Genomic DNA, 50,913 nt, shown 5'->3' with positions numbered 1-50,913 from the left:
GGTGTTCCTCCACATCTCTACGCATTTCACCGCTACACGTGGAATTCCACTCTCCTCTTCTGCACTCAAGCTACCCAGTTTCCAGTGCGACCCGAAGTTGAGCTCCGGGATTAAACACCAGACTTAAATAGCCGCCTGCGCGCGCTTTACGCCCAATAATTCCGGACAACGCTTGCCCCCTACGTATTACCGCGGCTGCTGGCACGTAGTTAGCCGGGGCTTTCTTCTCAGGTACCGTCACTCCGGTAGCAGTGACTCTACCGGACGTTCTTCCCTGGCAACAGAGCTTTACGATCCGAAAACCTTCATCACTCACGCGGCGTTGCTCCGTCAGACTTTCGTCCATTGCGGAAGATTCCCTACTGCTGCCTCCCGTAGGAGTCTGGGCCGTGTCTCAGTCCCAGTGTGGCCGTTCACCCTCTCAGGTCGGCTACGCATCGTCGCCTTGGTGAGCCGTTACCTCACCAACTAGCTAATGCGCCGCAGGCCCATCCATAAGTGACAGATTGCTCCGTCTTTCCCAAGTCCCTCATGCGAGGATCTTGCGTATCCGGTATTAGCTACCGTTTCCGGTAGTTATCCCAGTCTTACAGGCAGGTTACCTACGTGTTACTCACCCGTCCGCCGCTAACCCAACGGTTTCCCGAAGGAAACCATTAGGTCCGCTCGACTTGCATGTATTAGGCACGCCGCCAGCGTTCGTCCTGAGCCAGGATCAAACTCTCCAATAAAGAATGAAACGTTCTTCTGACCCGAAGGCAGAAGGTCTTTCATTCAGGTGTTTGACTTGCTCATTTTGAAACTGACGAGAAAGGATGGAATTTCAATTTTCGCCGAAGCTCAATTGAAATTCATCCATTTTAATTCTCATTCGATCAAAGAACCGAAGTTCTTCAATCATGTATCTCACTCGTTGTTCAGTTTTCAAAGATCAATTTCTCATTTCGTTACTTACTCAGTTGCCATTCAGCGTCTCAGCAGCAACTCTTATATAATATCATGTTACCAAGCATTTAAGCAAGTCATAATTTTTACCAGTTTATCTTTTCTTACGAAATTAAACTGTATGAACTACTCTCATGCTCCCGCCAAATTACTTACCAAGCAATCGGCCGGAATATAAATATATCATGGAACCCAAGTGAATTGCAAGTGTTATTTCAAAAAAGAATTTTTCTAAATAAATCCAACCTTTAAATCGCGGCAATTTAAGAACATGATCAACTTGTAAAATGGATGCCATTTGTATCACCCTGTCTGCTGCTCCACATAAACTATCCTAAACCCATAGAAAAGGTGATGCGACTTGGCCAGTTTTTCAGCGGCTTTAAAGTTAAAAGAACAGCTATCTAGACAGATGCTGAAGAAAAAAGGCGTACATGGAATAGGTGTCGGCCTGAATAATCCCCGGAACCCTAAATCTGGAGCAGCCGTTATTGTCTATACTGACAAGGCGTTTACGGCACATACCAATAAGAAACTTCATATGACTGTAACTACTGCGGGGAAGAAATTAACCGTACCTGTAATCTACAAAAAAACCTCCGGATTCCGCCTACATGCCAAAGCGACAAATGATCTTACAGGAAGAATACGGCCTGTCGTTGCCGGCTACAGTGTGGGCACCCCTAACGTATCCGGTACCGCAGGCCTTATTGTAAGAAGCCGCTCAGGTAATCAAAAATACATTTTAAGCAATAACCATGTACTCAATGCAACCAATTCATCCAAATACTCCGTAACCATACAACCCGGGGGAGCTGATGGGGGAACCTCACCCAAGGACCGGGTAGGACACCTTGACCGATTTGTAAAAATAAGCAGCACAAAGCCTAATTTTATGGATGCCGCCACTTCCATTCCAACCCGCAACAGCTTGCTGAGCCCCACTTATGCCCAAATTGGCGTGATCCCCGGATACGTCACCTCTTACCGGGTCGGTGACAAGTTTAAAAAAGTAGGGCGTACCACTGGCCTCGTCAATGGAACTGTGGACTCCATTCACACGGATGTGCAAATCTCTTATGAAGGTTACGCGGATCTATCCGTAGTCACTTTCAAAGACCAGACCGTGGTGAAGGGCAGCACCCCCGTATCATTACCTGGGGATTCCGGATCAGTATGGCTGACAAGACAAGGAAATTATGCGGCAGCCGTTAATTACGCCGGCTCCAGTGATGGACGGCTGTCCATTGCTTATCCAATCAGATGGTTCATGCAGCGGTTCGGCACTGAGGTAGCCCGCCCAAGTGGAACTGGCACTGTAAAGACCATAAAGATTCCTGCAAAAGATAAAAATAAGTACATCCGTTCCTTAACCGCTGAACAGCTCAAGCAAATCAAACTGGTTCGGGCAAAAAGAAAATAATCACCTAAAGAAGCCCTTGGGCAATAAGCCTGTAACTATTGAGTCTGTGGTTGTAGTCCTGCAGCGGACTTACAATGAGGAAACTGTCGTTAGAGAGTGTGAACTGCACTTCCCTCAATCTGTCTAGAATCCGCTCAGGGCTGCCAACCAGAGTCCTGGCTAATGAAGTTTTGGATGTCCGGCCCAACGCTTCCGCCAGGGCATCCGTCTCAGCGCAAATAACCGAGACCGCGATCATAGTCTCTGGAGAAGCCCTGAGCTTCCCGGGCTTGAATTGCCCCCGGTAGGCTTTCAGAATATCACTGCCATCCTGATCACTCATGAAATGCCCGAACACAAAACCTGTTCCGAACTCTGCTGCATACCCGCAGCTCTTCGTATTTGTTCCAAGCATCCAGACCTTTGGAGGCTCTTTTGGCATCGGACGAGCCGTTACCTGTTCGCCCTCATACCGATACTCCCCCGTTAATAGTTCTGTTAAAGACCTTAAAGAATCAGGCATTTCGGCAACATGCTGCAGAAAGTTACCACTTAAAGCCATAGATGCATGAGCTGGCCCTCCTGGAGCCCGTCCTATTCCGAGGTCAATTCTTCCCGGATACAAACAGGACAATAAATGGAAAGACTCTGCAACTTTCATTGGACTGTAATGAGGAAGCAGCAGCGCGCCGGATCCAAGGCGGATTGTGTTCGTTCTAGCTCCAATGTGGGCCAGAAGTATTTCTGGAGAAGGACAAGCAAGTCCCTCCAGATCATGATGCTCGGCAGCCCAATACCATTCGTAGCCCCATTCCTCGGCCTTTTGAGCAAGACGAACTGTCTCCTGAATTGCATCCTCTAATCCATACCCGTTTAGAACTGGAGCAAGATCCAGCACGCCGAGCTTTAGTTTCTCCATATTCGCTCACTCCCTTTCATAAATCTATCTTCTTTGATTCGACGGGCAAAGGTGTGCTACTATATTTTAGTAAATTGATTGAAAATTAACATTTTAATTGATGAGGTGAGAATTAATGAAAATGACTTTCCTGGGACATTCTACAGTTCATGTAGACACTGGAAATCACAAATTTATTATTGACCCATTTCTTACCGGAAACCCGCTTGCAGCTGCAAGCGCCGAGGACATCAAGGTAGACTATGTGCTACTCACTCATGGACATTCGGATCATATCGGGGACGCGGAGTTGATCGCCCGCCGAAATGGTGCAACCATTATAGGTATCGTTGAACTCGCTAATTATTTTACAAGCCTGGGCCTTAAGACAATCGGCATGAATCTGGGAGGTTCTCTGAAGCTTCCGTTCGGGACCATTAAATTTACTCCTGCACTGCACACCTCATCTATAACCAAAGACGGGGTCAACCTTTATCTCGGGGCTCCGGCAGGGATTCTGGTACAACTGAACGGACACTCTCTCTACCACGCCGGGGATACCGCGCTGTTCAGTGATCTAAAGCTGATTGGAGACCGTCATCCGATCGATGTGGCGCTGATCCCAATCGGGGATTTCTTCACCATGGGGCCAGACGATGCCCTCTTGGCAGCACAGTGGATTCATGCCAAACACACGGTTCCAATTCACTATAATACGTTCCCTCCAATCGAGCAAAACGGGGAAGAATTCGTCAATAAGCTTCAGCAGGCTGGCCTTAAGGGTCATGCGCTTAAGCCGGGTGAATCACTGGATTTAACAGAGCTGTAGATCCAGAGCGGTCCAAACGTTATAACCGTGTAACTTATCTGCATAAATAAAAGAGACAGCTCTCCCAGATATAGCTGGGGCTGTCTCTTTACTATTTACCTACCGGATTTAGCCGGTAACGGCAAGAACAATCATGCCGATCCCTTGAACCTCAAGCTTATTTTCGCTTATATGGCGCACCGTCTCCGAACCATGAAGCACCTTCCAATCGCCCAAATCAGGGAGATCCACTGAAACTAGATCCTGTCTAGCATTGTACAGTACGTACAAATGCTGTGCCGAGTCACCACCCGCATGATTACGGAGGGTATACGCGACCGTTCTGCCAGGGCTGGCTTCAAACACTAGATGCTGCCGGATCAGCTCGGCCGTCTCAAGCCTGAAAGCGGGATGCTCCTTGCGGAGCTTGATCAGGTCTTTCATGTACTGCACATCTTCCTGGTATTCAGCACAGCGTTCCCAATCTACCCGGTTGACCTCGTCAGGCAGATTATAGCTGTTCTCGAATCCATACTTCGTTCTGCAGAATTCCTGGCCTGCATGAAGGAAGGAGATGCCCTGGCTTGTCAGCACAATAGAGGAAGCAAGTCTGTGCATTTGACGCCGGAGTTCATTCTCCTCGCCATCGACTGATACCAGAATCTTGTCCCATAACGTATGATTATCATGACATTCGGCATAATTGACCGTCTGGGAAGGCTCATGCGCAAATCCCTTGATCCAGTCGTCATAGGGGATACAAGCAGTTACGCCTATTTTAACCACATGCTCGCGCCCTTCTCCCCCGCTTACAAAACCTCTATCCCTGGCCTCAAACACATGACCTCTCAGACCATCCCGGATAACATCGTTAAAGAAGCCGATCCCCTTCATTTCTCCCGCCTGCAGCTGATTGGCCCTGCGGTGGGAAGGAAGCTCCGTCTCCATGATCCACCCTTCCCCTATGGTCAGAATGGATGGATCGATCATATCCAGCCTGTGCCGGATTTCATTCATGGTGGCTGTATCAAGCAAGCCCATGAGGTCAAAACGGAAACCGTCAATATGGTACTCCGTCGCCCAATGGACAACCGACTCCACGATGAATTTGGACATCATCTTGCGTTCGGAGGCCACATCATTTCCACAGCCCGAGCCATTAGAAAACTCCCGGCGATCATTATAGCGCAGATAATAGCCGGGAACGAGCTTTGTAAAATTCACGACATATCCATCATAAACATGGTTGTACACCACATCCATAATAACGCGGAGTCCCTCATCATGAAGAGTCTGAATCAGCTGCTTGAGCTCGCGAATACGGGTCTTTGGAGTATAGGGATCGGTAGCATAGGAGCCTTCGGGAGCATTGTAATTCTTAGGATCATACCCCCAGTTATACTGAGGAACGTCAAGGCGGGTCTCATCCACACTTTGTGTAGAGTAATCATAGAACGGGAGCAGCTGAACATGGGTGACCCCCATATCCACAATATGATCAAGACCGGTCTTGATTCCCTGCGGCCCTCGCGTGCCTTTCTCGGTTAATCCCAAATACTTTCCTTTATGTGTAATGCCGCTGGCTGGATGAATGGAGAAATCCCGGATATGCGCTTCATATATAATCGCGTCCGTAGCTTTACCGAATACAGGCTTATCCGCAGTCCAGCGATCCGGATCGGTCTGGGCCAAATCGATAATGGCCGCCCGGTCCCCATTAACCGCAACCGCTGTTGCGTATGGATCGGCAGCCTCATTCCACTGATCTCCGATGCGAACAAGATACGTATATAGATAACCATTAAGGTCTTCTTCTATGGAAACAGTCCAGGTTCCTTGAACACTCTCTTCCATAGCAATAATTCTGTCAGAGCGCCCGTCCCACGTGCGATACAATACAACAAAAGCCTCAGTGGCCGTAGGAGCCCACAGGCGGAACTTTGTCCGCTCCCGACTGTATCTGAAGCCCAGATCATCACCATCATAAAAGTAGTGATCATCGAACTCCGGTGAAAAAACAGAAATTCCTGCGGTTCTTGCAGGATCTCCATATTCAATATGAACATTCCTTTCGAGCTGTACGGACAAGCAGACTCACTCCCCGAAAATAATCATTCTGTTCGCTTCGGCAATCGTTTGCACAACAAACTATTTACCATTATAAAGGAGGTTGCCAGTGAATTAAAGACTTTTATATCCACAGCCCATGAATTTTCAAATTACCCACTTTATTTCATACTACCTATCTTTCATATTGTTTACATTGCGAAGCAGAATCCATACATAAGCCATAATGACAAGACCCATCTCATGCACAAGATGGATTGTGCCGTGAAATGGGTCACCATAACCGGGTTTTGCGGCTGTGATCCTAACAGAAATGAACTTATGCTGCCATAAAACTGGCGTTTGAAGGGGCGCCAGTGTCCATCCCTTGCGCCTTCTGTAAGCCGCCTTGACGGAGGCTCTGACGGTTCTTAAACACATTCACTACAGAGGATGGGTCGCCCACCTCGTTGTGCATCAGCTGGATCAGCATAGCGGCATCTTCCCGGCTGAGGGCCTGCAGATACTGCTGCACCTCCGCTTTGAATTGCTCCCTGTCCTCATTCATCTCATGGGAAATCTCGATAGGGTGACCACGAAGGGCTGCAAGAGCTGTTCTTGCCCGGTACAGCACGGACTTGACAGCTCCTTCCGTCATATTCAGCTTCAGAGCCACCTCAGGTGAAGAATAACCCAGAACGTCACGGAGAAGAAATACACAGCGCTGCAATGGTGACAGGCAGCTCAGCACCCGGACCACGGCTTCAGCAATCTCGGATTGGTCCACTTCTTCCTGTAACACCGGGTCAGGTCTGAAGTCCTCCAGTTTACGGCTCAGTACTTTGTGGCGCCGGACATGATCGATCCATCTGTTTCGTGCAGCTTTGAACATATATGCTTGGGCAAACTCCTTATCAGGAGTATTCTGAATCATAGGAAGGACCTTCAGGCATACATCCTGTACCAAATCTTCAGCGTCCCATTTCGAACCTGTAAGCGCAAGGCAGTATCTGAGCAGTGTTGACCGAAGCTCTGACAAATTCGGCCTTACGCCATTTAATTCTACACCGCTAGAATGATATGACATTTGTCTTCCTCCTTTTTCAAACCTTCTTCATTAGTACACGAAGAAGTCTTCATAAAGGATACGGTTAAAACCTGTAAATTATCTTTCAAACAAATTCCCCAAACCGCCAAGGATACTTCCCTCATCCTTGCGGCCAAAAGTTGCCGCTGAAAGGACACGATCTGCCATCCGGCTAAACGGAAGGGACTGTACCCATACTTTACCTGGCCCGCGAAGCGTGGCGAAGAACAGACCTTCACCCCCGAAAAGCGCGCTCTTGACCCCTTTTACAAATTCGATATCGTAGTCGATCCCAGCGGTCATAGCCACAAGACAACCTGTATCCAGACGAAGCACCTCACCCGGATTCAAGGTCCGCTCTATCACCAGACCGCCCGAGTGTACGAATGCCCAGCCATCCCCTTCAATCTTCTGCATAATGAATCCTTCGCCACCGAAGAAGCCGGCTCCCAGCTTCCGCTGGAACTCAATACCGATGCTGTTTCCTTTTGCCGAGCAGAGGAAGGAATCCTTCTGGCAAATGATTTTTCCGCCAAGCAGCTGCAGATCAAGAGGGATGATTTTTCCCGGATAAGGAGATGCAAAGGTAACATTTTGACGATAACGCCCTTCGTTGGTAAACACCGTCATAAACAGACTTTCACCGGTCAACAACCGCTTGCCGGCTCCCATCAATTTCCCCATCATTCCATTGCCTCTGGAGCCATCTCCAAAGATCGTCTCCATCTGGATGTCCTGATCCATCATCATAAAGCTGCCGGCTTCGGCCACCACGCTTTCTGAGGGGTCCAGCTGAATCTCCACACATTGCATTTCTTCCCCAATAATCCGGTAATCAATCTCATGAGCACTCATGTTCATCCGCCTCCAAGTTAAGTTGCATCTCGGGCCACTTCCAGCCCAACCGCTCATATATTAAAAATCAAGCAAATCACATCTTAAACATAATACAAAGGGGCTGCCCGGTCCATAATAATGTTCCGTCAGCCCCATATCGTTTCTGCTATGATCCAAACTGCGCCTGATGCAGTCTGCTGTATATTCCCCCGGCGGCAACCAGATCCTCATGAGCCCCTTGTTCCGATATACCTGACTCCGTCACCACTACAATACGATCCGCATTCTTAATCGTAGCGAGCCTGTGCGCAATAACAAGTGTGGTCCGTCCAGCAGACAGCTCGGACAGGGATTGCTGAATAGCCGCCTCCGTCTCCGTGTCCAGAGCGGATGTTGCTTCATCCAAGATAAGTATTGGCGGGTTCTTCAAGAACATTCTGGCAATGGACAACCGCTGCTTCTGTCCTCCAGACAGCTTAACTCCCCGCTCTCCGATAACCGTATCCATGCCGTCTGGCTGAGACCGGATGAAATCATCCAGACGTGCGTGCCTTGCCGCTCTCCATATCTCCTCTTCAGAGGCACCAAGCCGCCCATATTGAATATTCTCCCGGATGGAGCCGGAGAACAGGAACACATCCTGCTGAACAATTCCAATTTGTCTGCGCAAGGATGAGAGGGTCATATCCCTGATGTCTGTGCCATCAATGGATATTGAGCCTCCTTGAACTTCGTAGAATCTGGGCAGCAGGCTGCAGAGCGTTGTTTTGCCGGCACCCGAAGGGCCTACGAAAGCTACAGTCTCCCCAGTTCGGATTGAAAGGCTAACTTTATTAAGCACTGGTTCCTTATCCTCATATCCGAAAACAACGTCCTTGTAGACGATATCCCCTCTAAGATGGCTGACCTCCCGTGCTCCCGGTGAATCCTGGACATCCGGTTCAGTATCCATAATCTCGATGAACCGTTTGAAACCGGCAATTCCCTTGGGATAGGTCTCAATCACCGCATTAATCTTCTCGATTGGCCGGAAGAACACGTTGGACAGCAGCAGGAATCCAATAAACTCACCGTAAGTCAGCTCATGGCGAATAACAAACCAGGCACCGCAAATCATCACAAACAGCGATACCAGCCGCATCAGCATATAACTGAGGGATGTGTTAAAAGCCATGATTTTGTAAGACAAAATCTTGGTTAGACGAAATCTCTGATTATTAACGGCAAAAAGCTCTTTCTCATGCTGTTCGTTCGAAAAGGCTTGAACAACGCGGATTCCGCCCACATTGTCCTCCAAACGGGCATTAAAATCAGCAATATCCGTATACATTCTGCGGAAAGCACTGGTCATCTTCCGGTTGAAGTATAGCGCCAGCCAGAGGATCACTGGAACGATGATAAACGTGAGCACAGCCAGCTTCCAATTGATCGACAGCATAAGCAGGAATGCTCCAACCAAAGTCATGATGGCGATAACCAGATCCTCTGGGCCATGGTGGGCAACCTCCCCAATCTCGAACAAATCATTCGTGAAACGTGACAGCAGATGGCCGGTCTTATGATTGTCGAAGAAGCGGAAGCTCAGCTTCTGAAGATGCTCAAACAGCTTTTTGCGCATATCGGTCTCAATGTTGATCCCCAGCTTATGTCCCCAATAGGTCACCACAAACTGGAGCCACGAATTTAGAACATATATAACCAGGAGTGCACTGCAAGCCATGATGATGAGAGACCAGTCCCCTTTGGGAAGAAGCTTGTCCACCACGTAATTGACTGCGATAGGAAAGCCCAGCTCCAGAAGAGCCGCCACAATGGCTGAACAGAAATCAATAAGAAACAGACCCTTGTAAGGCCTGTAATAGCTGAAAAATCGACGGAGCAATTCCACCACTCTTTTCCTGGAAAATTGGACTGTCTATGATCTTGATTTGGCCAGCAAATACAGAAAATAAGGTGCACCGATAACCGCAACGACGACACCTACCGGTAAAGACGCGGAGCCGGCGATCCATCGGGTCACGGCGTCGGCCACAAGCATAAGCAGGGCTCCACACAGCATGGATGCGGGAATGAGCAGCTGATGCTTGGGACCAACCAGCCGCCGGGCCAGATGCGGGCATATTAACCCTACAAACGAGATGGCGCCTCCCACCGCAACACAAGCTCCTGCAAGGGCAACCGCAAGCGCCATAATCCGAAAGCGTGCCCGGTTCACAGAGGTACCGAGTCCTATGGCAGAAGAATCGCCCAACGTCAGAATGTTGAGCACCCTGGCCTGATATAACGCATAAGGGATAAGAATTATGAGCCAAGGCAGGAACGCTGCGACATAGGTCCAATCTGTGCCCCGGATGCTCCCGGCCAGCCAGGTGTAAATCAACTGGTGGCTCTGCGGATCTAAGCGCAGTGACAGTACCAGCGTAAGGGCGTTGATTCCGGCAGCCGTGCCGATTCCGCCAAGGACAAGACGCATGGCGGACATCCCCTGCCCCTTTTTATAGGCAAGAGAATAGATGAGCACGGCCGCAGCCGCAGCACCCGCAAGTGCCAGGACCGGCATCAGATAGACAGAACCGAGCAGCTCCTCGGGATAAAAATAAACAAAAACGAGTACAGCTAATCCGGCTCCGGAGTTGATCCCAAGTATCCCTGGTTCTGCCAAGGCATTCCCTGTAACCCCTTGAAGCAGGCAGCCGGAAAGTGCAAGTCCGGCTCCCACCAGAATGGAGATAATAATTTCCGGCAGCCGGAACTCAAACAGAATCAATTCCTGCTTGGCCGTTCCCTGCCCGGCTACAGTACGAAATACTTCCGTTGGCGTAAGCCGGATCTGGCCTAAATTCATACTGATCAGAAACATCACCGCAATTAATATCGCAAAAACAGCCATCACCCATATGGCGCGGGTATGCCTGTTCTTCTCTCCCTGAGACAGCACAACCTTCTTCATCACAATCCCCTCCCTGTCCGCCGGATATAATAGAAGAAGAAAGGGACGCCGATGAGGGCGATCACAGCACCAAGCGGAGTCTCATAAGCGGGATTTATCCACTGGCCCACAATATCAGCGGTGATCACAAGAAGGCTGCCAAGTACAGCCGAGCAAGGAATGATCCATCGATAGTCCACTCCCACAAGACCTCTGGCTACATGGGGAACCACCAAACCGACGAAAGCGATCATGCCCGCTACGGCAACGCTGGCTCCGGCCAGAACCATCACGATGAGCAGGGCCGCCGCCCTCACCCACCCTGTCCGCAGGCCAAGCCCTGAGGCGACTTCATCTCCCAGATTCAGGAGTGTGATCTGGCGTGAAAGAAGCAGCGCAGCGATCAGAGCTGCAATGGACCATGGATACATCATGTCAAGCTGGGTCCATTTCACTCCCCCAAGTCCCCCCGCATACCAGAAAGAAAGCTCCAGCCCAATATTGAAATATACAGCAATGCCTGTGCTTAAGGCGACAAACAACGCGCTGACAGCTGCCCCTGCCATAGTCAGGCGGAATGGGGTTAATCCCCCTTTTGCCATCGCTCCGATCCCATACACCATTCCAGCAGCGGCAGCTGCCCCGGCAAAAGAACAGAATAAAATCCCTGCCGAATGCAGGGTTGGAACAAAGGCAAAAATTAGGGCAACCGCAAAGCCGGCGCCCGCATTAAGCCCCAAAAGTCCGGAATCGGCTAGCGGGTTACGGGTCATTCCCTGCATTAAGGCGCCTGCCACAGCTAATGAAGCCCCAACCAGGATTCCTGTCATTGCCCGCGGAATCCTCAGTTCCCGGACGACCTGATGAAGCTGCGATTCCGGGTTGAAATGGGTGACCGCCTGCCAGACGGTCTCCAGTGGAATATGTACTGATCCGGTTGCGATCGACACAAAGGTTAACACCGCAAGAGCAGCCAGTCCTCCGAGCAGAACCATGCCTGCGATCCAAGGCCGGCTGTTCTTCTGCAGCTCAGATAAAGCCGAATCTTTTGCTGAAATTGACAATTCTATCATTCCTTTTAGCGTATGCAAGAACTTGCTCTCGTGCACAACGCTGGCAGCTTATAAAGTCTACAGTTCATTTTATTGATAATGATTCTCATAGTCAACAATTTATCTGGGATAACCCTTACAAACGTCCATACAAATTGGACTTATGGATAATATGATGTGTATTATCCCAGGGAGAGGAGTTGTTTAACAATGGCATTGCAACCTTCCAACTGCCAAGGTCCAAAACCGATCGCAGGAGACCGTAAGGTGATCTATGAAGATGTGTATCAGCGCAAACCCGTACCGGTACTTCATGAGATTGAAGTGGTTGAGCGCATTCACCTTGTACCGGTTCCTATCCATCATTATGTGGTCAAGAGAAGGGTAGAATACTGCGGTTACGATTGCTGACCGAATTAAAGAGCAGCCTATTCAGGACTGAACGGCTGCTCTCGCTCTCTCTTAAAGCTTTTAAATCTTCCTGCCGACGATGACCAGATCCCTCAGAACGCCGTCCAAGTTCGCCACCTCAGGTAAATATCCCCACTGATCGAATCCGAACTTCTCCAAGAGAGCCAGGCTCGGCTTATTATGAGCAAAAACAAATCCGACAAGATTTGATAAGGACAACTTTGGAGATTCCTCAATCGCCTTCTGAATCAGGACTTTACCGATTCCCTGACCCCGGTATTCTTCAGCAATATAAATACTGATTTCTGCTGTCCCGTTATAGGCCGGCCGGCCATAAAAGGATTGAAAGCTGAGCCAGGCCGCAACCTCCCCATGAATGCGAAGCACCCAAAGCGGCCGAAAATCCGGAGAATGCTCATGGAACCACGGAATCCGGCTTTCCACGGTGACCGGGTCCAGATCCGCGGTAACCTGCCTGCCTGCAACCGTTGAATTATAGATTTCCACGATCCGTTCGAGATCGCTTAATTGAGCATCTTCTATTGAATATGAAGCTGTAGACATGGTGCGCCTCCGGTAAGGTTATTTTGAAAGAAGCCTCGTTCAATAGAATTATTATACCTTGATATTGTGGATGGTAAAGAGCGCAAACCGTGTGTGATATGGGGATTGCAGGAAATCTGTTTTTTGCCCTAGGGAAAAATTTTGTTGTACACGCATAATTATTGCTGTATGCTAATATTGTGGTTGTAACGAAATACATACGTGTTTTTTTGCTCTTAATGTTTCCTTAAGGAAAAATATATGCGGATAGGAAACATGCCTGTCTATCTAGTTACTTTAAATCCAAAGGAGATGAAGAACAAATGAACAAATCTACTCCCCCACGCCAAAAGAGATCTGCCAGGCCCAAACTCATAGCCCTGGCGCTGCTGATCAGTCTATCTGCTCTTGTCTCAGGCTGCGGCAAGGACTCAGCTTCCTCTTCGCCGGATACCGGGAAGCTGAAGATCACCGCCACCACCGGCATGATAGCGGATCTTGCGAAGGAGATTGGTGGCCCGCATGTGCAGGTTACCGGCCTAATGTCCGCTGGCGTGGACCCGCATCTCTACAAGGCTTCCCAAGGCGATATCCGCAAGCTTGATCAGGCTGACATCATTCTATACAACGGACTTCATCTGGAAGGGAAAATGGTTGAAATCTTTGAAAACATGGCAAAGAAGAAAACCACAGTGGCCGTGTCTGATCCTATTGACCGGTCACTGCTCCGATCAGGCGCGCTCATGAACACCGAGTATGATCCCCACATCTGGTTTGATGTCAGCCTATGGATGAAAGCGGCTGGTACGGTGCGGGACACGCTGGTTCAGAAGGATCAGACCCATGCAGAGGATTACAAAAAGAACGCTGACCGCTATATAAAAGAACTTGAAACGCTCCACAAGGAAGTCGCTGCGAAAATCAGCACCATTCCTGAGTCAAGCCGGGTCTTGGTAACGGCTCATGACGCATTCGGTTATTTCGGAGATGCCTATCATCTTAAAGTGATGGGGCTTCAAGGAATCAGCACCGCATCCGAAGCCGGTACCAAAGATGTAACCGACCTAAGGGACTACCTGGTGGAGAACAAAATTAAAGCTGTGTTCATCGAATCCAGCGTGCCCCGCAAGGCGATTGATGCTGTAATTCAAGGGGCCAAGGAAAAGGGCCATGAGATTAAGATCGGCGGAGAATTGTTCTCCGACGCCATGGGTAAAGAAGGTACCCCGGAAGGAACGTATATTGGCATGATCAGACATAATGTGGAGACCATGGTCAGCGCATTAAAATAGTTTTCTTTTATCGTAAGGAGGGTTCCAACAATGAATCATAGTCCGCTTGAAATTCGCGGCCTGTCGGCTGCTTATCAGAAGAAACCGGTGCTCCGGGACATCAGCTTCACCGCACCTGAAGGCAGCCTGATCGGAATTATCGGTCCGAATGGGGCAGGTAAATCCACGTTGATCAAAGCTGTGCTGGGTCTCATTCCCCGCCTGTCGGGAGACGTGACCATCTATGGGAAGCCCTATGTTCAGCAGCGCAAGATTATAGGATACGTTCCCCAACGGGAATCGATTGACTGGGACTTTCCCACAAGCGCGCTGGATGTGGTCATGATGGGCCGGTACGGGCATTTAGGCTGGTTCCGGCGTCCAGGTGGGCAGGAACGGCGGATGGCCATGGAGTGCCTGGCCAAGGTCGGCATGTCCGATTATGCCGGCCGGCAGATCAGCCAGCTGTCCGGTGGTCAGCAGCAGCGGGTATTTCTGGCACGGGCTCTGGCCCAGGATGCCAGCCTGTATTTTATGGATGAGCCTTTTGTCGGGGTGGATGCCGCCACGGAGAAAGCGATCATCACCCTGCTAAATGAACTTAAGCAACAGGGCAAGACCGTGCTTGTGGTTCACCATGACCTGAACACGGTAAAGGAATATTTCGATTGGGTTGTTCTGCTGAATGTGCAGCTTGTCGCCTCTGGATCTGTGGACAGCACATTTACCGCTGACAATCTGCAGCGGACTTATGGTGGGCGATTGGCCATTCTTGAGCGGGACCCGCATGGCGAATTAATTAACCAAACTTAAGAAGCAAGGAGGATGAACAAGGTGCCCGATTGGTTCATTATTTTTCTAGACCCAAATGCCAGGTGGATTCTCCTCGGATGTATGCTGCTCGGGTTCAGCAGCGGAATCATAGGCAGCTTCTCCTACCTGCGCAAACAATCGCTTATGGGGGATGCCCTGGCCCACGCCGCACTGCCGGGGGTCTGCATCGCCTTCATGCTGAGCGGCTCCAAGTCCATAGGGTTATTCCTGATTGGTGCGGCAGCCGCAGGCTTCATCGCTACCTTCGGTATCGGATACATTACCAGACATACGCGGATTAAGCAGGATAGCGCACTCGCCATCGTACTCTCGGTATTCTTTGGTTTAGGCACGGTCCTCCTGACCCATATTCAACACAGCGGGAACAGCAATCAGAGCGGACTAGATAAATTCCTGTTCGGTCAGGCAGCCTCCATGGTCGGGGATGATGTTATGGTTATGACAGTAACTTCCGTTCTGCTTGCCGGGATATGCTCCCTACTGTACAAGGAATTTAAGCTGCTCAGCTTCGATCCGGGGTTTGCCCGTGGACTAGGTTACCCGGTGGCCTTCCTGGACCAGCTCATGATGTTCCTTATGGTCGTTGTGGTAGTGGTCGGCATTCAGGCCGTTGGCATCGTATTAATGGCTGCTCTTCTGATAACCCCTGCCGTATCGGCAAGGTATTGGACCGAGAAGCTCGGTGTTATGGTGGTACTCGCAGGTCTATTCGGGGCACTCAGCGGTTTGGCAGGCACCTTCATCAGTGCTAATGGCAGCAACCTGCCTACAGGTCCGTTAACGGTGCTTGCTTCTACTGCGGTGTTCCTAGTCTCCTTAGGTTTTGCGCCGGGAAGAGGACTTATATCAAAGCTGCTTATCCGCAGAACCGCCAAACGAAGATACACCCAACAGCTTGCGTCCACAGCAGGGTACGAGCTGGAGCGGAAGGAGAAAGCCCTATGAGCGATTTATGGATTATTGTTACAGGCGCGCTCGTAGCCAGTGCGTGTGGGATTGTGGGCTGCTTCCTGGTTCTTCGTAAAATGGCCATGGTCGGGGATGCGATCAGTCACTCTGTGCTGCCTGGGATTGTAATTGCATTTCTGGTCAGCGGTTCGAGAGATTCGTTGTTCATGCTGCTGGGGGCCGCAGGCATAGGTCTGGTCACCGTCCTGCTGATCCAGCTTATCCACCAAAGCGGACTGCAGTCGGATGCCTCCATCGGAGTTGTGTTCACAGCACTCTTCGCCATCGGCATTATATTGGTCAGCGTCTACACAAGGGATATTGATCTGGATTTAGACTGTGTGCTTTATGGGGAAATTGCTTATGTTCCGTGGAATACGCTGCAAATTGGCAGTTTGGACATCGGTCCGAAAGCGGTCTGGGGAATTGGGCTTGCCCTGCTGTTAAGTGTAGCCATCATTGGTATCTTCTATAAACAGTTCAAGCTTACATCTTTTGATCCGGCATTTGCTGCGGCGGTTGGCATTCCCGTGGCGCTGTTCCACTACCTTCTAATGAGCCTGGTCTCCGTCACCACTGTGGCCTCCTTTGAAAGCGTGGGCGCCATACTTGTCGTCGGCATGCTTGTTGTTCCACCTGCAACGGCTTATCTTCTGACCGACAGGCTCGGACGAATGATGATCTACAGTGTGGTCATTGGGTGTATAAGCTCGGCTGCCGGCTATTATACGGCCCAGTTTCTGGATGCGTCCATTGCTGGAAGCATGATCACCACCGCTGGGCTCCTGTTTGTAATAGCCCTTCTCTTCTCCCCTCGGCATGGCGTGCTTCTTCGCAAATGGAAGCAGCGGAGAATACTGGCTGATGCAGCAGCCGAGCCGTTTGCCTAACAAGTTCGGTCAGTCCCCTGTCCTGCCCAGTCATTTGGCCCGCTTGGATCGCATAGCTGGAAGCAGGGACGGCTTGCCTTCCCCTGGCTGGGTGAACTCACGGTATTGCTCTGTCTCCATTCCATATATTGCAATCCTGCCCTGCTCATCATAGTGGATACCCCACCCGTATTTCTTCGGCAGCTGGGAGGCTCTTAGGCACGCATGCGGCTTCTTGAACAGCTCAGCACGAATTTCATCCGCATGACTGCTTACATAATCTTCAGGCAGCTCTTTATGACGGATATGAATTTCGTAGAGCAAGTCCTCTTCAGTGAACTTATAAGGATTTTTTGACAAAAGCTCGTACTCAATCTCATAAGCCGTCTTCTTCGCCCTGCCTGAGACCGGAACTACACTTGTTTCAACCGGACAGTCTTCCGCTATATAAATGAACGTATTTGTATAGCTCATGTTCCATCCAACCTTTCTTTTCCGAATTGGTACCTTACCCTATTATATACCAGTCCGCACTTTTGCAAGCGGGGGTAAAGACCGTCTCGAGGGTGTCGTACACCCGCTCAGAAACGAAAGTGGTCAAGGGCAGAAAATCCGCTCGTTGTCTGCGGGCGAACTACATGACATGACCTTTCACGAACGGCTTTGGCAATCTGCCGAGAGGAGCAATCCGCTATGTATAGACGTAAATGATGACTTAACGGTTTCTTTTTGTGTTTCTATTGGGGACGCACGAAGCAGCGGAGAGAACGAAGCATTTCTGGAAAAGCGGTAGCGGTCGCCTTTGTCCCCGATATATCTTCCTTTAAGAAGGAGTTCAGGATATTCGGGGACAACAGCGATTGGAGGAAATCTTCGTTCCGCAGCGTCCTTAGGACAGACAAAGGGGCCTCCCTAAGTAAAATGACTTTAGGGACAGCCCCTTTCTATAAATATAATGAATTAGTTCATGGACAGCTCGTGAACCGGATCGATTCTCCAGATTTCTGACGCGTACTGTTCTATCGTACAATCGCTGGAGAATTTGCCGGAGTGGGCAATATTCATAATTGATTTGCTGAGCCACTCCCTCGGGTTCCTGTAAGCAGCATCTATTCTCTGGTGAGCATCGGCATAAGGGGCGAAATCCTTAAGCACAAAGTATTCATCATTATGATTCAGAATAGAATCATACAAGGTCTCAAATTCTCTTGGTGATGTGCAGAAAGGACCTTCATCCACCAGTTGGTCCAATATCCTGTGAATACGCTCATCACTCAAATAGATGCCTCTGGCGTCATACCCACCATACTGATAATAATTGAGCACTTGATCCGAATGGAGGCCAAAGATGAACATATTCTCATCCCCAAGCATCTCATACATCTCCACATTGGCTCCGTCCAGCGTGCCAATCGTTACAGCCCCGTTCATCATAAACTTCATATTCCCTGTACCGGATGCTTCCTTGGAAGCGGTGGAGATCTGTTCACTGATATCTGCCGCCGGAATAATCTTCTCGGCCAAGGATACCGAATAATTCTCCAAGAATACCACCTTCAGCTTATCTCGAACATCAGGGTCCCGGTTAACGGTATCGGCCACCGTATTAATCAGCTTGATGATCCGCTTGGCCAGATAATAACTTGGTGCGGCTTTGGCCCCAAATATAAATGTTCGTGGAACCAGATCGCAGTTCGGGTTCTGTTTAAGCTGATTATATAAGTGCATAATATGAAAAATATTCATCAGCTGCCTCTTGTAACCATGCAGACGTTTCACTTGAACATCGAAGATCGAATTCGGGTCCACGCGAATTCCGTTTTTCTCTTCAATATATGCCGCCAGCTTAAGCTTATTCTGATGCTTGATCAGGTGGATTCTATCCTGGAAGCCGGAGTCATCCCGGTATTTCTCGATTTGGATCAGCTCACGCGGCTCCCTAATCCACCTGCTGCCAACAGACTCCGTAACCAGCTCAGCAAGTCCCGGATTCGCATGCATCAGCCAGCGGCGATGTGTAATTCCGTTCGTTTTATTATTGAACCGGTCTGGAAACAGCTCATAGAATAACCTCATTTCCCTTTTCTTCAGGATGTCGGTATGAAGAGCCGCAACCCCATTCACACTATGGCTTCCCGCGATGGCAAGATGGGCCATTCTGACCTGGTCTCCACTAATAATGGCTAGACGGTCAATCCGTTCCTGATCGTCCGGATTCTGTTCATGCAGCATCAGGCAGAAACGCCGGTTGATTTCTTCAATAATCATATAGATACGGGGCAGCAGTTCTCTGACCATGGTTGTTGGCCACTTCTCCAGAGCTTCGCTCAGCGTCGTATGGTTCGTATACGATACCGTCCGCACGGTAATATCCCATGCCTGTTCCCAGCCATAGCCTTTCTGATCCACCAAGATGCGCATCAGCTCCGGAATAATCAGCGTGGGATGTGTGTCATTAATATGCAGGGACACTTTCTCAGGCAGCCGATCGTAAGGAAGACCGAGCTTCTCAAAGGTTCTCAGTATACTCTGAAGTCCAGCCGAGCAAAGAAAATACTGCTGCTTCAATCTAAGCAGCTTGCCTTCATACTGGGAGTCATCCGGGTACAGGAATTCCGAGATTTGTTCAACTGAGCGGTTATAGTTCAGAAATTTATAATAATCATAGTGCTTGGAAGCCATTCCCCTGCTGCTGCCGAGCATGGCAGACTCCGCACTCCAGAGCCGCAGTGTATTAACATGATGGTGTCCGGCCCCGATCACAGGCACGTCGTAAGGTACTGCCAGTACAGATTCGTAATCGTGTGTCTCGAATATCCACCGGCCGTTCTCTTCACGCGCTTCCACCTTGCCCCAGAAACGGACTTCAACAGTCTTGTCCGCGCGTCTGACTTCCCATTCGTTTCCTTTCTGCAGCCAATAATCCGGAAGCTCCACCTGCTCCCCATCAATGATCTTCTGTTCGAACAATCCGTATTTGTAACGAATGCCGCATCCATGACCCGCATATTGCAGCGAAGCCAAGGAATCCATGAAGCAGGCGGCCAGACGGCCCAGCCCCCCGTTCCCCAGCCCGGCGTCGGCTTCCTGCTCCTCAATTTCTTCAAGACTCCAGCCCAGCTCCTGAAGGCCATCACGGACGATGTCCAGAATTCCAAGGTTCAGCAGATTGTTTCCCAAGAGGCGTCCAATTAGAAACTCCATGGAAAAATAGTAAACCTGCTTCTCTCCCCGCTGCTTATATTGACGGTTCGTTGCCGCCCAATCCTTGCCTGCATACTCACGGATTAATCCGCTAAGTACCTTATATACGTCGGAGCTCGTCGCTTCTTCAAGTGGTGTCCCCAATTCTCCAATTAGACTGTCACTGAATACCTGCTTAAAGCTTTCCTTATCGGTGAACAAAATAAATCCTCCTGTCGGGCACTCTGTAAGTAATTAAAGTGTGCTGCTCTTGGCTATAACAAACGGTCTCCTCACATCTCCGACCAGCATACGGTCAGGTGGAAGATTCACGTCCTTATCCAGAATCACGTTCTCGATCACGGCGTTCTCGCCAATCTCACACTTCTGCATCACAATGGAGTTAGTAATTCTCGCACCCTTGTGCACCTTAACCCCTCTAAAGAGAATGCTGTTCTCCACAGTTCCCTCAATGACGCATCCGTTAGCGACCAGCGAATTGTTAACAGCCGCGTTGTCGAGATATTTTGTAGGTGCCTCATATTTTATTTTCGTATTTACAGGCCGTTCTTTGAATAGACTTGTGTAATTTTCCGGGCACAGAAGCTCAATACTGTTCTTATAGTAGCTTTCGACCGAGTTAATTACCGCATGATAGCCCTTATACTCGTAAGCAGCGATCTTAAGCTGCTTATGGTTACGCTGAATCGCATCCCTGAAGAAATAGCTGTCTCCATGGGCGATGCAGTATCTGACCTGCTCGAGAAAAAACTGCTTCTCCATAATGAACATTTCCATATACACGTTAGGATGGTCTTTCTCGTGATGTATATTGGTTACGTAGCCTTGATCATCCACTTCAAGTCTCAGACACGGATCGTGCTCCGGCTCAAGCTGATCTACCCTTGTATAAATCAGCGTCACATCTGCCCCCATCTTGCGGTGATAATCATAGGCATCGCAGAAATCCACCTTGCTTATATGCTGACTTCCTGAGTGCAGAATGTACTTCGCCTTACCCCGCTTGAAGAAATCCATATTGTTGCGTATATGCTGCAAGTCTCCGTGGGAGGTATCGGAGGCATCATTCCAGTCTGGAGGCAGAACGAACAGGCCACCTCTCTTGCGGTCCAATCCCCAAGGTCTGCCTTCACCCAAGTGGTCCATCAGGGAACGGTATTTGCGCCGGACAAATACGGCGATATCCTGCATTTCCGCATTCACCATATTCGACAGCACGAAATCAATTAGACGGTATCTTCCGGCAAATGGAACTGCGGCGCCGCAGCGGAAATACGTCAGCTCGTTTAATAGATCCAGCTCATGATCAAGATTGATAACGCCCATTAATTCTGACATGCCTAGAACACCGCCTTTATTATAAATGATTTATCGGGATTGGAGTTTCTTGGTCGTCTGCTAAACCGGCTGTGCCTAATTCTTCGCTCGTAATCAACAGAATCTCATCGGAATCTTTGGGGTTCGGCTCAAGAACAGTACCCTCCGGGATAACCAGATTCTCGTTAATAATCGCCTTGTGTATCCGGACGTTGTTCCCGATCTTCACATTAGGCATAATGACGGAGTCCGTGATCACACTGCCCGTTCCGACCTCCACCCCGTAGAACAGAACCGAATGGTCCACCAAGCCGTGTACAACACATCCTTCATTGATCATACTATTGGAGACCTCGGCCTCCGGTGCAATATACTGGGCGGGCTGGTTCGGGCTTCGGGTATAAATTCGCCAAGAGGGATCGTTCAGATCAAGAGGAGGCTCATCAGACAAGAGATCCATATTGCTCTGCCATAAGCTTTGTACGGTACCGACATCTCTCCAGTAGCCTTCAAAAGGATAAGCATAGAGAACCTTGCCGTTACTTAACATCAGCGGAATGATATCTTTGCCAAAATCAAAGGAGGATTCCGGATTCCGTTCATCCTCGTAGAGATGCTTCTTCAGCACATCCCATTTGAATAAGTATATTCCCATGGATGCAAGCGTGCTCTTCGGGTGCTTCGGTTTCTCCTCAAATTCATAAATGCTCAGATCTTCGTTTGTATTCAAAATACCGAACCTGCTGGCTTCCTCCGTGGTGACGTTGATCACCGAAATGGTGCAGTCCGCATTCTTTGCCTTGTGGTACTCCAGCATGGCGTCATAGTCCATCTTATAAATATGATCACCGGACAGAATCAGCACGTGCTCGGGATTGTACTGTTCAATAAATTTCAGATTCCGGAAAATAGCATCTGCGGTGCCTCTATACCAACTGCTGCCATCTTCACGTTCATGGGGAGGAAGAACAAATACGCCGCCGTCTTTTCGTTCCATATCCCAATCACTGCCCACCCCAATATACGAGTGAAGCACTAATGGCTCATACTGGGTAAGTACACCCACCGTATCAATGCCTGAGTTCGAACAATTACTTAGAGGGAAATCAATAATTCTGTATGTTCCGCCGAAATAGACAGCAGGTTTCGCCAGGGTCTTGGTGAGCCCTTTGAGTCTTTTGCCCTGCCCGCCGGCCAGAAGCATGGCAACCACTTCTTTCTTGTTCATACAATAGCCTCCTCTACAATCCGGGGCCGGTCCAGACTTCCGGCACGGGTTATAAGAATATGAATATGCTCCTGGAGCCGTTTCTTAGGCCTCTTTCAGAAGATTAATATAAATAAAAGGTTAATCCGCCTCACAAACAATAGAACAGATTAACCTTACCGGAATCACTTAGCTCGGGGGCGAGTAAGTACTCCTATTCAAGATATATATAAACAAGATCCGCTTCTGATAATCCAGCTAGGTACCTAATAGAGCTTAAATAGCTGGTTATACTCACAAATTATGGGGCCCGCCTTTGTATGAACAAGTAAATTTAACGACGTACCCGATTTAAGCTCTAGTCCAATAAAGACTCGGTCTCTTGGTTTCTTACCATTTGAAGCAAGCATCTGATTTGCTCCGGTGTGTTTCTCTCGAGTGACAGCTCTGGAAGCTGGTCCTCCGCAAAGTAACCCACTTCCGACGTTTCGATTCCTGGTGCTGCTTCCCCACTAACCGCCTCACATAATATAAATATTTTGTAGACATGGTACGGTGAAGGGGGATGGTGATGAAATTTCTTATCCAGTACACCAAGCAGCCGGACTGGGGCAACCTTCAGTCCCGCCTCTTCTTCCACTTCCTTAACAACGATTTCCTTCGGGGATAGACCAATATCCGCCCAGCCTCCCGGCAGAGCCCAGCCCCCATCGGCCTTCTCGCGCACTAATAGCACCTGATCTTCTTTCACGATGACCCCACGGATATCCACCTTGGGCGTTGCATACCCGGTTTCAGATGCGAACAGCTCCCTGATTAAGGCTGGCTCTACGTCTGAATATTCATTTAAAATCTCAATGCTTAACTCTCTTAATTGTTCAAACCGCTCCAGATCGTAAATATCTTTGGAATAGGCCAATCCATTTTGACTGATTGCCTGGATCTGCTTCGCCCACTCAAGCCATCTTAAATCCATAAGAAACCCCCCATTCCATTTTCCACAATTATACAGCACCAGACAGACAGGTCTCAAAAAAAAGGACCGGATACTAAATCGTATCCAGTCATTGGGTTTACTTCGAATTATTCATTTATGGCACCATATATCTGCCATTCGTCTGCTGCTCAATTTCTTTGAGCTCTGTGGAGGTCTGGTTCAGGAGATCAGTAGTCTCCCCCTCTGCCCCTGCCCATTTCACTCCAATAAGATAACCTTGCTTGGTCACTGCCGAGAACAGCAAAGAGAAGCTCTCCGGCACAATTTCCCCACCATCATCGACTCTCCATGTTGTTATTGGATCATAATCGGCTACGTAGTCTTTAGTGACCAGCTTTGAAGCGGTCTTAAGAATGATCGAGGCGGTCACTTTATTGCCTTTTTTCTTGAACTCGGCCACGTAAACCTTATTGCCCTTCCCAAAATGGGCTATCTCCCAAATATTCTTTAGCTTCAAGGACTTCAGCTTCTCCAGCTTCATCTTGACTGAAGGCTCCACTTTCGCCTTAATCTCATTCGTAACCGGAAGAACTGCTTTCACATTCACCTTTTTGCTGTTCACCAAATAATAGGTGTCGTTTGGAACCGCTTTGCCTCCTACAACCTGATAGATAACACCAGCCATATTATCGAAGTTCTTCGCCCATTCCCTGCCATCATTTTTGCTATTCGAGTCCTGCTTCCTCACATATTTAATAGTCAGTACTTTACCGCCATCCCCAATGGCTCTGTCCATCTTCGTATCTGTAGTATTTGAATAGAGGATCAGATATTTGCCGGTTTTGTCGGCAAAGCTGTATGTGTCTGGCAGCTTACTTGTGTCTAAAAATTGAGCTGCTGGGGCTTTCCTGGCCTGGGATGTCTTCCTTTGTTCTTTGGAACTCGATGCCAACCTGATCTTCCCTGAGCTTTCGTCCAGGCTTATGACGGTCGGAGTTTCGGATGTATCTTTGGAGATATAAGCGCTGCTGGTTTGTTTGTTCTCCTCCCTAGGATCTGTGTGGTTTGCCGCTTCTGTATTACTGGTTTGATCTGTTTGTAGGTTATTGTCCTGTTGGGTACTCTGATTGCTTTGCTGTGCGGAATCCGTCACGCTGCCGCTGTTCTTGCCAGAGCATCCTCCAATGACCATGGCGGTCAGGAGCACCAGTAGCAATTTTTTCATTAACACAGCCTCCCTATGTTCGTTATCCAATTTCTTAAACGTAGAGATGGCAAATATGTTTCAAAAATTACCAAAAAGCCCAGCAGAATGATTCATGATTTCATTTCCCTGAGCGATTTATTAATTGAGATAGCTGCCATGACCCCATCTCCCATAGCTACCGTGACCTGCTCGGCATGAACACCAAGATCACCGGCCACCCACAAATGGTCAACCCGGGTCATTCGTGTGCGGGGGTCTGCCTCTACATGACGGTTATGGTAGAGATCAGCGCCAAGTGATTCAGCCAATTCAGAATGAACATGGTTACCACCAAATGAAATAAATCCCCGTTCCGCTGGGACCAGATCCTTATTCTCCAGCAGCACCCCCTGAATCCTTCCTTCCTCCTCAAGCACCCGGTAAATAGGTGACTCTATATACTTAATACCTTTATGCCTCATGGCTGCCAGCAGCTCAGATTTTACCGGAACCCGTTCGTGGTTGATATAGACCATCGTCCGGGCGCGTTCCGATAACAGCAGAGCCATGTTCGCCCCGCTGTCTCCGGAGCCCATCGTCACCGTGCTGGTATTCTGTATTTCAAAGCCGTCGCAATCCGGGCATACGTATACAGATTTGCCCAGCGTCGGTACAAGTCCCGGAAGATCAGGGAAACGGTCCATCAGCCCTGTTGCCAGCAGGAGCGTACGCGCCTCATAAGCCGCTCCCTCTTGTCCCTTAAGGCAGAACAAGCCCCCCGTCTTGTTCGCTTCTGTAATGGTATCCTTCGTAAATTTAACCCCAGCGAGGGCTGCTTGAGCACGGCCTCGCTGGCGCAGCTCGGCTCCCGATATTCCCTCCGGCCATCCAATAATATTATGATAACTTAAGCACAGGCTCGACCGTCCGCCGCCCGCGTCTATGACAAGGATACTGTAGGCGGAATACCGCCCCAGCTGAATAGCGGCTTGAAGACCCGCTATTCCTCCTCCGACAATAATACAGTCGTAGGTCACTCCCATTCCTCCTGTCTCTAATGAAGCAGCAATGTGCTGTAGTTACAAACTTATATTTAAACATTCCAGGTAAATTCAAACTCCTGTTCTATCCAACCGTTTTTGAGCTTCTTCAGCTTTTCAAATTACCTTTGATTCATTCGTCGAACTATCTGCCTGCACGGTGCTAAGATCATGTATAATGAATTATCATCGTCAAAAAGTGACACTTTTTATGCTTAAGAATATGATTACAGGCGGGATTTAATTTTGAAATTTCTAAGTAAAAAGGGGATTACTCTTCGCTTCAGCATCAGTGTGCTTGTAATTTCAGCGGTAGTGCTTACTATGATCATTGAAATTATCTCGGCCATTCAGGTGAATCGTTCCTCCTTAATCTCAAGCTATCTGCAGAATAATGATCAATACGCAAGAAAACTTGCAGCCAATACAGGCAATCTGCTAACGACCATGAGGCAGAACCTGATTGCCATAACCGCCATTCTTAAACGCGGCTCTTATTCCAACTCGGCTCTTCTGGATGATTTGTTCCAGGAGAACCGCCAGTATTTCAACTCGATCTTTATAGCAAATGAGGATCGAGTGATTCAGGCCACGAGCCCCAACACATCCGGGGTTCACCAAGGGGATAAACTGACATCCGAGGTGAGCAAGCGTGCGATAAAGGCTAAGGCTCCCTTCATTTCAGAACCTTACCTAAGCAAATCAGGGCGTTATATTATTCTGGTGTCGGCGCCTATCTTTAATTCCAAAGGCGTATATAAGGGTTTTGTTGGCGGAACGATCTATCTTGAGGAGAAGAATGTGCTGAACACCCTTCTTGAAGAGCATTTCTTCGGAAACGGTTCTTATGTATTTGTTGTGGAGAAGACCGGTCATATCATTTTTCACCCGGACAAGAACCGTGTGGGGCAAGCCGTCAGCAAGAATCATGTTGTTCAAAAAGTCCTGAAAGGAAATTATGGTTCCGAAAGAGTAACCAATTCCAAGCAGCATGATTTCTTCGCGGGTTATGCATTCGACCCTATCAGCTCATGGGGGATCGTAGCTCAGACCCCGGTCTCTGTCATTGACGGGCCGCTGTCCGATCTGATCCGCAGGATGCTGTCCCAATCTATGATCTTCCTCATCCCCATACTGCTCGTAGGCTGGTGGATGGCAAGCCGGATTGCCAAGCCCCTGCATATGCTGGCCAACTATTCGGAAGAAGCGACCATTAATCTGGATAAGAGCAGGGAACTTCCAGAAATCAGGTCCAGCTATTATGAAGTCCGTCTGTTATACCGCAGTGTTAGAATTGCTTTCCAGAACCTTAATGAAGATATGAATCAGCTACGCGATGAGGTGCACATTGACGGGCTAACCGGTCTTTCTAACCGCAAAGCCTTTGACAAAGTCATGGATAAGTGGATCAACAAACATGTACCCTACTCTTTAGTGCTGCTGGACATTGACCATTTCAAGCAAGTGAATGATACTTACGGCCATTTGATCGGAGATGAAGTGCTTAGATTCCTCTCAAGGCTCATGGAGGAGGTAAGCGGGGAAGATAGTCACGTATTCCGCTACGGAGGAGAAGAATTCGCAATTCTGGTGAAGCATGAGGAGACGTCCCATGCGTTAAGAACAGCGGAACGGGTCAGGAAGATCCTTGCCGCAACGGTAAGTCCAACCGGCGAGGCCATTACCATCTCAGCCGGGATTGCAACTTTCCCAGACCATGCGCTGGATGCTCATGAGCTGATCCGGCAAGCGGACCGGGCGCTCTATCAGTCTAAATTAGACGGCCGGAACCGGACAACGGTGAGTGACGGGGATTAACCCGGCGTAGGTTCGTATCGTATTCAACACAAAAAGCCTGCATAACCAGGTTTTTTGTGTTGAATGGGGTGTCTATTCTTTTGAATCATAAAAGATATGATCGGCTTCTATTCCGCTCTCACTAATCTTAAGAATACCCACTGAATAACGGGGCTCCCTCCGTTTATCCGCAGCCGAACCGGGATTGAATAACAAGACCCCATTCTCTTCCTTCAAGTAGGGCTGGTGGGAATGACCGAATAGGATGGCATCCACCTGATCTCCCTTAAAGGATAACCAGGCCCGCTCTTGCGTGGTCCGCCCCGTATAGGGAGTATGCCCGTGCACCAGACCGATTCGGTATGGGCCCAAGCTGAGGATTTTACGGTGGCCAAAACGCCCGATAATCTCCTCAGGATCATTATTGCCCGCAATGCCTTCAACAGGCGCCAGGGCGGCAAGCTGTTCATACACATCCATCGTGACCCAGTCCCCAAGATGAAGGATGAGATCCGCTCCCCGGAAGGCTTCGATTAATGCGGAAGGAAGCCGCTTGGCCGATCTTGGCATGTGTGTATCAGATACTACGCCCACGATCATGGAAATCCCCTCCTATCTCAATGGCGATGCAGCCATCCGAATGTAGGTATGACGACGGCCGCGGATGGCAATCGATAGAGCCTGGATGTTCTCTGGAACAGCAATTCCTCCAAAGCCCGCGTCCCCGATATGGAAAATATCCGCCCCGGCCCGCTTGGCGCTAAGCGCAATCTCCCGGATGGTCGCCTCATCCGCGCCCTCCTGGCTGGTTCCGATCGCGGCCAGTGTTAGAGCACCTTTGTCTTTGACAGCGGTGATGATCTTCGCAAGCTCCTTCTCACGAAGTCCGGGAACGGTACCCGGAGCAGGCAGCAGGATGACGTCTGCCCCGGCTTCTACAAAACGGAGCGAAGCATCCAGGTCCGTTACCCTTCCCTTCGTCCCCGCACCATGCATTTTACCCGCGATGATCAGACCGCCGAAATGTTCCTTAGCCAGCCGGATAGCTCCTTCAATCTGTGTATTCGTAACCCCTGTCTTCGGGTTCCCAGTGAGGCAGATGAAGTCAAAGCCCAGATCCTTAGCCTTCGCCAGAGATTTGGCGGTAGCTCTTCTTCCCTCCGGCAGCTCGAAGAGGGATTCCACCGCGTCCGCTTTGTCGTCCACTGGCTCCAGATTCACACCGATGGGTAGGCCGGTCATCGATTTAAGCTTCCCCACAATGTCCTCATCAGGACCCGCCTCAACATCCGCATCCGGATGGAAGGAGTTACCGGGCACCACACCTTTCACCTGCGGATGGAACACATCGAACAGATTAAGCAGGACCATATCCGCCCCAAAAGCTTTGGACAGCTCCGCATTTGATATTTCCGGAAGCAGGGACAAGGTTACCACATTCTCGGAAATAATCGTTCTTCCTTCCGTTGCGAGAATGGACTGCTTCAACTGTTCCCGGTTCATTTGGCGGAAGTCGGAGGCCCGGCAATCCAGGATTCTTTTCATACGACGATCACCTCAATTTCCAGATTCACTAGCTTATTTCATGTTATCACACCGCTCCCTGGGGAACAAAAAAACCAGAACAGCAGGTATCTCCTTGGATGTCATATTTGGAAATATCCGCCGCGCAAGTAAGGTTAGCTGTCTAATAAATATACCCTTGACTCATAAGGACGCAAAGTGAGCTTATTCACGTTCTCATTAGAAGAGGGTTTGTAATTTGAAATAAGCAGCTTGGCACCCTCTGGGCTGATCTCCTTCGGCCATTCAAAAACCGGCTGCTTATCGAAGAAATTGAGAATCACCAGGAGACGCTCATCCTCACATGTCCGGGTGTAGGCATAGATTTCGGGGTCCAGCGGGAGAAGCAGCTTGTACTCTCCGTAAACGATCACTTTATATTTTTTCCGGAGGGCGATGAGCTCCTTATAGTAATTATAAATGGAATCCGGGTCCTTCTGGGCAGCTGCCACGTTGACTTCCATATAATTGGAATTCACGTTAATCCATGGTTGAGCCTTGGAGAAACCGGCATTTTCGCTGTTATCCCACTGCATGGGAGTCCGGGCGTTATCCCGGCTCTTCTTGCGAATCGCCTTCATAATGCTCTCCTCCGGCATCCCTTTCTCCCGCATGTCATGGTAGAAATTCAGCGTCTCAACATCCCGGTAATCCTCAATAGAGGCAAACGACGGGTTGGTCATGCCAATTTCCTGCCCTTGGAAGATATAAGGCGTCCCTTCGAGAGTCAGAAGAAAGGTCGCAAGCATCTTGGCGGATTCAACCCGATAGTTCAAATCATTGCCGAACCGGGAGACCGAGCGGGGCTGATCATGGTTCTCCAGATAGTTGGCATTCCAGCCCTGATTATGGAGCACCGTCTGCCATTCACTCATCACTTTCTTCAGCTCAAGCAAGTTCCATGGCTTGACATTCCATTTGCCGCTGCCGGGTGACTCGGCATCCAAATACATGTGTTCAAATTGAAAGACCATGTTCAGCTCGCGCCGGGTGTCACCCACATAGTCAAGCGCTTGGTGCGGGCCTAACCCCGACGTTTCTCCAACCGTCATAATGTCGTAATGAAACAGCACCTGGTCATGAAGATTCTGAAGCAGCGTATGCACCTTGTCCAGATTTGAAAATAATTGATACGCCCTGACAGTAGGCAGCCGGTTCGGGTTATCCGCATCAGGCAGGCCTTGGGCCTTCACAATATGCGCAATCGCATCAAATCTGAAGCCGTCCACCCCTTTCTTCAGCCACCAATGGATCATATCGTGGAGCTCATCCACAACAGCCTGATTGTCCCAGTTCAGATCCGGCTGCTGCTTGGCATACAAATGCAAATAATAACTGTCGGTTGTGGAGTCATACTCCCATACGGAGCCGCTGAAATAGGACTCCCAGTTGTTCGGGGGGCCTCCGTTCTTTCCTTTGCGCCAAATATAATAATCCCGTTTGGGATTATCCTCTGACGATTTCGATTCAATAAACCAGGGATGCTCGTTCGAAGTATGATTAAGAACCAGGTCCATCATAATTTTCATCCCCCGGCTGTGAGCCTCACGCAGGAGCCGGTCAAAATCTTCCATCGTGCCGTATTCCGGCTGAATATCACAATAGTCGCTGATATCATAACCATTATCGTGGTTAGGTGATTTATAAATGGGGCACAGCCAGATCACATCTACTCCGAGATCCTTCAAGTAGTCCAGCTTGGATGTGACTCCCCGCAGATCCCCTATACCATCTCCGCTCGCATCCTTAAAGCTGATCGGATAAATTTGATATACAACACTTTCTTTCCACCACTTCGGGTTCATCTCACACAGCCTCCTTTATCTATCTAACACAGTACCCTGTCCTATACTTTTAAACAGGGGAACGTCTGGTAACAACGTGAATTGTATAAATAGCCTTTACATTTCTTCATCTTTGTATAATAATCAGATCTGGTTCAGGCAACTGTAACCACTCCGGTATCAATTTATTTTCAGAAAGGAAAGGTGAAGGGCTCATGGACAAAACAATAATTAACAACCCGGCGCCTTCGCTGCAGCTATCGCGTTCCCGAAGGTTATGGACAGCGGTAATTTTAGGGTCATTATCCGCATTCGGACCGTTATCCATCGATATGTATCTGCCTTCACTGCCGCGGCTCGCGACAGATTTACATACCACAGCGTCTCTGACCCAGCTGACCTTAACCGCATTTCTGCTCGGGCTTGCACTCGGACAGCTGGTTGTTGGACCGCTTAGCGATATTAAGGGAAGGCGTTCCCCTCTCTTGATCTCCTTAGGGGTTTATTCTGTATCATCCATATTGTGTGTCTTTGCTCCCAGCATTGGTGTACTTATCGGTCTAAGATTGATTCAAGGGGTGTCGGGCGCAGCGGGGGTTGTTCTGTCCCGGGCCATTGTCAGGGACTTATATTCAGGGACAGAGCTTACCAAGTTCTTTTCCCTGCTCATGTTAATTAACGGGGCGGCCCCAATTCTCGCGCCAATAATAGGGGGGCAACTGCTCCGCATTTTCCCGTGGCGAGGGGTGTTTGTCGTGTTATTTGCGGTTGGGGTCATCATGCTGATCGCCGTCTATTTCGGGCTGCCCGAGACCCATCCGAAGCACCGGAGAGCCACCGGAGGCATTCGCCAGACCTTCTCCACCTTCGGCAGACTGCTCAGAGACCGGGTATTTATGGGATATACAATTGCCCAAGGCCTCGTCTCGGCAGCCATGTTTGGTTACATCTCCGGCTCCCCGTTTGTCATGCAGGAGGTATTTGGCGTATCGCCGCAAATGTACAGCGTCATCTTCGCAGTCAACGGCATCGGCATTATTGCGGCCAGCCAGCTGACCGGACGTTTGGCCGGACGAATTTCCGAAGAGAAGCTGCTCGTCTGTGGCCTCAGTCTGGCCGCTGCCGCATCCGTCATCCTGCTGCTGGATATTACTTATCTTCAGCAGCTGCTGTCGGTGCTGATCCCCCTATTCTTCGTTGTAGCCTCTGTCGGAATCGTCGGTACCACCAGCTTCCCACTCGCCATGAAGGAACAGGGCGATTCCGCCGGCAGTGCCTCGGCGCTGCTTGGGCTGCTGCCCTTCGTGCTGGGCGCCGCCTGCGCGCCTCTGGTTGGCATTGGAGGCAGCCATACCGCGATCCCGATGGGCATTGTAATCGCCGTAGCGGATGTATGCGCAATTGGATTTTATTATGTGCTTGTCCGCCGGACGGTGCACCGCTCCAACCTATAACGGAAACAAAAAAGAAGCACCAGATATGCTCCTGGCGCTTCTTCTTTGTTTATTATCATATGACCGGGTTAAGATAGCTTCACATTCTTGAATAAAGGGCGGAAGTATAAATCATACGCTTTATCCGCAATTTCATCTGGTGTATAACCGCGGGATTTCCGAAGGTAAATATAACAATCCGGCTCTAATAAGAACAAGAACGCATTCACCACAAAACAGGTATCACAAGGACCGATCTCGTTAGCTGCCGCAGCCTGATTTAACAGCTGGCTCAAGGTTCCAAAGATGAATACGTACGGATGAGATTCAGAGAACTCAAAACCCATTCTCTGCAGCTTGTGGCAGCTCTCATCCAGAGCGCCAATCCAGACCATGGCATCCTCTACAAACCGGACCCACTTCAAAATGACCTGTCCGATCCGCTCTTCGGTGGACCAGGAAGGCTCCTCGATTCCACGCCGGATATCCTCCTTGATCACGCACAGCTTCTCCTCAATGAGATTAAGGCAGATATCCCCAATGCTTGCATATCTTCTATATAAGGTGCCCTGCCCGATCCCTGATGCCTTGGCGATCTGATGCATGCTTACCTTGTCAACGCCGCGCTGTTCGATAAGCTGTCTCGCGTTCTTCAAAATTAATTCATTGATTTCCAGGGAGCCTCTACTCTCTTCATGAAGCGGCATATACATAGTTCTCCTTCTATGCAGGTATGATATGGATGGATGTCATCCATATGAACAGAACATCTATATATTGTAACCCTTACTCCTATGAAGGATCAATCCCTCCACCGGACCGGCATCCCTCTTACTTCTCCTGAGGAATAGCACTTCGACGAATGAACAGGGCCAGAATGAAGGCGGCTACTGTAAGAATCGCCCCAACCCAAAATGCGCTGTGTACTCCTGAGGTCATCGCCTCTGCAATCTGCTTCGGATTGGTAGGATCTTTCACTCCGCTGAGATAGCGGGCTTGGCCTGAGGACATGATGCTGATGAAGAGCGCTGTCCCAACAGCGCCGGCCACCTGCTGAATCGTATTCATAATCGCGGTTCCATGCGGATACAGATGACGCGGCAGCTGGTTAAGCCCTGTGGTCTGGGCCGGCATAATCACCATGGAAAGCCCGATCATTAGTGCAATATGAAGCAGAATGATCACATATATCTCTGTCGATGTAGAGACTTGGGTGAACAGCCAGAGGGTGATCACCATGATCACAATCCCTGGGATGACCAAGGCTCTAGGCCCGAATTTATCGAACAGACGCCCCGTAATCGGTGACATCAATCCATTAATGATGCCTCCTGGTAGGAGAATCAGACCAACGGTGGAAGCCGTCAGCGCAAGTCCGCTGATCATAAACATGGGCAGAAGAGTCAAGGTGGAGAACAGGGTCATCATCAGGATGACCATCAGAATGACGGCCAGCGAGAACATCGGATATTTAAAGGAACGGATATCCAGCACCGGTTCTGCCAGCTTCAGCTGTCTTAGAACAAACAGCAGCAGACCAATGAAACCTGCAGCAAGGCAGATGATGACCAAGCTGCTGGACCAGCCGATCTCAGGATCTCCCGCACTGCTGAATCCATACACAATGCCTCCGAATCCTATAGTAGAGAGCAGAATGGACAGCAGGTCTACTTTGGGCCGTGTAACCTCAGACACATTCCGCAGATAAATGAAAGCGAAAATAATCGAAAATACCGCAAGCGGCACAACCGAGAAGAATAGCCATCTCCAGCTAAGCGAATCCAGGATAAGGCCGGCCAGCGTTGGACCGGTTGCCGGCGCGAACATAATGACCAGTCCGATCGTTCCCATGGCCGCTCCACGTTTCTCAGGCGGGTAGATGGTCAAGATCGTATTCATCATGACCGGCAGCAGCAGGCCTGTGCCGAGCGCCTGAACCAGACGCGCAATCAGCAGAACGGTGAAATTTGGTGACAAGCCCGCGATCAAGGTTCCGACTAGGAACAAGCCCATCGCACTGATAAAAATCTGTCTAGTGGTAAACCACTGAATAAGCAGCGCCGTAACAGGCACAAGAATTCCGATTAACAGCATATAGCCGGTGGTGAGCCATTGAATTGTAGAGTAAGGAACCTTTAGTTCCTTCGTCAGCTCGGTTAATGCTACCCCGAGCAGCGTTTCATTAAGCAGGGCAAGGAATGCCCCGATCATCATCGAAATGACAATGGGCAGCCGCTTTATATTCTCTATCGGTGCGGCACCAACCGCTGCACTTCCTGTATTCATTGTTATTCCTCCCTATGTATCTCTATTTAGGAAAATCTCCGCAGTATGGTTATCTTCGGAACTCGTCCGCCTCCTTCTTGGGAAAAAGTAAGAGATTTAATTCCGCATCGCGGACAATTGTCCGCACGATGTATATTAGCAGACAATTGTCCGCAGCGTCAATGTAAACAATAAATATAGTGGTTTATGGCAGTTTATTGTGTTTTGAGGCATAAAAAGCCGCCTTCGTCTCCGAGAGCGGCTTAGTCTTCTTCTTTTCTATTGATTTATAGTCCTTATTTATCCCAAGGCTCTGCCCCTTCAGCCTCAAGCTCCCCGACAAGCTCTTCACACAGCTTATGGGTAAGGAGCGCATCCCGTGCCGAAGGTGAAGGGTCTCTTCCCTCCCTCACTGCGGACAGGAACTCTTCAATCACCTGATCAAATCCCCTGCGGTACAGATTAGGGTCCCAATCATTAAAGCCCAGGTGCTTCTCTTCTCCACCAGAGTACTCGATGGTTGTGTTTAAATTTTTGACAACCCGCTTATTCCCTGGGCTCATAACCTCCAGAATCTCCTCCACGATTCCATTGTCCCGGTTCATGGTGCCAATACAGCTGAAGCCGTCCCCATCAAGCTGAAGCTGGACATGATACAGCCTGCCTTCCTGGACCCGGGCCGATACCCGGGTTCTCTTAATCTCACCGGGCGCCAGAAAACGCAAAGTATCCACAACATGAATAAAATCATCCAAAACAAACCGTCTCGCCACATCTGGGTGGTGAAGGCGGTTCTTCTGTAAAAGGACCAGCCCCGGCTCCTTCAGCTTCTTCTTAACCTGAGCGTACATCGGTGCAAATCTGCGGTTGAACCCGACCATTAGAATCCGCCCGGTCTGCTCGGAGAGCTCCACAATCCGAAGGGACTCTTCATAGGTGTATGCAATCGGCTTGTCCACATAAACATGAATTCCCGCCAGAAGAAGCTTCTCCACGATTGCAGGATGGGAATCTGTGGAGGTATGTACAAAGGCAGCATCTACCTTTGAAGCAATAAGCTCATCCACCGTGGTTACGCATTCCCTTACCCGGTATTTCGAGCTAAGCCTACGCAGTGTCTCCTCATTCCGTGTACAGAACACAAGCTCAATATCCCCGCGGGCCGTGATTACCGGCAGGTATGCTTTCTGAGCAATACCCCCAAGTCCGACGATACCGATTCTCATAGATTTAATCCTCCATTTGTCAGCGTAGTCCCTCTATTATAAATTCTCCAGGACGAGGAATAAAGGTAGGCTATCAGGTTCGCCGATTATGCGTGCCCATCCGCAATCGCTTGCACGAGCTTCGGAAACCAGCTGGCAAGCGGAGTGAACCTATATCCAGCACGAACGGCCTTGCTGGTATCCATAAGCCAATCAGCCGGGACTCCGAAGGGCGACTGGTTCTCCGGCCCGGTCTCCCCTTTAATTATGGCAGTCCGCCCGGTAGCTTCTTCTATGGTCCTTACAATCTGACGCACCGAAATCGATCCCTCGGATGCCGCGTTAACCGGACCTTTCACCAAGCCCTGACCGAGCCAGGCCAGAAACTCGGCTGCTTCATTCGAAGAAATAAAGCTGAGCCTCGCATCAAGATTGGGCACACCCATTGGAGTGCCCTTCTGGATGCGGTGTACGTGAAAATGCAGCCTTTTCGTATAATCATCCGTACCGAGCACAATGGGTATTCTCATGGCCTGAACAGGAAAATGAGCCTTTTGGAACAAGACGGCCTCCGCTTGCCTCTTACCTTCAGAATAAGCAAAGTCCGAGGAAGCCCCTTTTTTGATGGGATAACTATAAGGGTTAAAGTCATCTTCTATAACTGCCCGCCCTAAAGGCTCATATACAGACAGCGTGGAAGTCATAATGTACTGTCCGACCCGACCTTCGAAAGCGTCGACAGCAATTTGGGCGTCATCCGATGAGTAACATATGTTATCGTACACAAGATCCCAATCCCCCCGAGAGGTAAGGGCGAGCAGATCTGCCCTGTTAGTCCGGTCAAGTGTGAGATGTTTGATCCGCTTGCTGAAGATAACCGGTGAATTTCCCCGGGTAGCAATGGTGACATCGTGCTCGTCTTCTTGAAGAAGAAGCTCGACTAATTTTTTACCGAAATAGCGGGTTCCACCAAAAATCAATATTTTACGCATCCCTTTACCCCTCTTTCGCAATATTTATTTCTAAATTTAAAACGAAACGGACTTTTCAACAGATACGCCATTACCAACGTTGTAATTCTAATAGTAAACCCGCATGTGCTGTTATGCCAAATCATCGCTAACGATCATCTACCCGCCCGCTTGCTTGCTTCTGATGCTTAAGTACTTGTTGTTTTGATACCAAAGCATCAATTAAGGTTATGAAAATCCGGTACCATTTCCCGGAAAATTTATGTATATAGTGGGATAGTCAAAGAAATCGGACTCCTTAATAATGGATATTAGGTATTATTTTTTGTCCCACCGCAAATTAAAATTTTGGGAGGAGTGTCGAAGTTTGTTCCAATCTATCATTCGAAAAACTTCATATGCTGTGGCAAGTCTTGCCATCCTATCAGGTATTGTTATCAACCCGGGTTACGCTTCTCCAGTATCAGCCTCAGCTTCAGCTCATAAGCCAGTAATTGAGTGGTCCCACCAGTATGGCAAGGACCAGTTAAATTCCAACGGACGCAGTGTTACCGCCACCGAGGACGGCGGGTACATCGTCACTGGTGACATTGATGAAGACCCAGGTTCAGGGTACGGAATCACCAAAGCATACATCCTTAAGCTTGATGCTTCTGGGAAGATGCAGTGGGATCAGAAAATTCAGCACGGAGACTCGGAATATACGTATGCGCATCAAGCGGCTCCAACCCGGGACGGTGGATATATTGTCAGTGGGGCGACCAAAAATTATGATGGCAGACCACACAATGTTGTCTTCTTGGCCAAGCTGAATGCCCAAGGGAACGTGGAGTGGGAGAATGAATATGGTGACGGATATACCAATCAATATGGGGAATCTGTGGTTCAAGCCGAAGACGGCGGATTTGTTGTAACGGGATACAGTGTAACTTCCTATGGCGAAGCTCCGGCTTATGTGCTTAAGACAGATGCCCAAGGCAAAAAGCTATGGTATAAGAAGTTCAGATTTGGCAGCAATCAGTATTTTAATGATGTGATTGCCACACCAGATGGCGGAACGATTGCAGTAGGCACCCTTAACTCTGTTATTGGCACTGGTGAGGATGACGCCGGCATTGCTACGAAGCTGAATGCCAACGGCGAGGAAGTCTGGACGCATAAATATGCCCAGCCCAATTCCGGCCGCAGCGCATACGCCATCATTCCTTCGGATGACGACGGTTATTTAATCGCCAGCAGAACGAAAGATGACATGAACCTTCTGACCAAGACAGACGCCTCCGGTGAAGTAATCTGGGAGAAAAGCTCCACTTCGCAAGATGGTCGTGAACTCTTTACCGAGCTTGCTCGCACCAAAAACGGATATGCACTGATTGGGCAGAATGAGAAAGGCTCCTATCCTGATGAGCAGAACCGCTTTGAAATCCTGCTGTTGGATCAAAGTGGTGAAATTGCGGATAGATTAATTTTTGGTGATGCGAACCTTTATGGAATCGGCAAAGGTACTTATGCTCCAGACGGAGGGTTTGTGGTTACCGGGCAGGCTCATGAGAATAATAAATATTTCCTGCAGCTGACCAAGCTCGCTGCCCCGGACCAGCCTCAGGTAGACCCGGTTCTAACCGGAATTAAGTTCACCGACTCCAGCAAAAAAATTTTGGTGGGCGAGCATGCCCCCACTGTAGTGAATGCGGTCTACTCCGACGGCAGCGCAACCGGACTGACGGATGAAGTCACGTTCTCCTCGGATGACGAGCATACCGCTGTGGTAGACGGGAAAGGTCAGATTACCGGCATCAAGCCGGGCAGCGCCACCATCACTGCCGTATATCAAGGCCTTCAGGCGCAGTTGAAAGTAGAGGTATCCGAGACCCCGGGCAATGGAAATCCGGATGGTGAAGGCACCTTCTACCTGGACTCGGACGAGTATTCCTTAACTGCCGGGACCTCTCTGGACACGATTGCCTTCTTCAAGGATAAAGACGGGAAGATTCATGATGTGACCAAGGATGCAGCCTTTAAGAGTGACAATCCGAAAGTCGTGGAGTATGACGAGGACGGCAACATCATCGGGGTGCATGCGGGAATCACTCACATTACCGCTGAATACAAGGGACACTCGTACAGAGCGCTTGTTCAAGTGGTTCGTACCTCTGTACCGAAATAACGGATAGAACAAAATCAGGTGCCGTCTTCTCAGACGGCACCTGATCTTGTATAAAAGTTCGATTTGTGTTTAAAAAGCTCCAGGAACGAACGACTGCTCCCTTTTCCATATAACAAGCAAGCTCTGTTATCTTCGTGTCTCAAACAAGCTCTTAATCAGGGAAATCCCACTGATTACCCCCAAATAGAAATGACCGTTCCGGTCGGTTAAAGCCAAATACTTGGGAAACAGAGACAGCTTGAAGTAATACGCCGCTAGAACATACACCAGCAGGATAAAGCTTGGCAGGAATACGGCTATAAACATCGGTTTGTTGAAGCTAGACCTGCCGGGAAGTCCGAACAAGCCGCTCAGGTAAATGCCAAGAATAAGGGCAAACAGTGTTCCTGCCCATATACTTCTTTTAATGTTGAAATCCACCTGGCCTTTGCGGGCAATCTCGTCCAGGTATTGATTACCATAATAGAGCAGCAGAATAGCACCTATCGTCCAGATCACATAATACAGATACCCTTTTCTCTTCATTCGTCAACTCTCCCGCTTGATAGATTCCGAGTTATACTCCGGCTGCTGGCCCCCGCTTATGACATATTCCTTCCGGTCGCGTTGCCCTTTAACATGCTTCAATTGAGCCACGATAATCAGACTGATCACCACCAGCAGGAACCAGGAGCTGATCTTGCCAAGATGCACCATCTGCCAGGCATGCTCCTGATCCGGATAGCGCCACGCGCCCAGAAGTGTGGATATATTCTCCGCCAGCCAGATAAATAAGCCCACCAGCAGGAAGCTTAGCAGTAGCGGCATCCGGAGAGTTCGCTCCTCCACCTTGAAATAAACCTGTGTTTTATAGAATATGACGCACAGCAGCACAATTAGAATCCATCGGTAGTCACCAATGTAATGGTGTGTGAAAAAGTTCAAATAAATCGCACCGCTGATCACCCAAGGCAGCACTGGCCCCGGCCAGCCTGTAATCTTCAGGTCAAACCTGCGCCAGGCCTGACAGATGTAGCTGGCCACACTCGCGTACATGAACCCGCTGTACAAGGGAACACCGTAGAACTTGCTCCACCCGGGTTCAGGGTAAGACCAGGAACCCATGTGCACTTTGTACAGCTCCAAAGCAAGCCCAATAATATGGAACAAACAGATCACCTTGAGCTCATCCAGAGTTTCCAGGCTGAACACCACCATTGCTACCTGGGCTACGATACATATCATAAGAATAAGATCATACCTTGGTACATAAGGCACTTGAACGACTTTGGTGACAGCCAGGGATGCGAAGATGATCACCGGGAACACGCAGGACAAAGCCTCTTTCCAGCCGAAAACCCATAACTTGCGCCAAAATTGCATGGTTCACCGCCTTATCTTAATACAGCCTCATCCACTTAAAGCTTGATCAGCATATGAATGTCCTCAGGCTCAAGCTCAAATAGCTCCGGGTCAACCTCCTGGGTTACCTTACTGCCGCAGTGGGTATAGAAATTAACGGCAGACTGTGTCTCCGTGGAGGAGACATATAGATAGGATGCGCCGCGACGGAGCGCCTGCCGTTTCAGTTCATCCATCAGCGTCCTTCCAATTCCCTGCCTGCGGTAGTTTCTTGATACATACATCAGGTCAACCTGCAGCTGGTCCTGATTCTTGCCGCGGAACTTGTTCGCAAGCACGCCGAAACCAGCCAGCCTATCGCCATCGAAAGCCCCATAGGCGTATCCTCCATCCGACAGCTGCTCCTTGTACCGGGTCTTCAGCTCCTCCAAATGGTGCTGATCCCAGGTTCCACACTCATGGCCTGCCGGAATTTCTTTGACGCTTCCATCCTCCATACGGTAAATCTTCTCAATATACTCCGAACGGTCAATATGAGAGATCAACTCCACATCTTCATGTGTCATCGGTCTATAGTTAAGCATACTGCTTTATTCCTCCATTTCATTCAATCCCTCTATCGTTTATCCAAGCTCCATTTCCATCAGAATCATGTCCTTACAGGCAATCCCGTTCTCCATAATCGGTTCACTGTAATGCTTCACGAAATAATCCCGCTCCACGCCAGTAATACGGAATCCGTTCTTCTGGTAAAATGCCAGCTGGTCCAGGCTGGAGTTGCCTGTACCTACCTTCAGCAGACGATAGCCCGCCTTCCGCGCAGCGTCAATTGCGTGCTGAAGAAGCTTTTTGCCAAACCCTCTGCCCTGGGCTTGTTCATGCACCGCAATATTGACAATCTCCGCCTCCTCCGGCGAACGCGGAAGCAGAACACAGACACCAAGAATCTCTTGATCCACAACCAAGGTGTACACTGAACTTTTATGTATATAACTCTGCACCATCTGCTCATCCGGATCTGCCAGCAGCAGCAGTTCCATTGGCAAAGTTTCAGGTTCCAAGTGCTCTTGAATAAGTATTGTAGTAATAGATAACGCCTCCTGAATTTATGTTTGTATTAGGGCAGCCTGTTCTATTATAGCATTTTCTGAGTTTTGGAACTTAGGGAGGAGGCACTTATACCAATAAATAATAGAATAGTCCCTATAAATCCCAGGATAAATTATCCATAATTGTAATGAGGATAGAGAACTATTCTTACAAAAATCTAAAGGAGGTTTTCTCTATGAAAAAACCAGGCAGCCGCATCAGCAGCAAGACTACAGTCTTACTCACAGGCCTCATTCTCGCCATGGCTGTGCCGGGCACGGGATATGCCTCTGCCGAGGTTCCTGTGATTGAGAACAGTACCAACAATACATCTAATGTGGTCATTACGTTCCCTGGACAGCCAAATACAGGCGGGGACTATACTGTCGGAGGTGGAGGGGCGACTACTCTGCCTAGCAATCCGGGAATACCTGATGTCGATGGAGTAGGAAATCCAGACGAAGTTATAATTTCATTTCCTGGCAACCCAGGGGGAATACCGGACGTGGGTGGGGTTAAAAATCCAGACGGATCGCCAGTCACACAGCCAGACATGCTCCATTTTACTCTGGACTCTGATGAGTATTCGGTTACAGTAGGTGACACCCTGGACACCGCTGCCTACATCAAGATCGGCCAAGGCCCTTTGAAGAGAGTTACAGATGACGTGGTCTACATAAGCGAACGGCCCGACCTTCTTCAGGTGGACAGCCAAGGCAATCTCACCGGCTTGAAGCCTGGCCTCGCCCGGGTGACCGCACTACACAGCGGCAAGCTGTTCACCGCAAAGGTCCTGGTCGTGAATCCTTATCAAGTACGTTAACCGTTTCTGTACAAGCAAATGATCCTGCCCAACATGCCTAACCTTCCAGCCATAATGGCCAGAGGGTTAGGTTTGTTTCTTGATTTCACTAATTTTAATTTAGATCCGAATCCCTTCCTCCTTCCATCCCCTTACATTTCAGATCCACCTGAAACCCATCATTTCCCTTTTATTGAACTATGTTGTGATTCGTTGTACTTTGTTATAGTTATTTCTTGGGCCTATCAAGGTCTTTAAACAAACAGGATAACAGAAGACAATAAATCACAATTGAGTACCTTTAAACGAAAAACTCTCCAGCTATATAATTGCCTTGTAAACGCTATCAAATATGAAAAGGGGCGAATCAATTGAAGAAAAAGCTATTCTCAACGGGAGTTTCCATGGCTGTGGTCATGTCCCTCCTTCTCTCCGGCTGCGGCTCGGACAATTCTGGAAGCGGGAACACACCTGCTGCAGACCCGGGCAAATCCAATCAAGAAACGTCTAAAAACGCTTCGGACATCAGCGGCAAAATCACCTTCCTGACCAACCGTACGGATATGATTGGCAAGGAATACGACGAGTATCTGAAACGCTTCAATGAAAAATACCCTAATATCGAAGTCGAGCTTGAGCCTTCCCAGACAGACTACAATCAGCAGGCAAAAGTTCGCATGGCCAGCCAGGAGCTGCCAGACGTAATGTTCATTCCAACAATCCCGAACTCGGATCTTCCTAAGTACTTTGCTCCACTAGACGATCTCGGGCTTAATGATCAAGTAACCTTCAAAGACTTTAAATCCTTCGATGGCAAGCTGTACGGAATTTCTTCCGGCAACTCCACTTCCGGTATCGTATATAACAAAAAAGCTTTCGCAGATGCAGGAATTACAGAGGTACCCAAGACTTGGGATGAATTCCTGGCTGCTTGTGAGAAGCTCAAGCAGAAAGGCATCGTTCCGCTGGCTTCGAACTTCAAGGACAAGTGGCCGCTGAACAACTGGGTGTATGATCTTCCCCGGGTTATTGAGAACAACCCGAACTTCCCGAATGACAAACTCAACACAGATACCCCATTCACCATGGACAATGGTTACGGCAAAGCGATGGGACTCCTTCGCCAGCTTAACGAGAAAGGTTACCTGGAGAAGGATATCAATTCAACAAACTGGGAGCAGTCCAAAAAGGATATTGCCGCAGGCAAATTCGGAATGTATTTCCTTGGGAACTGGGTTATCAACCAGGTCATCGGGGCTGGAACAACTTCGGACAATGTCGGGTTCTTCCCGCTGCCATATGACAATTCTGGCAAACCATCTGCTGCTCTAAGTCCTGACTTCTTCTATGCGGTCGCCAAAGACAGCGAGCATGTGGACGCAGCCAAGACATTTGTGAAATGGATGATTGAAGAGTCCGGTTATGAGGATTTCGCCGGGTTCATTCCGCCTCTTAAGAACAAAGAATCCAAACTGGCTCAGCTGAAGGAATTCCAGTCGGGCGGCGTGAAGCTCCAGGAAGGTACAGTGGATGATCCTGTTGTAACAGACATCAGCAACAAGGCACAGCTGGATCTGCCAGCGGTAGCACAGGAATTTGTGCTTGCCTCTGATCCGCAGAAAGTGCTGGATAAATGGAATGCCGCATGGGCCAAAGCTAGAAAAGAAGTGAAACACTAATTCCAGAAAAACCAGGGAAAATGGATTATCTTCTGATGGATAATCCATTTTCCCTATAACTTTTGAAGATCTATAGAAAGAAGGTCTGAGGATGTTTGGAAGCCTATCTTACTCAAAACAGAAAATGATCATTATTATCTCCTTCCTGACCGTCCCCCTGCTTCTGCTTGCCACCTTTACCTATTATCCGGCTATAAAGCTGGTTTATTACAGCTTCACCAACTGGGACGGCTACAGCCCTGAGAAGCCGTGGGTCGGCTTGGACAACTACCGGGAGGTGTTCGCCAATCCGGATATTTTCAAAGTATTTGAGCATAACTTCGCCTACTTTGTCATGGGGATCATCCAGAACATCATTGCCATTTATTTTGCTGTCATTCTAAATAATAGACTTCGGGGGAAGAACTTCTTCCGTATTCTCCTGTTCCTTCCCTATATCATGAACGGTGTGGCCGTAGCTTTCATGTTTGGTTATGTATTTGATACCACTAACGGCTCCCTTAACCTTTTATTAGGCAGCTTGGGCCTTAGCGGCCTTTCCGATACCAGCTGGCTCGGAACCGAAGGCCTGGTGAATTACTCACTGGCTTCCACCGGCTTATGGCGTTTTATGGGTTATAACATGGTGATTTATATCGCTTCCTTGCAGGCTATTCCACAGGATATCTTCGAAGCCGCCAAGATAGACGGGGCGAGTTCCATGCAAACATTATGGAGAATTACCCTTCCTAATATGAAGCCGGTCATCCAACTGAATCTGTTTCTTACCGTCACCGGGGCCCTAGAAGTGTTTGATCTTCCCTTCGTGCTTACGAAAGGCGGCCCGGCCGGAGCCAGCCAGACGTATGTGCAGCGGGTTGTGGACACCGCCTTTGCTTATAACAATTATGGCCTTGCCTCAGCGATGAGTATTATTCTGCTGTTCTTTGTCGTCTTTGTCCTCTTGATCCAGCAGCTTGTTCTCAACAGGGGAGGTAACAAATAACATGAAAAGCACAAAGTTCAACTTCATAAGCCTTCTCAAGTATATAACTTTGCTTGCCGGGGTATTTGTCGTTCTCTTCCCTCCCTATGTCGTCATTGTTAATGCCTTCAAATCCAAGGATGAGTTCAATACCAGCAATTCGATGGAACTTCCCCACAGCTTCTTTAATTTCGAGAATTTTGTCACCGTGTTCAAACGGGGACATCTGCTAAGCGGGTTCAGCAACACACTGGTCATCATTGTTGTTGCGCTTGCGCTAAACATTCTTTTTGGTACAATGGTAGCCTACGTTCTGGGACGATTCAGCTTTAAGCTGAAGCCTGTAGTGTTTGGAGCTTATCTGGTCGCAACCATTATCCCGAGCATCACGACCCAGGTAGCTACTTTCGGTATCATTAAAAGCTTGGGGTTGTACAATACCCTGGGAGCGCCTATCATTCTATATGTTGGTGCCGACGTCATTCAGATCATTCTGTACCTGCAATTCATCCGAAATATTCCTGTGGATTTGGATGAGAGCGCGATGGTAGAAGGCGCATCCTTATTCAGGATTTATAGATCTATTATTTTCCCGCTGCTGACTCCAGCGACCGCTACACTGGTCATCTTAAAGACGATCAGTATTTACAACGATATGTATATTCCTTATCTATATATGCCTAAACAAAGTTTGGGTGTGGTAACCACCGTGCTCATGCGGTTCCAGGGTGTGAATACAGCGGATTGGAATCTGATCTGCGCAGCAATTCTGCTCATTCTGCTGCCTACGGTCATTCTGTATTTATTCTTGCAGAAATATATCTTCGAGGGAGTGACCAGCGGCGCTGTGAAGTAGCTTGGGGAATGGAGAGGAAGGTCGTTCATCCATGTTTTCACTTATACGGGGTAATCTGCTCAAAGGCTGGTTATTTCTTGCCAACCTTTCCATGCAAAAAAAGCTGATCGTCATCTTTGTCTTTCTGATATCTATGCCGATCACCTATGTAACCTACCTTTCAGCGCGCTCAACTCTCCAATCTGTGCTTGAAAATGCGACAAATAACGCCGTACAAATGACTGCCAATGCCTCCAATACATTGGACAGCTATGTGGCGGATCTAAAAAGATATACGGTTCTCCCGTTATATAACAAGGAAGTTCAATACTACCTGGAGCAAAAGGGTACCAATTGGGACAAAAACGTCAGTATCGGGATGTTTCTCAGCTATCTGAACCATACCAAGGAAGAGATCTCAGCTGTCTATCTGGTCGATAAATTCGGATCGGTCTTCTATGACAAGAACACGACCATTACCGAGCTGTATCCCTACGAGCAGCTTGCGCAGTGGAACAGCCTCATTCGAAATAATGGCGGGGCCCCGATTATTACAGGCAGGCATACTATCCGCGCCAATTCCAATGGAAGCAAAGAGGTATTCACGGTGCTGCGGACCGTCAAGTCTGCCAGTACCCTTAAGGATATAGGCATCATCGCGTTTGATACAGATATCAAAATATTCAAACAAACCTTTGACCCGGTAAACCAAGTTACCGGAGGCAGCTCGATGATCGTGGACAGCCAGGGCAAACCCCTGTTTGCCAACGATAACGGCGGGTTCGACCCGGCCAACCAGCTGAGCCTGCTTCTGAAGCAGGTCAATCTTGACCAAGGCTCTTTCCAGTCCGAAATTGGAGGACAGAAGTATTTAACCGTATACAAGGTGTCACAGGAAACCGGGTGGATTATGCTGCACAGCATTCCCCTGAATCATATCCTGTCCTCTTTCGAGCAGAACCGTTCGGCACTTATCCTGACCACTTTAATCATCCTGGCGTTCGCCCTTCTCGTAGCTACGTTCATTTCCTACGCGCTGACCCGGCCGCTAAAATCCATGGTCCGCCTGATGAAACAGGTCCAACGTGGCCATCTCGGAGTCTCGTTAACGCCGAAATATAATGATGAGATCGGGCTGCTTGGCCACCAATTTAACCGGATGATTACAAGGATCAAGGATCTGCTTGAGGAAGTTTCTATTACAGAGAAGCGTAAACAAAAGGCGGACATGCGCGCGCTTCAGAACCAGATCAATCCTCATTTTATTTATAATACGCTGGAGTCCATTCGAATGTTGGCAGAGAGCAACGATGACCCCCGCGTAGCCGAGCTTACTTATTTGCTGGGACTACAAATGAGGTACAGTATCAGCCGCAGTGAAGAGACTGTCACCATAGCTGAGGAGCTTGAGCATGTGAGAAATTACTTTCAACTGCTTCAGATCCGTTTTCCGGGAAAATTCGAGCTGGAGCTTGACATCCCGGATGCTTTCCTGGAACTGCCTGTGCTCAAGCTTGTATTTCAACCCATCGTGGAGAATGCGGTCTTCCACGGTCTGGAGAAGAAATCCGGTCCCGGGCTTCTTACCATTACAGCCTGGAGCCGGGATGACAACGCGATGTTCCTGATCAAAGACAATGGAGTAGGTATGAGCAAAGATAAGCTTCTGGCCCTGAACAACAACCTTCAAAGCGCCGAGCCTGGAGAGAATTTCGGAATCGGGCTGCGGAATGTAAATGAACGCCTGTGCCTGCATTATGGTTATTCCTATGGACTTCAGGTTGAAAGTGAGCTTGGCGTAGGTACAAGTGTCACACTTCAGATTCAAGGGCCAACCCTGTACGAGACCGAAGACAATACTAAATAACCAGGGGGGACAACACATTGCTGCGTATCGTAATTGTAGATGATGAGGTACTCATCCGGGAAGGACTTGCCCGCATGATCCAGAAAGAGAACCCGGAGTTTCTAATCACAGGCAGCTGCTCGGACGGGGAACAGGTGCTTCATGATCTCAATCTTGAAGCTGTCGATGTGGTCATTACAGATATCCGCATGCCCCAAATTGGCGGCCTTGAACTGATTCGCAAACTTAAAGACAGTTATCCGCATATCCGGTCTATTCTAATGAGTGGCTTCACAGAGTTCAGCTATGCCCAGGAAGCGATACGTTGTTCTGCTGTCGACTATTTGCTCAAGCCTATAAACAAAGACCAGCTGTTCGCGCTTCTATACCGGCTGGATGAGGAACGGAAGAATACCCGAAAGAAAGAGGACCAGCAGCGTAAAGGCATCCTGCTGTCTGTCTTACTCAGCAGGGCTTCTTCCGATTTTCTTCTATCTGAGCTGGTACTGCCCTGTCCCTATTTCACCCTGCTTGCCATAAAAATGAACAGCTCCATCGCTTTAACTGCATTTAAGGACTCCCTTCTTAAAATGGAGACTGTAATGCACTCGGATGTCCTGGAGCTTCATGAGCATATGCATATTCTGATCTGTTACTCGGATAAGGAGCCGAGTGTTGATCAGCTTCAGGTGATGTGCAGTGCCATCTTATCCTCTGTCTCATCTAAAATCCTGGTTCATATCGGCATAAGCCGCTCCTATCACCTTGCATCTGAGCTGTACACAGCTTACCTGGAGTCCATCAGGGCCTGTGGCCAGGGAATATACAGCGAATCATTCCGGTATATTGCCCACATCCAGGATATCAGCCTGCCTTCAACAGATATGCTGCAGAGATTGACCGGTGACAAATCTGAACTGGTCCATGATTTGCAGATTCTGAACATCAACCAGATCATGAAGCGGATTAAGGAAGGTTTGGTGCTGTTAAAGACAGAAAATTCCGAGCCGGAAAGCTACCTGAGATATGTTGGATGGATTCGGGAGACAGCCGCAAATGAACTGCAAGAGTTTGAAATGGTATACGAATCGTCTTCTGACCTAAAACAGGTGCTGCCTGCTGTTATGAGCTACACTGAACTGGAATCAGAAATTATGGACACCTTTCTGTCGGTGTTCACAGAAATCCGGAACAAACGGATGTTAATGGGAGGCAATGCGGTTGAGACGGTAAAACAGTGGATCTCGGCCAACTATAATCAGCAAGCCGACCTAAATGAGCTGGCCCGGATGGTCTATCTGACTCCAAGCTATTTGAGCAAGCTCTTCAAACAGGAGACTGGATTCACACTAACGGATTATATTATTGATGTGCGGATCAATCAGGCTAAGCACCTGTTAAAGACGGCCCCATGGATGAAAATTCATCATATCGGCGCAGAGATTGGTTATGATGACCCCGCTTATTTTAACAAGCTGTTCAAGCGGATCGTTGGGCTGACACCAAACCAATACAGGCAGATCGCACGGCAATCCCATACCAGCCCCCAATAAGCCGAGATGATTCCCCTGCACTCCACCCGGATATCTGGTATAATGATCAGCGCACGGGCAGTTCTTGCCCCCACCTGATTATTAGGAAAGAAGATGAACTCACCATGATTGCCGTCATCCTTGTTCAAGTTGTGCTGCCGATCTTTATTCTGATTGGAATCGGCTCCGTAATGCAGTATGTATTCAAGCTTGATCTGTATACATTAACCAAAATCAACTTTTATTACATTACGCCGGCTGCTGTATTCATCAGCATGTATCATTCGGAAATGTCCCCGGCGCTGCTTGGAAGTGTGGCCCTATTCTACACGCTGTATGTCCTTGTTCTCTATGGCGCCGGGACGCTGATGTCCCGCCAACGCAAGTTCAGCCGCGGCATGAAGGCCGCCTTCACCAACAGTCTGATTCTCGACAATTCCGGCAACTACGGTCTGCCGATTAATAATCTGGCTTTCCGGGGCGATCCCCTGGCCAGTTCCATTCAGGCTCTGATCATGTCGATGCAGAGTCTGCTAACCTTCACCTATGGCGTGATCTCCATTCAGGGCGCCAAGACCGAGGGGTTGTATAAACAGGCGGTCAGCGGATTTTTGAAAATGCCGGTCCCTTACGCGCTTGTGCTGGGACTGCTTATGCATATTTTCAATGTGCCGCTGCCCATGTTTATCTACCAGCCGCTGCAGTACGGGGAGCAATCCATGGTCGCCATTGCTCTGCTGACACTTGGCGCCCAGATCATTAAATATCCGCTAAGACTGGACCGTATTGAGGTATACCTTAGCGTGGTCATGCGTCTCCTGTTCGCTCCTGCTGTCGGCTTCGTTCTCATTCTTCTGCTTGGACTGCGGGGAATTCCCGCGGAAGCCCTGCTCATTGCCTCCGGTATGCCGGTTGGAGTTAACACCTCCATCCTCGCCGAAGAATATCAGAATGAACCGGATTTTGCCGCACAGACAATTTTGATCTCGACCATTCTTAATGTAATCACGATTACGGGTCTGATCTCCCTTGCCAGATATTTGGCATGACCTCCCCCTGCGCAAACAACAATCTATACCTTACGCAAATACCAAAAGAAATAGGCCAACCAGTAATCTGATTGACCTAATCATACGAAGGGCCGTCCCCGAAGACGGCCCTTGATTTTGTTTAGGAGTTCGGTTTGTGTTCGGAAAGCTTCGAAAACGAGAACCCGCCTCCCGTCAACTCGTCCATTCCCCAGCCAGCATGCCATAAACCACATGATCCACATAGCGATCCCCGATCAGCTCTGAAGCCCGAATTACCCCTTCCTGGGTAAAGCCCAGTCTCTCGGGCACCGCCCGGCTCTTCTTGTTATCTACCGCTGCCCGGATTTCCACCCGGTTCAACTCAAGCTCCTGGAAAGAGTAATTAATCAAGGCTCTGCATGCTTTGGTGATCAGGCCTTTGCCCTGATATTCAGAGCCCAGCCAATACCCGATCGACACCTTGCGGTTCGGCAGGTTCAGATCCTTAAGCGAGATGCAGCCCGCGATCTGGCCTTGATATACAAGACCACAGTACACACCGAGCCCTTTGGCATACACCTCAAGCTGGGATCGGATAAAATTCTCCGTATCCCCTGCTTCCCGTGTGAATGCCACCCAAGGCAGCCATTCACCCAACATCTCCCGATCAAGTACGGTCAGCTCAAATAAACGCGCGGCATCCCGTGGCTCAAGCAGCTTTAGGGATAAATCATCGTCAATGGTATATTTGAACATGGCATTCCTTCCTCTCTGTTTGAACTCTCACTATTTCTCATACCTGTGCCGCTCGGGCGTCAACAACCGTACCGCGCGAAGCTCCCCGCCTCCCAGCGCGCGG

At 49.1% G+C, this 50,913-nt stretch carries 44 protein-coding genes and 1 rRNA gene; 17 read left to right on the top strand and 28 right to left on the bottom strand.

The window, feature by feature from the left end:
* Positions 1–731: ribosomal RNA gene (locus KJS63_RS09820) — 16S ribosomal RNA — on the bottom strand; the annotation flags it as partial.
* A gap of 575 nt (positions 732–1,306) precedes the next feature.
* Here KJS63_RS09820 and KJS63_RS09815 point away from each other — a divergent pair.
* Positions 1,307–2,368 (top strand): hypothetical protein, encoded by a 1,062-nt coding sequence (locus tag KJS63_RS09815; RefSeq protein ID WP_244862553.1) that lies wholly within the window; start codon positions 1,307–1,309, stop codon positions 2,366–2,368.
* A 4-nt stretch (positions 2,369–2,372) separates the two neighbouring features.
* Here KJS63_RS09815 and KJS63_RS09810 read toward each other — a convergent pair whose 3' ends face one another.
* The gene (locus KJS63_RS09810) at positions 2,373–3,266 is read right to left on the bottom strand and encodes an MsnO8 family LLM class oxidoreductase (RefSeq protein ID WP_213618915.1); all 894 of its coding nucleotides are present in this window, start codon (positions 3,264–3,266) and stop codon (positions 2,373–2,375) included.
* A 115-nt stretch (positions 3,267–3,381) separates the two neighbouring features.
* Here KJS63_RS09810 and KJS63_RS09805 point away from each other — a divergent pair, with 115 nt between their 5' ends.
* Positions 3,382–4,074 carry a metal-dependent hydrolase gene (locus KJS63_RS09805; RefSeq protein WP_213618914.1) on the top strand — a complete coding sequence of 231 codons (693 nt, stop codon included), beginning with the start codon at positions 3,382–3,384 and terminating at the stop codon, positions 4,072–4,074.
* A 108-nt stretch (positions 4,075–4,182) separates the two neighbouring features.
* Here KJS63_RS09805 and pulA read toward each other — a convergent pair whose 3' ends face one another.
* The 6 genes from pulA to KJS63_RS09775 all read right to left on the bottom strand — a co-directional run bounded on the left by pulA (position 4,183) and on the right by KJS63_RS09775 (position 12,025).
* The gene (gene pulA / locus KJS63_RS09800; protein WP_213618913.1) at positions 4,183–6,141 is read right to left on the bottom strand and encodes a type I pullulanase; all 1,959 of its coding nucleotides are present in this window, start codon (positions 6,139–6,141) and stop codon (positions 4,183–4,185) included.
* Positions 6,142–6,439: 298 nt separating this feature from the next.
* Positions 6,440–7,186: an RNA polymerase sigma factor gene (locus KJS63_RS09795; RefSeq protein WP_213618912.1), complete on the bottom strand. Its 747-nt coding sequence runs from the start codon at positions 7,184–7,186 to the stop codon at positions 6,440–6,442.
* A 78-nt stretch (positions 7,187–7,264) separates the two neighbouring features.
* Positions 7,265–8,041 (bottom strand): TIGR00266 family protein, encoded by a 777-nt coding sequence (locus KJS63_RS09790; RefSeq protein WP_213618911.1) that lies wholly within the window; start codon positions 8,039–8,041, stop codon positions 7,265–7,267.
* 148 nt (positions 8,042–8,189) lie between these two features.
* Complete coding sequence (locus KJS63_RS09785; RefSeq protein WP_213618910.1) at positions 8,190–9,905, bottom strand: ABC transporter ATP-binding protein; 1,716 nt, start codon at positions 9,903–9,905, stop codon at positions 8,190–8,192.
* 33 nt (positions 9,906–9,938) lie between these two features.
* Positions 9,939–10,973, bottom strand: coding sequence for a FecCD family ABC transporter permease (locus KJS63_RS09780; protein WP_213618909.1), 1,035 nt, complete (start codon positions 10,971–10,973; stop codon positions 9,939–9,941).
* On the bottom strand, positions 10,973–12,025 hold the full coding sequence (locus KJS63_RS09775) for a FecCD family ABC transporter permease (RefSeq protein WP_213618964.1): 1,053 nt from the start codon (positions 12,023–12,025) through the stop codon (positions 10,973–10,975). The genes KJS63_RS09780 and KJS63_RS09775 overlap by 1 nt, the downstream gene beginning before the upstream one ends.
* A gap of 189 nt (positions 12,026–12,214) precedes the next feature.
* Between KJS63_RS09775 and KJS63_RS09770 the strand changes: the two genes are divergently transcribed.
* A complete protein-coding gene (locus KJS63_RS09770; RefSeq protein WP_213618908.1) occupies positions 12,215–12,415 on the top strand; it encodes a hypothetical protein in 201 nt (66 codons plus the stop codon).
* Positions 12,416–12,475: 60 nt separating this feature from the next.
* Here the strand turns inward: KJS63_RS09770 and KJS63_RS09765 are convergent, their stop codons facing one another.
* Positions 12,476–12,979 carry a GNAT family N-acetyltransferase gene (locus KJS63_RS09765; protein ID WP_213618907.1) on the bottom strand — a complete coding sequence of 168 codons (504 nt, stop codon included), beginning with the start codon at positions 12,977–12,979 and terminating at the stop codon, positions 12,476–12,478.
* A 302-nt stretch (positions 12,980–13,281) separates the two neighbouring features.
* On the opposite strand from KJS63_RS09765, the gene KJS63_RS09760 reads away from it, so the two are divergent.
* From KJS63_RS09760 to KJS63_RS09745, 4 genes are all read left to right on the top strand, one after another.
* Complete coding sequence (locus KJS63_RS09760; protein WP_213618906.1) at positions 13,282–14,250, top strand: metal ABC transporter solute-binding protein, Zn/Mn family; 969 nt, start codon at positions 13,282–13,284, stop codon at positions 14,248–14,250.
* Between the two features lie 30 nt (positions 14,251–14,280).
* On the top strand, positions 14,281–15,042 hold the full coding sequence (locus tag KJS63_RS09755) for a metal ABC transporter ATP-binding protein (protein WP_213618905.1): 762 nt from the start codon (positions 14,281–14,283) through the stop codon (positions 15,040–15,042).
* An 81-nt stretch (positions 15,043–15,123) separates the two neighbouring features.
* Positions 15,124–16,008 carry a metal ABC transporter permease gene (locus tag KJS63_RS09750; protein WP_374706277.1) on the top strand — a complete coding sequence of 295 codons (885 nt, stop codon included), beginning with the start codon at positions 15,124–15,126 and terminating at the stop codon, positions 16,006–16,008.
* Positions 16,005–16,901: a metal ABC transporter permease gene (locus KJS63_RS09745; RefSeq protein ID WP_213618903.1), complete on the top strand. Its 897-nt coding sequence runs from the start codon at positions 16,005–16,007 to the stop codon at positions 16,899–16,901. Before KJS63_RS09750 ends, KJS63_RS09745 begins: the two co-directional genes overlap by 4 nt.
* A 30-nt stretch (positions 16,902–16,931) precedes the next feature.
* On the opposite strand, the gene KJS63_RS09740 is transcribed toward KJS63_RS09745, so the two are convergent.
* The 7 genes from KJS63_RS09740 to KJS63_RS09710 all read right to left on the bottom strand — a co-directional run bounded on the left by KJS63_RS09740 (position 16,932) and on the right by KJS63_RS09710 (position 25,768).
* A complete protein-coding gene (locus tag KJS63_RS09740; protein WP_068618919.1) occupies positions 16,932–17,354 on the bottom strand; it encodes a DUF6157 family protein in 423 nt (140 codons plus the stop codon).
* A gap of 486 nt (positions 17,355–17,840) precedes the next feature.
* Entirely contained in the window at positions 17,841–20,285 is a 2,445-nt protein-coding gene (locus KJS63_RS09735) for a glycogen/starch/alpha-glucan phosphorylase (protein WP_213618902.1), read from the bottom strand.
* Between the two features lie 33 nt (positions 20,286–20,318).
* A complete protein-coding gene (gene glgD, locus KJS63_RS09730; protein WP_213618901.1) occupies positions 20,319–21,422 on the bottom strand; it encodes a glucose-1-phosphate adenylyltransferase subunit GlgD in 1,104 nt (367 codons plus the stop codon).
* A 19-nt stretch (positions 21,423–21,441) separates the two neighbouring features.
* On the bottom strand, positions 21,442–22,629 hold the full coding sequence (locus KJS63_RS09725) for a glucose-1-phosphate adenylyltransferase (protein ID WP_213618900.1): 1,188 nt from the start codon (positions 22,627–22,629) through the stop codon (positions 21,442–21,444).
* A 337-nt stretch (positions 22,630–22,966) separates the two neighbouring features.
* A complete protein-coding gene (locus tag KJS63_RS09720) occupies positions 22,967–23,584 on the bottom strand; it encodes an NUDIX hydrolase (RefSeq protein ID WP_213618899.1) in 618 nt (205 codons plus the stop codon).
* 115 nt (positions 23,585–23,699) lie between these two features.
* Entirely contained in the window at positions 23,700–24,770 is a 1,071-nt protein-coding gene (locus tag KJS63_RS09715) for a putative periplasmic lipoprotein (protein WP_068618928.1), read from the bottom strand.
* Positions 24,771–24,862: 92 nt separating this feature from the next.
* Positions 24,863–25,768 carry an NAD(P)/FAD-dependent oxidoreductase gene (locus tag KJS63_RS09710; RefSeq protein WP_244862552.1) on the bottom strand — a complete coding sequence of 302 codons (906 nt, stop codon included), beginning with the start codon at positions 25,766–25,768 and terminating at the stop codon, positions 24,863–24,865.
* 249 nt (positions 25,769–26,017) lie between these two features.
* Here KJS63_RS09710 and KJS63_RS09705 point away from each other — a divergent pair, with 249 nt between their 5' ends.
* On the top strand, positions 26,018–27,589 hold the full coding sequence (locus KJS63_RS09705) for a sensor domain-containing diguanylate cyclase (protein WP_213618897.1): 1,572 nt from the start codon (positions 26,018–26,020) through the stop codon (positions 27,587–27,589).
* A 72-nt stretch (positions 27,590–27,661) separates the two neighbouring features.
* Here the strand turns inward: KJS63_RS09705 and KJS63_RS09700 are convergent, their stop codons facing one another.
* From KJS63_RS09700 to KJS63_RS09690, 3 genes are all read right to left on the bottom strand, one after another.
* Complete coding sequence (locus KJS63_RS09700; protein WP_213618896.1) at positions 27,662–28,168, bottom strand: metallophosphoesterase family protein; 507 nt, start codon at positions 28,166–28,168, stop codon at positions 27,662–27,664.
* A gap of 12 nt (positions 28,169–28,180) precedes the next feature.
* Positions 28,181–29,113 (bottom strand): DUF7916 family protein, encoded by a 933-nt coding sequence (locus tag KJS63_RS09695; RefSeq protein ID WP_213618895.1) that lies wholly within the window; start codon positions 29,111–29,113, stop codon positions 28,181–28,183.
* A gap of 134 nt (positions 29,114–29,247) precedes the next feature.
* Positions 29,248–30,936, bottom strand: a complete 1,689-nt coding sequence (locus KJS63_RS09690) for a glycoside hydrolase family 13 protein (RefSeq protein ID WP_213618894.1) — start codon at positions 30,934–30,936, stop codon at positions 29,248–29,250.
* Between the two features lie 194 nt (positions 30,937–31,130).
* Here KJS63_RS09690 and KJS63_RS09685 point away from each other — a divergent pair, with 194 nt between their 5' ends.
* Positions 31,131–32,369, top strand: coding sequence for a multidrug effflux MFS transporter (locus KJS63_RS09685; RefSeq protein ID WP_213618893.1), 1,239 nt, complete (start codon positions 31,131–31,133; stop codon positions 32,367–32,369).
* Positions 32,370–32,437: 68 nt separating this feature from the next.
* Here the strand turns inward: KJS63_RS09685 and KJS63_RS09680 are convergent, their stop codons facing one another.
* The 4 genes from KJS63_RS09680 to KJS63_RS09665 all read right to left on the bottom strand — a co-directional run bounded on the left by KJS63_RS09680 (position 32,438) and on the right by KJS63_RS09665 (position 36,810).
* On the bottom strand, positions 32,438–33,055 hold the full coding sequence (locus KJS63_RS09680; protein WP_213618892.1) for a TetR/AcrR family transcriptional regulator: 618 nt from the start codon (positions 33,053–33,055) through the stop codon (positions 32,438–32,440).
* A gap of 124 nt (positions 33,056–33,179) precedes the next feature.
* Positions 33,180–34,634 (bottom strand): MDR family MFS transporter, encoded by a 1,455-nt coding sequence (locus tag KJS63_RS09675; RefSeq protein WP_213618891.1) that lies wholly within the window; start codon positions 34,632–34,634, stop codon positions 33,180–33,182.
* A gap of 275 nt (positions 34,635–34,909) precedes the next feature.
* Positions 34,910–35,839: a Gfo/Idh/MocA family protein gene (locus KJS63_RS09670; RefSeq protein ID WP_213618890.1), complete on the bottom strand. Its 930-nt coding sequence runs from the start codon at positions 35,837–35,839 to the stop codon at positions 34,910–34,912.
* Between the two features lie 86 nt (positions 35,840–35,925).
* Entirely contained in the window at positions 35,926–36,810 is an 885-nt protein-coding gene (locus tag KJS63_RS09665) for an NAD-dependent epimerase/dehydratase family protein (RefSeq protein ID WP_213618889.1), read from the bottom strand.
* 346 nt (positions 36,811–37,156) lie between these two features.
* Here KJS63_RS09665 and KJS63_RS09660 point away from each other — a divergent pair, with 346 nt between their 5' ends.
* Positions 37,157–38,956: an Ig-like domain-containing protein gene (locus KJS63_RS09660; protein ID WP_213618888.1), complete on the top strand. Its 1,800-nt coding sequence runs from the start codon at positions 37,157–37,159 to the stop codon at positions 38,954–38,956.
* A gap of 126 nt (positions 38,957–39,082) precedes the next feature.
* On the opposite strand, the gene KJS63_RS09655 is transcribed toward KJS63_RS09660, so the two are convergent.
* From KJS63_RS09655 to KJS63_RS09640, 4 genes are read right to left on the bottom strand one after another with little or no spacing between them, the layout of a single operon-like run.
* Positions 39,083–39,481: a hypothetical protein gene (locus tag KJS63_RS09655; RefSeq protein WP_213618887.1), complete on the bottom strand. Its 399-nt coding sequence runs from the start codon at positions 39,479–39,481 to the stop codon at positions 39,083–39,085.
* A gap of 3 nt (positions 39,482–39,484) precedes the next feature.
* Positions 39,485–40,318 carry a DUF817 domain-containing protein gene (locus tag KJS63_RS09650; RefSeq protein ID WP_213618886.1) on the bottom strand — a complete coding sequence of 278 codons (834 nt, stop codon included), beginning with the start codon at positions 40,316–40,318 and terminating at the stop codon, positions 39,485–39,487.
* Between the two features lie 35 nt (positions 40,319–40,353).
* Entirely contained in the window at positions 40,354–40,881 is a 528-nt protein-coding gene (locus KJS63_RS09645) for a GNAT family N-acetyltransferase (RefSeq protein WP_213618885.1), read from the bottom strand.
* A gap of 39 nt (positions 40,882–40,920) precedes the next feature.
* Positions 40,921–41,337: a GNAT family N-acetyltransferase gene (locus KJS63_RS09640; RefSeq protein WP_213618963.1), complete on the bottom strand. Its 417-nt coding sequence runs from the start codon at positions 41,335–41,337 to the stop codon at positions 40,921–40,923.
* Between the two features lie 245 nt (positions 41,338–41,582).
* On the opposite strand from KJS63_RS09640, the gene KJS63_RS09635 reads away from it, so the two are divergent.
* The 7 genes from KJS63_RS09635 (at position 41,583) to KJS63_RS09605 (ending at position 50,093) form a co-directional block, all read left to right on the top strand.
* On the top strand, positions 41,583–42,209 hold the full coding sequence (locus KJS63_RS09635; protein ID WP_213618884.1) for a hypothetical protein: 627 nt from the start codon (positions 41,583–41,585) through the stop codon (positions 42,207–42,209).
* 350 nt (positions 42,210–42,559) lie between these two features.
* The gene (locus KJS63_RS09630; protein WP_244862551.1) at positions 42,560–43,867 is read left to right on the top strand and encodes an ABC transporter substrate-binding protein; all 1,308 of its coding nucleotides are present in this window, start codon (positions 42,560–42,562) and stop codon (positions 43,865–43,867) included.
* 91 nt (positions 43,868–43,958) lie between these two features.
* The gene (locus KJS63_RS09625; RefSeq protein ID WP_213618883.1) at positions 43,959–44,852 is read left to right on the top strand and encodes a carbohydrate ABC transporter permease; all 894 of its coding nucleotides are present in this window, start codon (positions 43,959–43,961) and stop codon (positions 44,850–44,852) included.
* A gap of 1 nt (position 44,853) precedes the next feature.
* Positions 44,854–45,687: a carbohydrate ABC transporter permease gene (locus KJS63_RS09620; protein WP_068618967.1), complete on the top strand. Its 834-nt coding sequence runs from the start codon at positions 44,854–44,856 to the stop codon at positions 45,685–45,687.
* Between the two features lie 31 nt (positions 45,688–45,718).
* Positions 45,719–47,533 carry a cache domain-containing sensor histidine kinase gene (locus tag KJS63_RS09615; RefSeq protein ID WP_213618882.1) on the top strand — a complete coding sequence of 605 codons (1,815 nt, stop codon included), beginning with the start codon at positions 45,719–45,721 and terminating at the stop codon, positions 47,531–47,533.
* 17 nt (positions 47,534–47,550) lie between these two features.
* Positions 47,551–49,065, top strand: a complete 1,515-nt coding sequence (locus tag KJS63_RS09610; RefSeq protein ID WP_213618881.1) for a response regulator — start codon at positions 47,551–47,553, stop codon at positions 49,063–49,065.
* Positions 49,066–49,169: 104 nt separating this feature from the next.
* Positions 49,170–50,093, top strand: a complete 924-nt coding sequence (locus tag KJS63_RS09605; protein WP_213618880.1) for an AEC family transporter — start codon at positions 49,170–49,172, stop codon at positions 50,091–50,093.
* Positions 50,094–50,267: 174 nt separating this feature from the next.
* Here KJS63_RS09605 and KJS63_RS09600 read toward each other — a convergent pair whose 3' ends face one another.
* Complete coding sequence (locus KJS63_RS09600) at positions 50,268–50,810, bottom strand: GNAT family N-acetyltransferase (RefSeq protein WP_213618879.1); 543 nt, start codon at positions 50,808–50,810, stop codon at positions 50,268–50,270.
* Positions 50,811–50,913: the final 103 nt, after the last annotated feature.

It is taken from the genome of Paenibacillus sp. J22TS3, from assembly GCF_018403205.1.
GTDB classification, from domain to species: Bacteria; Bacillota; Bacilli; order Paenibacillales; family Paenibacillaceae; genus Fontibacillus; species Fontibacillus tuaregi.
Note: the sequence above shows the minus strand (reverse complement) of the source record. Positions and strands in the feature narration are given on the sequence as shown.

Coding starts and splice junctions, on each gene's coding strand:
- KJS63_RS09810 (WP_213618915.1), bottom strand. CDS start 3,266: ATGGAGAAACTAAAGCTCGGCGTGCTGGATCTTGCTCCAGTTCTAAAC.
- KJS63_RS09805 (WP_213618914.1), top strand. CDS start 3,382: ATGAAAATGACTTTCCTGGGACATTCTACAGTTCATGTAGACACTGGA.
- KJS63_RS09795 (WP_213618912.1), bottom strand. CDS start 7,186: ATGTCATATCATTCTAGCGGTGTAGAATTAAATGGCGTAAGGCCGAAT.
- KJS63_RS09790 (WP_213618911.1), bottom strand. CDS start 8,041: ATGAGTGCTCATGAGATTGATTACCGGATTATTGGGGAAGAAATGCAA.
- KJS63_RS09780 (WP_213618909.1), bottom strand. CDS start 10,973: ATGAAGAAGGTTGTGCTGTCTCAGGGAGAGAAGAACAGGCATACCCGC.
- KJS63_RS09775 (WP_213618964.1), bottom strand. CDS start 12,025: ATGATAGAATTGTCAATTTCAGCAAAAGATTCGGCTTTATCTGAGCTG.
- KJS63_RS09770 (WP_213618908.1), top strand. CDS start 12,215: ATGGCATTGCAACCTTCCAACTGCCAAGGTCCAAAACCGATCGCAGGA.
- KJS63_RS09765 (WP_213618907.1), bottom strand. CDS start 12,979: ATGTCTACAGCTTCATATTCAATAGAAGATGCTCAATTAAGCGATCTC.
- KJS63_RS09760 (WP_213618906.1), top strand. CDS start 13,282: ATGAACAAATCTACTCCCCCACGCCAAAAGAGATCTGCCAGGCCCAAA.
- KJS63_RS09755 (WP_213618905.1), top strand. CDS start 14,281: ATGAATCATAGTCCGCTTGAAATTCGCGGCCTGTCGGCTGCTTATCAG.
- KJS63_RS09750 (WP_374706277.1), top strand. CDS start 15,124: ATGCTGCTCGGGTTCAGCAGCGGAATCATAGGCAGCTTCTCCTACCTG.
- KJS63_RS09745 (WP_213618903.1), top strand. CDS start 16,005: ATGAGCGATTTATGGATTATTGTTACAGGCGCGCTCGTAGCCAGTGCG.
- KJS63_RS09740 (WP_068618919.1), bottom strand. CDS start 17,354: ATGAGCTATACAAATACGTTCATTTATATAGCGGAAGACTGTCCGGTT.
- glgD (WP_213618901.1), bottom strand. CDS start 21,422: ATGTCAGAATTAATGGGCGTTATCAATCTTGATCATGAGCTGGATCTA.
- KJS63_RS09725 (WP_213618900.1), bottom strand. CDS start 22,629: ATGAACAAGAAAGAAGTGGTTGCCATGCTTCTGGCCGGCGGGCAGGGC.
- KJS63_RS09720 (WP_213618899.1), bottom strand. CDS start 23,584: ATGGATTTAAGATGGCTTGAGTGGGCGAAGCAGATCCAGGCAATCAGT.
- KJS63_RS09715 (WP_068618928.1), bottom strand. CDS start 24,770: ATGAAAAAATTGCTACTGGTGCTCCTGACCGCCATGGTCATTGGAGGA.
- KJS63_RS09700 (WP_213618896.1), bottom strand. CDS start 28,168: ATGATCGTGGGCGTAGTATCTGATACACACATGCCAAGATCGGCCAAG.
- KJS63_RS09695 (WP_213618895.1), bottom strand. CDS start 29,113: ATGAAAAGAATCCTGGATTGCCGGGCCTCCGACTTCCGCCAAATGAAC.
- KJS63_RS09690 (WP_213618894.1), bottom strand. CDS start 30,936: ATGAACCCGAAGTGGTGGAAAGAAAGTGTTGTATATCAAATTTATCCG.
- KJS63_RS09685 (WP_213618893.1), top strand. CDS start 31,131: ATGGACAAAACAATAATTAACAACCCGGCGCCTTCGCTGCAGCTATCG.
- KJS63_RS09680 (WP_213618892.1), bottom strand. CDS start 33,055: ATGCCGCTTCATGAAGAGAGTAGAGGCTCCCTGGAAATCAATGAATTA.
- KJS63_RS09675 (WP_213618891.1), bottom strand. CDS start 34,634: ATGAATACAGGAAGTGCAGCGGTTGGTGCCGCACCGATAGAGAATATA.
- KJS63_RS09670 (WP_213618890.1), bottom strand. CDS start 35,839: ATGAGAATCGGTATCGTCGGACTTGGGGGTATTGCTCAGAAAGCATAC.
- KJS63_RS09665 (WP_213618889.1), bottom strand. CDS start 36,810: ATGCGTAAAATATTGATTTTTGGTGGAACCCGCTATTTCGGTAAAAAA.
- KJS63_RS09655 (WP_213618887.1), bottom strand. CDS start 39,481: ATGAAGAGAAAAGGGTATCTGTATTATGTGATCTGGACGATAGGTGCT.
- KJS63_RS09650 (WP_213618886.1), bottom strand. CDS start 40,318: ATGCAATTTTGGCGCAAGTTATGGGTTTTCGGCTGGAAAGAGGCTTTG.
- KJS63_RS09645 (WP_213618885.1), bottom strand. CDS start 40,881: ATGCTTAACTATAGACCGATGACACATGAAGATGTGGAGTTGATCTCT.
- KJS63_RS09640 (WP_213618963.1), bottom strand. CDS start 41,337: ATGGAACTGCTGCTGCTGGCAGATCCGGATGAGCAGATGGTGCAGAGT.
- KJS63_RS09635 (WP_213618884.1), top strand. CDS start 41,583: ATGAAAAAACCAGGCAGCCGCATCAGCAGCAAGACTACAGTCTTACTC.
- KJS63_RS09625 (WP_213618883.1), top strand. CDS start 43,959: ATGTTTGGAAGCCTATCTTACTCAAAACAGAAAATGATCATTATTATC.
- KJS63_RS09620 (WP_068618967.1), top strand. CDS start 44,854: ATGAAAAGCACAAAGTTCAACTTCATAAGCCTTCTCAAGTATATAACT.
- KJS63_RS09615 (WP_213618882.1), top strand. CDS start 45,719: ATGTTTTCACTTATACGGGGTAATCTGCTCAAAGGCTGGTTATTTCTT.
- KJS63_RS09605 (WP_213618880.1), top strand. CDS start 49,170: ATGATTGCCGTCATCCTTGTTCAAGTTGTGCTGCCGATCTTTATTCTG.
- KJS63_RS09600 (WP_213618879.1), bottom strand. CDS start 50,810: ATGTTCAAATATACCATTGACGATGATTTATCCCTAAAGCTGCTTGAG.